General features: G+C 56.4%; 53 protein-coding genes, 1 tRNA gene and 1 pseudogene (1 of these 55 cut by a window edge). 27 read left to right on the top strand and 28 right to left on the bottom strand.

Annotated elements, in window-relative coordinates:
- From AC2TEL_RS19930 to AC2TEL_RS19895, 8 genes are all read left to right on the top strand, one after another.
- On the top strand, positions 1 to 583 hold the 3' end of the coding sequence (locus tag AC2TEL_RS19930) for a replication-associated recombination protein A (RefSeq protein WP_480906477.1). The gene continues 737 nt to the left of window position 1, outside the view; the window shows 583 of its 1,320 coding nt (coding positions 738–1,320); its start codon lies beyond the left edge, outside the window; it ends in the stop codon at positions 581 to 583.
- A gap of 103 nt (positions 584 to 686) precedes the next feature.
- Positions 687 to 1,730 carry an RluA family pseudouridine synthase gene (locus AC2TEL_RS19925; RefSeq protein ID WP_480906475.1) on the top strand — a complete coding sequence of 348 codons (1,044 nt, stop codon included), beginning with the start codon at positions 687 to 689 and terminating at the stop codon, positions 1,728 to 1,730.
- Positions 1,727 to 2,401, top strand: coding sequence for an HAD-IA family hydrolase (locus AC2TEL_RS19920; protein WP_480906472.1), 675 nt, complete (start codon positions 1,727 to 1,729; stop codon positions 2,399 to 2,401). The genes AC2TEL_RS19925 and AC2TEL_RS19920 overlap by 4 nt, the downstream gene beginning before the upstream one ends.
- Position 2,402: 1 nt before the next feature.
- Positions 2,403 to 3,110, top strand: coding sequence for an ATP12 family chaperone protein (locus AC2TEL_RS19915; protein WP_480906469.1), 708 nt, complete (start codon positions 2,403 to 2,405; stop codon positions 3,108 to 3,110).
- 205 nt (positions 3,111 to 3,315) lie between these two features.
- Entirely contained in the window at positions 3,316 to 4,332 is a 1,017-nt protein-coding gene (locus tag AC2TEL_RS19910; protein ID WP_480844396.1) for an amino acid ABC transporter substrate-binding protein, read from the top strand.
- A gap of 128 nt (positions 4,333 to 4,460) precedes the next feature.
- The gene (locus AC2TEL_RS19905) at positions 4,461 to 5,729 is read left to right on the top strand and encodes an amino acid ABC transporter permease (RefSeq protein WP_480844395.1); all 1,269 of its coding nucleotides are present in this window, start codon (positions 4,461 to 4,463) and stop codon (positions 5,727 to 5,729) included.
- A 1-nt stretch (position 5,730) separates the two neighbouring features.
- The gene (locus tag AC2TEL_RS19900; protein WP_480906466.1) at positions 5,731 to 7,035 is read left to right on the top strand and encodes an amino acid ABC transporter permease; all 1,305 of its coding nucleotides are present in this window, start codon (positions 5,731 to 5,733) and stop codon (positions 7,033 to 7,035) included.
- Positions 7,036 to 7,047: 12 nt separating this feature from the next.
- The gene (locus tag AC2TEL_RS19895) at positions 7,048 to 7,839 is read left to right on the top strand and encodes an amino acid ABC transporter ATP-binding protein (RefSeq protein WP_480844393.1); all 792 of its coding nucleotides are present in this window, start codon (positions 7,048 to 7,050) and stop codon (positions 7,837 to 7,839) included.
- A gap of 46 nt (positions 7,840 to 7,885) precedes the next feature.
- On the opposite strand, the gene AC2TEL_RS19890 is transcribed toward AC2TEL_RS19895, so the two are convergent.
- From AC2TEL_RS19890 to rpmH, 12 genes and pseudogenes are all read right to left on the bottom strand, one after another.
- Entirely contained in the window at positions 7,886 to 8,383 is a 498-nt protein-coding gene (locus AC2TEL_RS19890; protein ID WP_480906464.1) for a SixA phosphatase family protein, read from the bottom strand.
- On the bottom strand, positions 8,380 to 9,063 hold the full coding sequence (locus tag AC2TEL_RS19885) for a ferredoxin (RefSeq protein WP_480906461.1): 684 nt from the start codon (positions 9,061 to 9,063) through the stop codon (positions 8,380 to 8,382). The genes AC2TEL_RS19890 and AC2TEL_RS19885 overlap by 4 nt, the downstream gene beginning before the upstream one ends.
- Positions 9,030 to 9,824 (bottom strand): sterol desaturase family protein, encoded by a 795-nt coding sequence (locus AC2TEL_RS19880; RefSeq protein WP_480906458.1) that lies wholly within the window; start codon positions 9,822 to 9,824, stop codon positions 9,030 to 9,032. The genes AC2TEL_RS19885 and AC2TEL_RS19880 overlap by 34 nt, the downstream gene beginning before the upstream one ends.
- A gap of 57 nt (positions 9,825 to 9,881) precedes the next feature.
- Positions 9,882 to 10,745: an acetylglutamate kinase gene (argB, locus tag AC2TEL_RS19875; protein ID WP_480844389.1), complete on the bottom strand. Its 864-nt coding sequence runs from the start codon at positions 10,743 to 10,745 to the stop codon at positions 9,882 to 9,884.
- A gap of 60 nt (positions 10,746 to 10,805) precedes the next feature.
- On the bottom strand, positions 10,806 to 11,459 hold the full coding sequence (gene yihA / locus AC2TEL_RS19870; protein WP_480844388.1) for a ribosome biogenesis GTP-binding protein YihA/YsxC: 654 nt from the start codon (positions 11,457 to 11,459) through the stop codon (positions 10,806 to 10,808).
- Positions 11,456 to 12,192, bottom strand: a pseudogene (locus tag AC2TEL_RS19865) (MOSC domain-containing protein). The gene yihA and the pseudogene AC2TEL_RS19865 overlap by 4 nt, the downstream one beginning before the upstream one ends.
- Positions 12,189 to 14,018 carry a membrane protein insertase YidC gene (gene yidC, locus AC2TEL_RS19860; protein ID WP_480844386.1) on the bottom strand — a complete coding sequence of 610 codons (1,830 nt, stop codon included), beginning with the start codon at positions 14,016 to 14,018 and terminating at the stop codon, positions 12,189 to 12,191. The pseudogene AC2TEL_RS19865 and the gene yidC overlap by 4 nt, the downstream one beginning before the upstream one ends.
- Positions 14,019 to 14,135: 117 nt before the next feature.
- The gene (locus AC2TEL_RS19855) at positions 14,136 to 15,686 is read right to left on the bottom strand and encodes a putative bifunctional diguanylate cyclase/phosphodiesterase (RefSeq protein ID WP_480906455.1); all 1,551 of its coding nucleotides are present in this window, start codon (positions 15,684 to 15,686) and stop codon (positions 14,136 to 14,138) included.
- A 71-nt stretch (positions 15,687 to 15,757) separates the two neighbouring features.
- Positions 15,758 to 16,651, bottom strand: a complete 894-nt coding sequence (ttcA, locus tag AC2TEL_RS19850; RefSeq protein ID WP_480906454.1) for a tRNA 2-thiocytidine(32) synthetase TtcA — start codon at positions 16,649 to 16,651, stop codon at positions 15,758 to 15,760.
- 42 nt (positions 16,652 to 16,693) lie between these two features.
- Complete coding sequence (gene yidD, locus AC2TEL_RS19845) at positions 16,694 to 16,918, bottom strand: membrane protein insertion efficiency factor YidD (protein ID WP_480906451.1); 225 nt, start codon at positions 16,916 to 16,918, stop codon at positions 16,694 to 16,696.
- Positions 16,915 to 17,340, bottom strand: coding sequence for a ribonuclease P protein component (rnpA, locus tag AC2TEL_RS19840; RefSeq protein WP_480906448.1), 426 nt, complete (start codon positions 17,338 to 17,340; stop codon positions 16,915 to 16,917). Before rnpA ends, yidD begins: the two co-directional genes overlap by 4 nt.
- Before the next feature lie 25 nt (positions 17,341 to 17,365).
- Positions 17,366 to 17,500: a 50S ribosomal protein L34 gene (gene rpmH, locus AC2TEL_RS19835; RefSeq protein WP_005980833.1), complete on the bottom strand. Its 135-nt coding sequence runs from the start codon at positions 17,498 to 17,500 to the stop codon at positions 17,366 to 17,368.
- A 269-nt stretch (positions 17,501 to 17,769) separates the two neighbouring features.
- Between rpmH and AC2TEL_RS19830 the strand changes: the two genes are divergently transcribed.
- From AC2TEL_RS19830 to AC2TEL_RS19805, 6 genes are all read left to right on the top strand, one after another.
- A complete protein-coding gene (locus AC2TEL_RS19830; protein ID WP_480906445.1) occupies positions 17,770 to 18,528 on the top strand; it encodes a TVP38/TMEM64 family protein in 759 nt (252 codons plus the stop codon).
- Positions 18,529 to 18,531: 3 nt separating this feature from the next.
- Entirely contained in the window at positions 18,532 to 19,950 is a 1,419-nt protein-coding gene (locus AC2TEL_RS19825) for a dihydrolipoyl dehydrogenase family protein (RefSeq protein WP_480906442.1), read from the top strand.
- Positions 19,951 to 19,969: 19 nt separating this feature from the next.
- Positions 19,970 to 21,352, top strand: coding sequence for an ATP-binding protein (locus AC2TEL_RS19820; RefSeq protein WP_480844379.1), 1,383 nt, complete (start codon positions 19,970 to 19,972; stop codon positions 21,350 to 21,352).
- 64 nt (positions 21,353 to 21,416) lie between these two features.
- A tRNA-Arg gene (locus AC2TEL_RS19815) sits at positions 21,417 to 21,493 on the top strand.
- Between the two features lie 267 nt (positions 21,494 to 21,760).
- Positions 21,761 to 22,660: a toll/interleukin-1 receptor domain-containing protein gene (locus AC2TEL_RS19810; RefSeq protein WP_480906439.1), complete on the top strand. Its 900-nt coding sequence runs from the start codon at positions 21,761 to 21,763 to the stop codon at positions 22,658 to 22,660.
- Positions 22,661 to 23,188: 528 nt separating this feature from the next.
- Positions 23,189 to 23,590 carry a transposase gene (locus AC2TEL_RS19805; RefSeq protein ID WP_480906506.1) on the top strand — a complete coding sequence of 134 codons (402 nt, stop codon included), beginning with the start codon at positions 23,189 to 23,191 and terminating at the stop codon, positions 23,588 to 23,590.
- An 89-nt stretch (positions 23,591 to 23,679) separates the two neighbouring features.
- Here the strand turns inward: AC2TEL_RS19805 and kce are convergent, their stop codons facing one another.
- The 10 genes from kce to AC2TEL_RS19755 all read right to left on the bottom strand — a co-directional run bounded on the left by kce (position 23,680) and on the right by AC2TEL_RS19755 (position 32,286).
- The gene (gene kce / locus AC2TEL_RS19800) at positions 23,680 to 24,618 is read right to left on the bottom strand and encodes a 3,5-dioxohexanoate:acetyl-CoA acetone transferase (RefSeq protein WP_480906437.1); all 939 of its coding nucleotides are present in this window, start codon (positions 24,616 to 24,618) and stop codon (positions 23,680 to 23,682) included.
- Between the two features lie 4 nt (positions 24,619 to 24,622).
- A complete protein-coding gene (locus tag AC2TEL_RS19795) occupies positions 24,623 to 25,651 on the bottom strand; it encodes a branched-chain amino acid ABC transporter permease (protein ID WP_480906434.1) in 1,029 nt (342 codons plus the stop codon).
- Positions 25,648 to 26,511, bottom strand: coding sequence for a branched-chain amino acid ABC transporter permease (locus tag AC2TEL_RS19790; protein ID WP_480906432.1), 864 nt, complete (start codon positions 26,509 to 26,511; stop codon positions 25,648 to 25,650). Before AC2TEL_RS19790 ends, AC2TEL_RS19795 begins: the two co-directional genes overlap by 4 nt.
- A 1-nt stretch (position 26,512) precedes the next feature.
- On the bottom strand, positions 26,513 to 27,220 hold the full coding sequence (locus AC2TEL_RS19785) for an ABC transporter ATP-binding protein (RefSeq protein ID WP_170560663.1): 708 nt from the start codon (positions 27,218 to 27,220) through the stop codon (positions 26,513 to 26,515).
- The gene (locus tag AC2TEL_RS19780) at positions 27,213 to 27,941 is read right to left on the bottom strand and encodes an ABC transporter ATP-binding protein (RefSeq protein ID WP_480906429.1); all 729 of its coding nucleotides are present in this window, start codon (positions 27,939 to 27,941) and stop codon (positions 27,213 to 27,215) included. Before AC2TEL_RS19780 ends, AC2TEL_RS19785 begins: the two co-directional genes overlap by 8 nt.
- A 50-nt stretch (positions 27,942 to 27,991) precedes the next feature.
- Positions 27,992 to 29,272 (bottom strand): ABC transporter substrate-binding protein, encoded by a 1,281-nt coding sequence (locus AC2TEL_RS19775; protein WP_480906426.1) that lies wholly within the window; start codon positions 29,270 to 29,272, stop codon positions 27,992 to 27,994.
- 43 nt (positions 29,273 to 29,315) lie between these two features.
- On the bottom strand, positions 29,316 to 30,239 hold the full coding sequence (locus AC2TEL_RS19770) for a 3-hydroxyacyl-CoA dehydrogenase family protein (protein ID WP_480906424.1): 924 nt from the start codon (positions 30,237 to 30,239) through the stop codon (positions 29,316 to 29,318).
- Positions 30,240 to 30,242: 3 nt separating this feature from the next.
- Positions 30,243 to 31,028: an SDR family NAD(P)-dependent oxidoreductase gene (locus AC2TEL_RS19765; protein ID WP_480906421.1), complete on the bottom strand. Its 786-nt coding sequence runs from the start codon at positions 31,026 to 31,028 to the stop codon at positions 30,243 to 30,245.
- Positions 31,029 to 31,039: 11 nt separating this feature from the next.
- Complete coding sequence (locus tag AC2TEL_RS19760; protein ID WP_480906418.1) at positions 31,040 to 31,384, bottom strand: cupin domain-containing protein; 345 nt, start codon at positions 31,382 to 31,384, stop codon at positions 31,040 to 31,042.
- Positions 31,385 to 31,449: 65 nt separating this feature from the next.
- Positions 31,450 to 32,286, bottom strand: a complete 837-nt coding sequence (locus AC2TEL_RS19755) for a cyclase family protein (RefSeq protein WP_480844369.1) — start codon at positions 32,284 to 32,286, stop codon at positions 31,450 to 31,452.
- Between the two features lie 216 nt (positions 32,287 to 32,502).
- On the opposite strand from AC2TEL_RS19755, the gene AC2TEL_RS19750 reads away from it, so the two are divergent.
- Positions 32,503 to 33,249, top strand: a complete 747-nt coding sequence (locus AC2TEL_RS19750; protein ID WP_480906416.1) for an IclR family transcriptional regulator — start codon at positions 32,503 to 32,505, stop codon at positions 33,247 to 33,249.
- 587 nt (positions 33,250 to 33,836) lie between these two features.
- The gene (locus tag AC2TEL_RS19745; protein ID WP_480906413.1) at positions 33,837 to 34,901 is read left to right on the top strand and encodes a zinc ABC transporter substrate-binding protein; all 1,065 of its coding nucleotides are present in this window, start codon (positions 33,837 to 33,839) and stop codon (positions 34,899 to 34,901) included.
- Between the two features lie 358 nt (positions 34,902 to 35,259).
- Here AC2TEL_RS19745 and AC2TEL_RS19740 read toward each other — a convergent pair whose 3' ends face one another.
- Complete coding sequence (locus tag AC2TEL_RS19740) at positions 35,260 to 36,627, bottom strand: sensor histidine kinase (protein WP_480906410.1); 1,368 nt, start codon at positions 36,625 to 36,627, stop codon at positions 35,260 to 35,262.
- Positions 36,624 to 37,292 carry a response regulator transcription factor gene (locus AC2TEL_RS19735; RefSeq protein WP_480844365.1) on the bottom strand — a complete coding sequence of 223 codons (669 nt, stop codon included), beginning with the start codon at positions 37,290 to 37,292 and terminating at the stop codon, positions 36,624 to 36,626. The genes AC2TEL_RS19740 and AC2TEL_RS19735 overlap by 4 nt, the downstream gene beginning before the upstream one ends.
- 139 nt (positions 37,293 to 37,431) lie before the next feature.
- Between AC2TEL_RS19735 and AC2TEL_RS19730 the strand changes: the two genes are divergently transcribed.
- The 5 genes from AC2TEL_RS19730 to AC2TEL_RS19710 all read left to right on the top strand — a co-directional run bounded on the left by AC2TEL_RS19730 (position 37,432) and on the right by AC2TEL_RS19710 (position 43,043).
- On the top strand, positions 37,432 to 38,520 hold the full coding sequence (locus tag AC2TEL_RS19730) for a tricarboxylate transporter (RefSeq protein WP_480906408.1): 1,089 nt from the start codon (positions 37,432 to 37,434) through the stop codon (positions 38,518 to 38,520).
- A gap of 81 nt (positions 38,521 to 38,601) precedes the next feature.
- Entirely contained in the window at positions 38,602 to 40,632 is a 2,031-nt protein-coding gene (locus AC2TEL_RS19725; protein ID WP_480906405.1) for a tripartite tricarboxylate transporter permease, read from the top strand.
- A 58-nt stretch (positions 40,633 to 40,690) separates the two neighbouring features.
- Entirely contained in the window at positions 40,691 to 41,779 is a 1,089-nt protein-coding gene (locus AC2TEL_RS19720) for a 4-oxalomesaconate tautomerase (protein WP_480906401.1), read from the top strand.
- A 50-nt stretch (positions 41,780 to 41,829) separates the two neighbouring features.
- On the top strand, positions 41,830 to 42,066 hold the full coding sequence (locus AC2TEL_RS19715) for a hypothetical protein (protein ID WP_480844361.1): 237 nt from the start codon (positions 41,830 to 41,832) through the stop codon (positions 42,064 to 42,066).
- Complete coding sequence (locus AC2TEL_RS19710) at positions 42,063 to 43,043, top strand: D-2-hydroxyacid dehydrogenase family protein (protein WP_480906398.1); 981 nt, start codon at positions 42,063 to 42,065, stop codon at positions 43,041 to 43,043. The genes AC2TEL_RS19715 and AC2TEL_RS19710 overlap by 4 nt, the downstream gene beginning before the upstream one ends.
- A 308-nt stretch (positions 43,044 to 43,351) precedes the next feature.
- Here AC2TEL_RS19710 and AC2TEL_RS19705 read toward each other — a convergent pair whose 3' ends face one another.
- The 4 genes from AC2TEL_RS19705 to AC2TEL_RS19690 are packed head-to-tail and all read right to left on the bottom strand — an operon-like array spanning position 43,352 to position 45,450.
- A complete protein-coding gene (locus tag AC2TEL_RS19705; protein WP_480906395.1) occupies positions 43,352 to 43,786 on the bottom strand; it encodes a c-type cytochrome in 435 nt (144 codons plus the stop codon).
- 11 nt (positions 43,787 to 43,797) lie between these two features.
- A complete protein-coding gene (locus AC2TEL_RS19700; RefSeq protein ID WP_480906393.1) occupies positions 43,798 to 44,670 on the bottom strand; it encodes a copper resistance D family protein in 873 nt (290 codons plus the stop codon).
- Positions 44,667 to 45,008, bottom strand: a complete 342-nt coding sequence (locus AC2TEL_RS19695; protein ID WP_480906391.1) for a copper resistance CopC family protein — start codon at positions 45,006 to 45,008, stop codon at positions 44,667 to 44,669. Before AC2TEL_RS19695 ends, AC2TEL_RS19700 begins: the two co-directional genes overlap by 4 nt.
- Before the next feature lie 10 nt (positions 45,009 to 45,018).
- Complete coding sequence (locus AC2TEL_RS19690; protein WP_480906388.1) at positions 45,019 to 45,450, bottom strand: c-type cytochrome; 432 nt, start codon at positions 45,448 to 45,450, stop codon at positions 45,019 to 45,021.
- A 1,193-nt stretch (positions 45,451 to 46,643) separates the two neighbouring features.
- Here AC2TEL_RS19690 and AC2TEL_RS19685 point away from each other — a divergent pair.
- The 6 genes from AC2TEL_RS19685 to AC2TEL_RS19660 all read left to right on the top strand — a co-directional run bounded on the left by AC2TEL_RS19685 (position 46,644) and on the right by AC2TEL_RS19660 (position 57,140).
- Positions 46,644 to 47,456, top strand: a complete 813-nt coding sequence (locus AC2TEL_RS19685; protein WP_480906385.1) for a tetratricopeptide repeat protein — start codon at positions 46,644 to 46,646, stop codon at positions 47,454 to 47,456.
- 413 nt (positions 47,457 to 47,869) lie between these two features.
- The gene (locus AC2TEL_RS19680) at positions 47,870 to 48,391 is read left to right on the top strand and encodes an invasion associated locus B family protein (protein ID WP_480906384.1); all 522 of its coding nucleotides are present in this window, start codon (positions 47,870 to 47,872) and stop codon (positions 48,389 to 48,391) included.
- Positions 48,391 to 50,115 (top strand): ShlB/FhaC/HecB family hemolysin secretion/activation protein, encoded by a 1,725-nt coding sequence (locus AC2TEL_RS19675; RefSeq protein WP_480906381.1) that lies wholly within the window; start codon positions 48,391 to 48,393, stop codon positions 50,113 to 50,115. Before AC2TEL_RS19680 ends, AC2TEL_RS19675 begins: the two co-directional genes overlap by 1 nt.
- A gap of 42 nt (positions 50,116 to 50,157) precedes the next feature.
- Positions 50,158 to 56,415 (top strand): two-partner secretion domain-containing protein, encoded by a 6,258-nt coding sequence (locus AC2TEL_RS19670; RefSeq protein ID WP_480906377.1) that lies wholly within the window; start codon positions 50,158 to 50,160, stop codon positions 56,413 to 56,415.
- A 9-nt stretch (positions 56,416 to 56,424) separates the two neighbouring features.
- The gene (locus AC2TEL_RS19665) at positions 56,425 to 56,691 is read left to right on the top strand and encodes a hypothetical protein (protein WP_480844653.1); all 267 of its coding nucleotides are present in this window, start codon (positions 56,425 to 56,427) and stop codon (positions 56,689 to 56,691) included.
- A gap of 35 nt (positions 56,692 to 56,726) precedes the next feature.
- Positions 56,727 to 57,140, top strand: coding sequence for an Imm63 family immunity protein (locus AC2TEL_RS19660; RefSeq protein ID WP_480906374.1), 414 nt, complete (start codon positions 56,727 to 56,729; stop codon positions 57,138 to 57,140).
- Positions 57,141 to 57,268 lie beyond the last annotated feature (128 nt).

Below are 57,268 nucleotides of genomic sequence, written 5' to 3'. Positions count from 1 at the left end.
CGACGAGCACTACAATCTGATCTCGGCGCTGCACAAATCAGTGCGCGGATCAGACCCGGACGCGGCGCTGTACTGGTTCGCGCGGATGCTGACCGGTGGCGAAGATCCGCGTTTTCTGGCGCGCCGCATCACCAGAATGGCGGTCGAGGATATCGGGCTTGCCGATCCGCAGGCGCAGTCGATCTGCCTGCATGCGTGGGAAACATACGAGCGGCTTGGGTCGCCCGAGGGCGAACTGGCGCTGGCGCAGGCGGTCATCTATCTCGCGTTGGCGCCAAAGTCGAACGGGGCCTATGTGGGTTACAAGGCAGCAATGCGGCTGGCCAAGCAGTCCGGCAGCGCGCCGCCACCAAAACACATCCTGAACGCGCCAACATCGTTGATGAAAGACCAGGGCTATGGTGCAGGATATGCATATGATCATGATGCCGAAGATGGTTTTTCCGGCCAGAACTATTTCCCCGAGGACATGGAGCGACCTGAGCTCTATCAACCGGTTGAACGCGGTTTCGAACGCGAGTTGAAAAAACGGTTGGACTATTTTGCCAAGCTGCGGGCGCAACGGACTTCAAACCAGGGCTGACTTGACTCTTTGACCGATGCGGGCGACAGACGCGCATGTTCTCAGAAGAGTTGAAACAGACGCAATCCGGGCGGTTCCGCCGCACGGCGCAAGGGGCGATGGCATGAGCGGTGTGCAGATGATTACAGTGGCCGAGGGCGACGGCGACCAACGGCTCGACCGCTGGCTGCGTCGCTTGTTTCCGCATGTCAGTCAGGGCCGCATCGAAAAGATGTGTCGAAAGGGCGAGCTGCGTGTGGATGGTGGGCGTGTCAAAGCTTCGACCCGGTTGGAAGTTGGGCAATCCGTGCGCGTACCGCCGCTGCCGGATGCAGAGCATAAACCGGCTGAAGTCAAACGTCGCGTCTCGGACGCGGACGCAAAGATGATACAGTCCTGCGTGATTTACCGCGATGATCATGTGCTGGCGCTGAACAAGCCGCACGGTTTGCCGGTGCAGGGTGGCAGCGGTCAGACACGCCACGTGGACAGCCTTTCGGAAGCGTTGCGGTTTGGTTTTGACGAAAACCCCCGATTGGTACACCGGTTGGACAAGGATACGTCAGGCGTGCTGCTGATGGCGCGGACGCGAGAGGCGGCCAAGGGGCTGACTGCGGCTTTCCGACATCGCAATACGCGCAAGATCTATTGGGCCTTGGTTGCCGGCGTGCCGACGCCCTATCTGGGCGAGATCAAGACCGGGCTGGTCAAGGCGCCGGGGCATGGCAAGCATGGTGAAGGCGAAAAGATGATTGCCGTTCATATGAACGAAGTTGACGACACACCGGGCGCAAAGCGGGCGCGCACGCTTTATGCGACGTTGTATCGTGTCGCTGGCCGCGCTGCTTGGGTTGCGATGGAGCCTGTGACCGGACGCACACACCAGTTGCGGGCACATATGGCTGCGATTGGCCATCCGATCATCGGGGATGGCAAATATGGCGGGTCCGGGCAGGAGAATCTGGGCGACGGTTGGGGCGCACAGCTCGGTGGGATAATCAGCAAGAAGCTTCACCTGCATGCGCGACGGCTGTCATTCGAACACCCCGTGACTCGCAAACCCGTGAGTATTACCGCACCTATGCCCGAGCACATGAAGGACAGCTGGGACACTCTGGGCTGGACCGAAGACCTGGCCACCGACGATCCATTCGAGGAACTGCGATGAGCGCGCCTTTGAGGCTGATCCTGTTCGACATGGATGGTACCCTTGTCGACAGTCAGGGAAGCATCGTATCGGCCATGAATGCCTGCTTTGAGGCGTTGTCACTGCCGGTTCCGGATCGAAAGGCGACCCTGTCGATCGTCGGATTGTCTCTGCCGCAGGCGATGGCGCAGTTGGCCCCGGAACAATCAGCCAAGGTTCAGACCCGGTTGGTCGAGGGGTACAAACAGGCGTATCACGCGCAGCGGCTGGAACAGGGTGTCACCAGTTCACCGCTGTATCCCGGTGCGCGGGCCGTGATCGAAACCCTGCATGCAACACCCGAATTTCTGCTTGGTGTCGCGACGGGCAAATCGCAACGCGGATTGGATGCACTGTTAGAAGGGCACGGGTTGGAAAAGTTTTTCGTGACCCGGCAGGTTGCCGATCATCACCCGTCGAAACCACACCCGTCGATGATCCACACCGCGCTGTCCGAAACCGGTGTTTCCACGGCGGATGCGGTCATGATTGGTGACACCAGTTATGACATTGAAATGGCCGCGGCGGCCGGGATTGCCGGGATTGGCGTCAGCTGGGGCTATCATCACCGGTCCGCGCTGCAAAAGGCAGGTCAGGTGATCGACGCATTCGAACAATTGCCAGATGCTCTGGCCGAACTTTGGGACCACTAAAATGAGCGACTGGAAACCGAAACGCTTCTGGACATCCAGCGCAGTGGTCGAAGCCGATGGGGGCTTTACGGTCGAACTGGACGGACGCAGGGTCAGGACGCCGACCAAGGCGGCCCTGATCCTGCCGACCCGGGCCATGGCCGAAGCTGTGGCAACCGAATGGGACGCGCAGGAAAAAGAGGTGGATCCGACTACAATGCCGTTCACACGCTCTGCCAACGCTGCCATCGACAAGGTGCGCCAACAGCACGCAGAAGTCGCGGATATGCTGGCGGAGTATGGCGATTCAGACCTTCTGTGTTATCGCGCGACGCATCCGCAGGCGCTTCAGCAGAGGCAGGCCGATCACTGGGACCCGGCATTGGACTGGGCCGCGGAAACGCTGGGCGCGCGTTTGTTCGCTGTTGCCGGAGTTCTGCACCAGCCTCAGCCAGAGGACGCAGTCCAAACCCTGCGCTCTCGTGTCCACGCCCTGAATGCCTTTCAACTTGCCGCTTTTCACGATCTCGTCAGTTTGTCGGGCTCGTTGATCCTGGGTTTCGCTGCGGCCCGCGACTGGCGCAGCGCGGAGGAGATATGGACCCTCTCTCGGCTGGACGAAATCTGGCAGACCGAACAATGGGGCCACGATGACGAGGCGCATTCGGTCGCTGAAATCAAGAAAACTGCCTTTCTGCACGCCAAAAGGTTCTTCGACCTCTCGGTTTGAGCCTTTGAAGCCTGAATTTTGGGTGTGAAAACCGCAGCCTATGCGGTTGACCCATCGATTTCCCTGATCCAGCCCTTGACGTTTGTTTATGAATACGCCCAAACTCAGGCCACTAAAGGGGAGACACCTTTTGGGTAACCTTTCCGGTGCGCGAGTGCCGGATCGAACCGTTCCATCAGGGATGGAAAATCAGGAAGAGGTAAAAATGAAAAAATCCGTAATCTTGGGCGTCGCGACGATCGCCGGCCTGGCTGCTGGCGCAGCTGCAGCGGGCACCGTGGACGATGTCAAGGCGCGCGGCAAGCTGAACTGTGGTGTGACCACCGGTCTGGTCGGTTTTGCAGCGCCCGACGCAAATGGCGAATGGCAGGGCTTTGACGTAGCTGTATGCCGCGCTGTTGCAGCAGCCGTTCTGGGTGATGCAAACGCAGTTGAATTCGTTCCGACCACCGGTAAGACACGCTTTACCGCGCTGGCCTCGGGCGAGATCGACATGCTGGCCCGGAACACCACCTGGACCTTCAGCCGTGACGTCGACCTGAAGTTCGAATTCGTTGGCGTGAACTACTATGACGGTCAGGGCTTCATGGTTCCCAAGGCGCTGGGCGTAAGCTCGGCCAAGGAACTGGACGGCGCAACTGTCTGCATTCAGACCGGCACGACAACCGAGCTGAACCTGGCGGACTTCTTCCGCTCGAACAACATCAGCTACGAGCCGGTTCCGATCGAAACCAACGCCGAAGCGCAGCAGCAGTACCTGGCTGGCGCATGTGACGTTTACACCACCGACGCCTCGGGCCTGGCCGCAACCCGCGCCACGTTCGAAAACCCCGGTGATCACGTCCTGCTGCCCGAAATTATCTCGAAAGAGCCGCTGGGCCCGCTGGTCCGCCATGGCGATCACGAGTGGGGCGACGTTGTCCGCTGGACTCTGAACGCGCTGATCTCGGCTGAAGAGCTGGGCGTGACCTCGGCCAACATCGACGAGATGGCGGCCGGCACCAACAACCCCGAAGTGAACCGCCTGCTGGGCAGCGAAGGCACTCTGGGTGAGATGCTGGGTCTGGACGCCGAATGGGCGGCCCGCGCGATCAAAGCCGGTGGCAACTATGGCGAAGTCTTCGCCAAGAACATCGGTGAGGAAACTCCGATCGGTCTGGCACGTGGCCTGAACGCTCAGTGGACCGACGGCGGTCTGCTGTACTCGCCACCGTTCCGCTAAAATCCACGGAAAAGGGCGCAGGGCAACCTGCGCCCTTTTTCCATCAATAAGAAACACTCCCGAATAGATTGAGCAGTGATCAACTCTGCCGACAAAAAATCGGGATGTCACGGGGATATACATAGGTCATGACGACTCTCACTGACCCGCCGAAGGAGCATTTCCGGCTGTCCATGCTCCTTTACGATACGCGGTACCGATCTGCGACCATTCAGGTCATCGCTCTGATCGGTTTCATGCTTCTGGCAGCCTGGATCATTTCGAACACCATTCAGAACCTTGAGGCGCTTGGTAAACCGGTCGAGTTCGGCTTTTTCGGTGAACCGGCGAGCTATGACATCAACCAGCGCCTGCTGGAATACACGTCGCGTGACAGCCATCTGCGTGCAGCCTTTATCGGCCTGCTGAACACGTTGGTTGTGGCCGTACTGGGCTGTATCACGGCGACGATCGTTGGTGTTCTTGTCGGTGTTCTGCGCCTGTCCAACAACTGGCTGGTCGCACGGATCATGACCGTCTACGTCGAGATGTTCCGCAACGTGCCGGTTCTGCTTTGGATCGTGCTGGCCATGGCCATCCTGATCGAAAGCCTGCCCGCACCCAGGGCCTTCCGGGGCGAAGACCCCGAGGCGACGATGAAGCTGTTCGATTCGGTCGCTATCACCAATCGCGGGGTGTATATTCCGGAATTCCTGTTCTCGCGCAGCCTTGGCGATATTCATTTCTTTGGCACATCCAGCCTGCGGTTCGATGTCTCGTTGGACTTGATCGCCGTACTAATCGTGCTGGGCGGCAGCATCTTTACCATGCGCAAGGTTGCAGCCTGGGCCACGGCCAAACAGGAGTCGACCGGTGATCGCCCGACCATCTGGTACATCCAGTTGGGCATCCTGTTCGTTCCGATGCTCATCCTGCTGACTATTCTGGGCTTCCACTTGGGATACCCTGAACTGAAGGGCTTCAACTTCAGCGGCGGTACGCATATGCGCAACTCGCTGATAGCCTTGTGGCTGGCCCTGTCGCTGTACACGGCGGCCTTCATCGCGGAAATCGTGCGCGCTGGTATCCTGGCCATTTCCAAAGGTCAGACCGAAGCCGCATCTGCGCTGGGTCTGCGCCCGGGCCGCACCATGCGACTGGTGATCCTGCCGCAGGCGCTGCGGGTGATCATTCCGCCGATGATCTCGAACTACCTGAACCTGACCAAGAACTCGTCGCTGGCGATTGCGGTCGGATATATGGACATCACGGGTACCCTGGGCGGCATCACCATGAACCAGACCGGCCGCGAGCTGGAATGCGTTCTTCTGCTGATGCTGGTCTACCTGTCCATCTCGCTGAGCATTTCGGCGGTGATGAACTGGTACAACAACCGTGTCAAACTGGTGGAGCGGTAATATGGCTGATGTTTCATTTGTCCGTACGGAAATGCTGCCCGAACAAGCGCCACCTGCTTCTGAGGTTGGCGCGCTGGGATGGGTCAAACACAACCTGTTCTCAAGCTGGTTCAACTCGATCCTGACCGTGGTTTCGCTTTGGGCGATCTGGTATGTTTTAGCTGGTGTTTTACCTTGGGTTTTCCAGTCCGTCTGGAATGCCGACTCGCTGAACCAATGCCGCGAGATCATGCAGGAGACCTGGGGATCGACCCATGGGCACGCCTGCTGGGCGGTGATCAACGACCGCTGGTTGCAGTTGCTGTTCGGTTTCTACCCCAGCCATCTTTACTGGCGTCCGATCCTGTCCCTGGTGCTGCTGCTGGTTGCGCTGGCCCCGGTGCTGTATTCGGATCGCGTTCCAACCAAGATGCTGATCTTTACCGCCATCTATCCCTTCCTGATGCCATGGCTGATGTGGGGCGGAACCATCTGGGGCCCGATTTCAGCCGCGCTGGGTTTTGTTGTCGGTTGGGGCGTCTACACCCTGCTTAGCAAGCAATTGAGCGAGCTGATCGGGATGATCGGTGCAACCGTGGCTGCAGTGATCTGGTGGCTGGTTCTGTCCGGCTATTTCACCGGTGCGATGGACTCGATCCTTCCGATAGGTATCGAAGCGGTGGAAAGCCGTCAGTTCGGTGGTTTCATGCTGGCGATCCTGCTGGGCGTCGTGGCCATTGGTGTCTCGCTGCCGATCGGCATCGTGCTGGCGCTGGGGCGTCAGTCGGACTTGCTGATCGTCAAATACCTGTGCGTGGGCTTTATCGAGTTCATCCGCGGCGTGCCGCTGATCACCTTGTTGTTCGTGGCGTCGCTGCTGTTAAACCTGTTCCTGCCGCCGGGCACCAATTTTGACATCATCCTGCGGGTGATGATCATGATGACCCTGTTCTCGGCCGCCTATATGGCCGAGGTAATCAGGGGTGGTCTGGCTGCCCTGCCGCGTGGTCAATACGAAGGCGCAGACAGCCTCGGCCTGAACTACTGGCAGGCCCAACGGCTGATCATCATGCCGCAAGCCCTGAAAATCTCAATTCCGGGCATCGTGAGCACATTCATCGGGATCTTCAAGGATACGACCCTGGTGTCGATTATCGGGCTGTTCGACGTTATCGGACTGGCATCCGCCATCCGCGCCGACACCGCCTGGAATGGCATCTACTGGGAACTGTTCGCGTTCATCGCGGCGCTGTTCTTCGTCGTCTGCTTCTCCATGTCCCGTTATTCCATGTATCTGGAGCGCAAGCTTCAGACCGGCCACCATTAAGGAGTTCAACGCATGTCTCAACTTGCCGTAGAACGCGAAATCGACCGCTCCAAGATGCAGGTGAGCGACGAGGTCGCCATCGAAATCTCCAACATGAACAAGTGGTACGGGGCTTTCCACGTGCTGCGCGATATCAATCTGACCGTCAATCAGGGCGAGCGGATCGTGATCGCGGGGCCGTCGGGGTCGGGTAAGTCCACCCTGATCCGCTGCCTGAACGCGCTGGAGGAACACCAGCAAGGCACGATCATAGTGGACGGAACCGAACTGTCGAACGACCTAAAGAATATCGACAAGATCAGGTCCGAAGTTGGCATGGTGTTCCAGCACTTCAACCTGTTCCCGCATCTGACCATTCTGGAAAACTGTACGCTGGCCCCGATCTGGGTGCGCAAGACGCCCAAGAAAGAGGCCGAAGAAACGGCGATGCACTTCCTTGAAAAGGTGAAGATTCCCGAACAGGCCAACAAGTATCCCGGTCAGCTATCCGGTGGTCAGCAGCAGCGTGTGGCGATTGCCCGTTCGCTGTGCATGCGACCGCGGATCATGTTGTTCGATGAACCGACATCGGCGCTTGACCCCGAGATGATCAAAGAGGTGCTCGACACCATGATCGAGCTGGCCGAGGAAGGCATGACCATGCTCTGCGTGACGCACGAGATGGGCTTTGCCCGTCAGGTGGCGAACCGCGTGATCTTCATGGATGCCGGACAGATCGTGGAACAGAACGAACCGGAAGAGTTCTTCAACAACCCGCAAAGCGAGCGGACCAAGCTGTTCCTCAGCCAGATCCTGGGTCACTGATCCGGATCGAAGTCACAAGAAGGGCGGGGTTGTGCCCCGCCTTTTTCTATTCCAGCAGTTCGCGCGGAATAACAAACTCCAGCGTTTTGCCGCTGTGCCAGTATACTTCGTCCCAGTTTTCTACGCCGAATTGGATCACGGTCGTCGCGCAGGTCGGATAATCGAAAAACCTTGGATGTTCGGGTGTATTCTTCACGATGCGCTCGGCAAAATCGGCGATTCCGGGATTGTGCCCAAGCATCAGCACTGTTGCGCCCTGTGCCGTTTGTAATTGGTTCAACATTTGCACTGGATCGGCGTGATACAGGGCCTGAGTAAAGGCAACTTCAGGCGCGCCTAGCCCCATCTGTTCCCATGTTTCGCGCGTTCGGGTTGAGCTTGAGCTGAGCACTTCATCCGGCAACCAGTTGTGGTCCTTCAGCCAACCGCCAATCGCCGCAGCAGACTTTCGCCCACGTTTGTTCAGGGGGCGATCATGATCCATCAGACCGGGGTGATTCCAGCTTGATTTGGCGTGGCGGGTCAGGATCAATGTGCGTGTCATGAGGGATGAAAGGACTTCATGTGAAGGGCGGATTGTTCGGGTTGCCGTCCTGCACCATGGCTGATGGGGCAGGCCAGCCTTGCCGCGCAGCCACCGGTCATGCAGCTTTGCCCTGCATCGGTATCCAGATAATTGTGGCAGGCAGCCACGTCATAAAAGCTTGCCGCATTCAGAGCGCCGACCGGGCAGGCCGTCGTGCAGGGGGCGGGACAGTCTGTGCAGGGCGAAGTGCCAGATACGGCCGGAATGTCAAACTCATCCGGGAAGTGCAGCGCGCCACGGAAAGAAATCAGCATCCCAACCGTGTCGTGCACCAACGCGCCTACAGGGCTTTGGAACGTGCGCCCTGATTTCAACGCCCAGTCAATGAACGGGGTGTAGGGTGGGCCGCCGAATGGGAAATAGGCCACAGCGCCCATTGCGGCAGCCAATTCACCCACGACACGGGAAGACCAGCGATCTACCGGGTCCGGCAAGTTATCATTCCACTCGGGAGAGGCCTGCAACACCGGCCAGAATGCTTCGGCCGTACCCAGTAGGATCAACGTGCCGTGATCCAGCTGATTTGCACCACTGGTGCGTGGATGCTGCGCCCCCATCACGATGAGGCCGGCCTCGAAAGTCGCCCTCTCAACGTTCTGATAGGTCACTTCCGTTGAAACGGAAGGAACAGGCTCCATCCTAGCCGGGTCGGTCGATCGTCCTGCCATTCCAGTCCCACGCTCATCTTTTCGTGTCCGCCACCGGGCTGCGCCACATAGGTTCCCATCAATCGGTCCCAGATGGACAAGGCAAAGCCATAGTTGCTGTCATGCTCATTTCTGAGAACCGAATGGTGCACCCGATGCATATCGGGCGTCACAAGAACCCTACGCAACACAGCGTCCACGGCAAGAGGAAGTCTGAGGTTCGAGTGATTGAAAAGCGCGGTTCCGTTCAGAAGGACCTCGAACAGGATCACCGCCAGTGCGCTGGGTCCGAGAAGGTAGATCAAGCCTATCTTCAGGGCCATGGACAGCGCGATTTCAATCGGATGGAACCGAATGGCCGTGGTGACATCCATATCTCTGTCCGCATGGTGCACGCGGTGCAGGCGCCAAAGTATTGGCACCTTGTGGGTCACAAGATGCTGAAGCCAGATCGCAAAATCGAGGATCAAGACGCTGAGAGCGACTTCCAGCCAAGCTGGCCAATCAAGGCGGTTGAACAAACCCATGCCGTTTTGGGACGCGTCGAGCGCCGCCCCCACCGCCAGAAGGGGAAACCCGATTGCCAATACACGGAGTGTCACAGCGTTCAGGACAGTAATCGACAGGTTGGTCACCCAGCGCCGCGCCCGGTCGCAATTGCGTGGCCTGCGGGGCGCAAGTGCTTCGGCGCTTGCGAAGACAATGAACAGCCCCAAAAACACGCCCAGACGAATGATGGCTTCATTCTCCATACATTCACATTCGGGCATGTTTGTCTCGGACGCAAGGCCGTCCGGATCACTAACGCGTCAATCGGGTCGGATCAGAGACCCGGCGCCGTGTTCGGTGAACAGCTCCAGCAGTACAGCATTGGGCGCACGCCCATCGAGGATAACAACAGCACGAACGCCGTTGTGCAGGGCGTCCAACGCCGTTTCGGTTTTGGGGATCATGCCGCCTGCGATTGTGCCTTCCCGCGTCATCTCGCGGATCTGGCCGGCCTTCAGTTCAGTCACCACATCTCCGGCCGCGTTTTTGACGCCCGAGACATCGGTGAGCAGCAAAAGGCGGTCCGCTTTCAAGGCCGAAGCAATCGCGCCGGCAGCGGTATCGCCATTGACGTTGAAGGTCTCACCATTCCCTCCGGCGCCAAGCGGGGCAATTACCGGGATTACATCATGCGCAAACAGGTCATGAAGGATCTTGGGGTTCATCTCGGATGGCGTTCCGACGAAGCCCAGCGAAGCATCCGTCTGTTCGCAGGTCATGAGATGAGCGTCTTTCCCGGACAGCCCAACGGCCATTCCACCCTGCGCGTTGATCGCCTGAACGATGCGCTTGTTCACGAGGCCGGACAGCACCATTTCAACCACTTCCACTGTGGCCTTGTCGGTGACGCGTTTGCCGTGGACGAACTCGGACTGGATATCCAGCCGATCCAGCATCGAATTGATCATCGGACCACCGCCATGCACGATGACCGGGTTCACGCCTACCTGCCGCATCAGAACGACGTCACGGGCAAAGCTCTCCATCGCCTCGTCGCTGCCCATGGCGTGCCCGCCCAACTTGATGACGACAATGGCGCCATCATAGCGCTGCAGATAGGGCAGGGCGCTATTGAGTGTGGCTGCTGTGGCGATCCAGTCCCGGTTCATGTCTCTTGTCTTCATGGCTAAGGTCCCTTTGGCGTACCCTGTTAGGACCTTTGCGCGGTGGTGCCAAGGCCCAAGCTATTCCAGGTGTGCGATGATCGAACGCAAGGTTGGAATGCCGTCGCCTTTCTCGGATGAGGTCAGCACGATCTCGGGGAACGCTGCCGGATGCTTGGACAACGCGGCGCGTGTCTGATCCAGCACTTTCTGGCGTTCATTGGCCTTGACCTTGTCTGCCTTGGTCATGACGCACTGGAAAGTGACAGCGCTGGTGTCCAGCAGCTTCATGATCTCGTCATCGACCGGCTTAACGCCATGGCGCGAGTCGATCAGGACAAAAGCCCGGCGCAGGGTCTGGCGTCCACTCAGATATTGCTTGAGGAGCCTCTGCCATTTCTCCACGACCTTCACCGGGGCGTTGGCATAACCGTAGCCCGGCAAATCAACCAGATAGAGCTCCGGGCCTTGCGTGAAAAAGTTGATCTCTTGCGTGCGCCCTGGGGTGTTTGATGCGCGTGCCAGCCCCTTGGTGCCAGTCAGCGCGTTAATCAAACTTGATTTGCCTACGTTCGAGCGACCGGCGAAACAGACTTCCAGCCGATCCGGTGCTGGCAAGCCATTCATGGCGACAACGCCTTTGACGAATTCTGACGGGCCGGCAAACAATTTGCGTCCACGCTCCTGTGCGATCTCGTCCGGGTTGTCTGCAAGAGGGAACGGCAGGGTTGTCATAGCACTTTCACCGTATCGCCAACGCCGATCGAGCCGCCTTGGAGGACCTCGGCGTATACGCCAAAATCCTGATGCCCCAGCTGCTCAAGGCGCCCAGCGTGTCAGCGTCACGCTCCCCTGTTTCGGGGTTGGCGGTGGTTGCCAGGCAGCGAGTGATGCGTTCACGTACCCGGAACACGGCCTCACCGATCTGAATGTCGCGGCCGATCCAATCGAACTCTTCCCATAGCGGCAAACCATCGAACCAGACGTTGCCGCGCCAGCGGGCGGTTGACAGGTCCTGCCCCAGTTTTTGTCCGACCGCGCGATGCGACGCCATGTTGCACAGGCTGATCGACGGGAAATCGCTGTCCGTCATACCGCGCCCCGGCACCCGGACGATGCGGGCCGAAGCAGCGCGTTCTTCGGGCATCAACGGCTTGACCCATTCCAGAAACATCTCTTGATCCGTATCCGGGGCAAAGCTGAGATCGGGGCGCTTTGGATGACTAAGTGTCACCGTGTCACCCTGCGTCCGGGCCGAGATCGCCATCAGGTGCGGAGCTTTCGCCGCCCTGCTGAAATTGGCGCAAGGTACCCATTGCGAACCATCAACCTTGGAGGCCTCATGCGCCACTGCCCAAACGCGATCCCCGGGCATCGTCTGCCCGGGGGTCACGGTTACGTTGTTTACGGATTCTCGCCCATGGCTTTTGATCGGGTGCCGCCACAGGCTGGTGACCTTTCCGCTCATTTGTCGTCCGTTTTGGGCGTTCGCTTGAAGCCGGACTTGATGTTGCCAAACACATCAGGTGTATAGCCTTGGCTGCGCATGATCAGATACTGCTGCGTGAACGTAATCGTGTTGTTCGCGATCCAGTAGACCACCAGCCCGCTGGCAAACCCGCCCAGCATGAACATGAAGACCCACGGCATCCAGGCAAAGATCATCGCCTGCGTCGGATCGGTTGGTGCCGGATTCAGTTTCTGCTGCAACCACATCGAAATACCCAGCAGCATCGGCAGGATGCCGATGAAGATCAACGCCATCAGTGTGTCCGGCTGCGGCGCGGCCCAAGGCAACCAACCAAAGAAGTTGAAGATCGAAGTTGGGTCCGGCGCGCTCAGGTCCTGGAACGGGCCGAACCAGGGGGCCTGACGCAGTTCGATGGTGACGAAGATCACCTTGTACAACGAGAAAAAGATCGGAATCTGCAGCAGGATCGGCAAACAGCCCGCGGCGGGGTTCACCTTTTCCTTCTTGTACAACTCCATCATGCCCTGTTGCATCTTTTGGCGGTCGTCGCCTGCCGCCTCTTTCAGGGCCTCCATCTGCGGTTGGAGTTCCTTCATCTTGGCCATCGAGACGTAGGACTTGAAGGCGAGCGGGAACAGGATCGCCTTGATGATCAGGGTCAGCCCGATGATGGACCAGCCCATGTTGCCGATCAGAACGTTTATGTTGTGCAGCAGCCAGAAAATCGGCTTGGTCAGGAAGAAGAACCAGCCCCAATCGATGCTGTCGATGAATTTCTGGACGCCTTCGGCCTGATATTCGCGAATGGTTTCCCACTCCTTGGCACCCGCGAACAGGCGCGTGGTGACCTCGGCGCTGGCGCCCGGGGCGACCGTCAGCGTCGGCAGAACCGTTTCGGTCTGATAGATCTTGCGGCGTGCGTCGTACTTCGCGGCGGCCTTGAAGGCCGAACCAGGGTCAGGGATCAGCGTTGTCATCCAATAGTGATCGGTGAACCCTATCCAGCCGTTTTCCTTGACCTGATAAACCTCGGCCTGGGCGCGTTCATTTGGATCGATATCGAAATCGCGGACATCGCCATAGTCGACCTCGGACAGTGTCCCGTCGGCCATGCCGATGACGCCCTCATGCAGGATGAAGAAATTCTTCAGTTCCGGCAAGTCGCCGTCTTCGCCGATGCCGTGGCGTGCAAGAATGCCATACGGCGCCATGCCGACTTCGGCCTGTGTTGCGTTTTCAACCGACTGGGTGACCGAGAACATGTAGTCCTTGTCTACAGAGATCGTCCGACGGAAGGTCAGGCCATTGCCATTGTCCCAGGCCAGGGTGACCGGACTGTCCACGCCCAGTGTATCCCCCTGTTCCAGGCTCCAAAGCGTGTTGGGCCCCGGCACATCTGTCCCCGAAAGCCCTGCACCCGGCGCCCAGCCATAGAGCGCATAATAGGCAGACTCGGATCCGACGGGTGAAAGCAACTCGACGATCGGCGCGCCTGCTTCGATCGAGGTTTTGTAGTCTTTCAGGAACAGCTCATCGATGCGGCCACCTGACAGCGACAGGCTGCCCGAAAGGCGTGGGGTGTCAATCTGAACGCGCGGCGCCTGGCTATCCGGCAACGTGTCCTCGGCCGCTGTGGTCGCTTCGCCCACGGTCCCTGTTCCCGTCGCACTGGGCGCCTGCACCTCATTGGTGTCGGTTGTGGTGATTTCGGTTTGCTCGGGTGTCACCGTCGGCTCCGGTGGGGGAAACAGCACGAACCAAACCAGGATCACCAGAAAGCTGAGTGCAGTTGCGAGGATGAGATTCTTGTTCTGATCGTCCATCTGGGACAGCCACCTTGAGCATTGAAAGACACCCGGTGGGTTCAACAGAGTGCAGCCCCAAAGGTCAAGTGGAATCGCCCCCCAATTCACCACTACGCGGCGATCTGCACGGCAAATTCAGGATTTCCGTCCGATTTTGTGCTGGATTTCCGGAACACCGCTTGCATTGGTTCGATAGGCGGCAATCCAGTCCAGAGTTTTTTCAAAGGGCATCGGCCTGCCAATGCCGAAGCCCTGTACGTGATTGCTGCCGAGTTGAGCCATCAGCGCGTGCTCGCCGGGCGTCTCCACCCCTTCGGCAAGTGTCTCAAGGTTCAGCCGTTCGGCCATGGTCAGAATGGCGCTGACAAGCTGCTGCTGACTGGGGTCCTGATCGGCTTTGGCGACAAAGGTCCGGTCAATTTTGATGCGGGATACGTCAAAGCGTTTGATCGAGGCAATGGAGGCGTGCCCGGTTCCAAAGTCATCGAGGTCAATACAGCACCCCATTGCCGCCATTCCGGTCACGTTTCGGGTAATGACATCGTCCGGGCGCCGAGAGAACACCGTCTCGAGAATTTCGACTGCCAGCCGGTCCGGCGTCAGGTCGAATTGATCCAACTCCCATTTGAGGCGGTCCAGAAGGCCAGGATCGCGCAGTTCGTCGGAAGAGAAGTTCACGCCGACTCGTGGCACATGGAATCCGGCATTGTCCCAGGCGTTGAGAGCTTTGAAGGCGTGATGACGTATGACCTGTCCCAAACGTTCCAGCAGTTCGGCCTGCTCGGCAAAGGGCAGGAAAACCTGGGGGCCCATAATCCCTTTTGTCGGGTGTTCCCACCGGGCCAGGGCCTCGAACCCGGTGATCTCGCCAGTGTCGGTGGAAACTTGCGGCTGAAACCACGGATGTATTTCACCATTGTCCAGTGCGGCTTCGAATTCCTTGCGCAGATTGGCTCGGACCAGCGATCTGCGGTGCGTTTCTGTCGAAAAGGCACGAATGGTAGAGGGCCCGGTTCTTTGCGCTTCGGCCAGGGCGGCGACTGTGGCTTCAATCCATTGCTCCGCGTCGGCACCCGGTACATAGGATTGCAGGCAGAACCCGATTGAACAGGATACGTAGACCCCGGTGCCGTTCAGCAGGACGGGCTCCTCAATGGCGTTCTGAATGCGGCCGGACATCTGAATGCAGGCCTCAAGATCAAGCTGCGTTGAAGGGCGTAGCCCGATCAGAAACCGGTTCGAAGTCAATTGGGTGAAGATGTCGTGACCACGAATCACAGCAAGAACGCGGTCACTGAACTGTTGCGCGACATGGTCGGCGGCTGTCTGTCCGTGAAGGTCGAGAATTCCTGAATGGTTATCCAGCGCAATGGCGATACAGGCCGCGTTTTCACCGGTGCTTTGTGCAGTCTGATGGATGGACTGCAATTCTGACCGGAAGATGTCCCTTGCCACTGCACCGCTTGGGCGTCCTCCTGCATCGGCCAGGATATGCGTCTTGCCGCTTATCGTGCCGACAATTGCAAAGACCAGCGGCACACCGAGTGCAACGGTGACCAGGGCCAATTCACCGCCAAGCCAGAAAGCGGCGAGGCAAATCGCGGGTACAAAGGTCAAGGCTTGTGGACCCGTCACGACGGCAAGCAGAATTTCGCGGATTCTTTCAAGGGACGGGTGTCTGGACATTGGTTTCAACGGCCTTCGGCATGGGCTGGGATCGCACAGTCCGACCGTAGGAAACCAATCTGAGTCAGTCGTTAACGCAACAGCGGAATTTGCTCCGAATTTTCGTCATTTTGAATCGGTTCAAGGGAAAGACCCGCAAAATCAAACAACTTGGGGTCCAGCAGATGGGACGGCCGCGCATTTGTCAGCGCGCGGAACATGACTTGCCGGCGACCGGGTGAGTTTTTTTCCCACTGGTCGATGATCTGTTTGACCTGTTGGCGCTGAAGACCGTCCTGACTTCCGCACAAGTCACAGGGAATGATGGGGTAGCCCATCGCCTTGGCAAATTTCTCGCAATCGACCTCGGCCACGTGGGCGAGAGGCCGATAAACGAACAGATCACACTCTTCATTGACCAGTTTCGGCGGCATGGTGGCCAAACGTCCGCCGTGGAAGAGGTTCATGAAAAAGGTTTCGAGAATGTCGTCGCGGTGATGGCCCAACACCACTGCCGAACAACCTTCTTCGCGCGCGATGCGGTACAGGTTGCCTCGGCGCAGGCGCGAACAGAGAGCACAATAGGTGCGGCCCTGCGGGACCTTGTCCATCACCACCGAATAGGTGTCCTGGTATTCGATCCGGTGCGGCACATCCATGCGATCCAGAAATTCCGGCAGAACCGTCGCTGGAAATCCGGGCTGCCCCTGATCCAGATTGCAGGCCAGCAGGTCGACGGGCAGCAGACCGCGCCATTTCAGCTCATAAAGAACAGCCAGCAGAGTATAGCTGTCCTTGCCGCCCGACAGGCAGACCAGCCAGCGCGGGGGCTTGGCGTCCTTGTCATGCGCGGCGGCGTCCACCATCCCATACTGTTCGATCGCCTCGCGCGTCTGGCGCACGATGCGTTTTCGCAGCTTCTTGAATTCGGTGGTCGAGGGCGCACCAGCGAACAGGGGGTGGATATCGTCAGCTTCGTCAAACATGCGCAGGCCCTACAGCGTTTGGATCAATCGGGCAAGATCAGGTCATTCATCCGGAACCGGGTCATAGCCGTCGCCACCCCAGGGGTGGCAGCGCCCGATGCGGCGGGCGGCAAGCCACGCGCCTTTCAACGCCCCGTGCTTTTCCAACGCTTCCAGCGCATAGGCCGAGCAGGTGGGTTGGTAGCGGCAATTGAAGCCCACCCAGGGGCTAAAGACCAGGCGATAGGCGCGCACGGGCAAGGCAAGGAGTTTGGCCAGGAAAGTCAATTCCGTCCCCCATGCAGCTTGCGCAGGGCATAGCGCAAATCGTCCTTCAGCGCGTCGAATGACCGTGCTGCCGTCGTATCTGCACGCCCGATCAGGACATAATCCCAACCGGCCCGGCCTTCGGTTGGCAAAATTGCCCGCGCGGCCTCGCGCAGGCGACGCTTGGCGCGGTTGCGCGCGACGGCGTTGCCGACCTTCTTGGAACAAGTGAAACCAACACGAACCCCGCCGGGTTCCTCTGGTGTCCGCTTGCGCGCCTGCACCATCATCGACGCCGTCCCCTGTCTGCGCGCGCGTGCGGCTTTCAGGAAATCGGACCGGGTCTTGAGGATCGTCAAAGTTTCAGGTGGACAAACGGACGCCGCCGGGGGCGTATCCCCGGGCTGGTTCCTACCATCCTCAGGGGCCTCCGGCGGCGTCATGTTCATAACCTGATCGGTGAGCGGTTTACGCGCTCAGCGATTTGCGGCCGCGGGCGCGGCGTGCATTCAGGATCTTGCGGCCGGCTTTGGTAGCCATGCGCGCGCGGAAACCGTGGCGGCGTTTGCGAACCAGGTTCGAAGGCTGATAGGTGCGTTTCATCGCTCCGTCTCCAATCTTTGGCGGTCGGGGTGCGGCGCGGATTCGCCTGCCCGTGTGTTCGAAGCCCGTCCTCTACTGGTAAGCGCAGGCTAAGTCAAACCCTCTGGACCCGGTTTTCGCCCCTTTTGCAACAATTCTGTAACCTGTGGAGCGAAAAGATTTCAAAAACGGGGTTAGACCCCGAAATCACTCACATATCAGGCCATAATATTCAAGGCCGCGTGAAGCCCCTGTTGCCGGGCCGCTGCCGGGCGCATGTTGGGAACAGAATGATGGAACAGGAACCGGAACGTCAGATGAGCGAAACATCGCAGATGCCGCGCGGTGGATTGGCGCGGCATATTCCATTGATAGTGATTCTGGTCGTAGCTGCTGTCGGATTCTTCGCGCTGGGCGATTACCTGACCTTTGAAACCCTGCGCGACAACCGAGAAGCACTGCTGGCGTGGCGCGACAGCAATTACTGGGTGATGGCTATTGCATTTGTCGCGATTTACATCGTGATTGTGGCGTTCTCGTTTCCAGGTGCTGCCGTCGCCTCGATGACCGGAGGGTTTCTGTTCGGGCTGTTTGCCGGGACCGTGTTCAACGTCTTTTCCGCCACAATTGGGGCCTCCGCCATCTTTCTGGCGGCGCGCTGGGGGCTGGGCGAATCTCTGACCGCCAAGCTTGAAGCGTCTGAAGGCGCGGTGAAAAGGCTCAAGGATGGTCTGCGCGAGAACGAGATTTCGGTTTTGTTCCTGCTCCGTCTGGTCCCGATAGTGCCATTTTTTGTGGCCAATCTTGTGCCGGCGCTGGTTGGGGTGAAATTCCGCAATTTCCTGATCACGACCGCGCTGGGCATTATTCCCGGCGGTATCGTCTACACATGGATTGGCGTCGGCCTTGGTGGTGTGTTCGACCGGGGCGGAACGCCGGATGTTTCGCTGCTGTGGGAACCATTCGTAATCGGACCGATCCTCGGCTTGTGTGTTCTGGCTGCGCTGCCAATAATTATCAAAACTCTGCGGGGCCAAAGGGGCGGATAATCGATGCAGGAGCTGAAAACCGATATCCTGGTGATCGGAGCCGGGTCAGGCGGTTTGTCTGTCGCCGCGGGGGCCAGCCAGATGGGAGCGGATGTCACCCTGCTGGAAGGGCACAGAATGGGCGGCGACTGCCTGAACTTCGGCTGCGTTCCCTCCAAAGCCCTGATCGCCAGCGGCAAGGCGGCGCACGCGCAGTCCCACGCATCCCTCTATGGCGTGGCGGATGTCGATCCGAACGTGGACTATGCCGCCGCCAAGGATCACGTGCATGATGTAATCGCCCAGATCGAACCGATGGACAGTCAGGAGCGGTTCGAGAGCTTTGGTGTTCGGGTAATTCGGGAATACGGGTCGTTTGTGTCGCAGACGCAGGTGAAGGCAGGGGATAACCTGATCACCGCGCGCCGGATCGTTGTGGCCACCGGATCCTCGCCATTGGTTCCGCCACTGCCGGGGCTGGATCAGGTTCCTTATTTCACCAATGAGACGATCTTCGATCTGCGCGACAAGCCCGGGCATCTGCTGATCATTGGTGGCGGTCCCATCGGCATGGAAATGGCGCAGACCCACGCGCGGCTGGGCTGCAGGGTTACCGTAATCGAAGGCCTGAAAGCGTTGGGCAAAGACGACTCCGAGGCTGCGGAAATTGTACTGGAAGCCCTGCGGACCGAGGGCGTCGAGATCCATGAAGACGCGATGGTGGCCCAGATTCGCGGCAAAAAAGGCGCGATTGAAGTGGTAACGGACAACGGCCAGATATTCTCCGGTACGCACTTGCTTCTGGCCGTCGGCCGCGCGGCCAATGTCGGCAATCTGAACCTTGAGGCCGCTGGCATCGAGCAGACCCGCACCGGTATCAAAACCGATGATAGCCTGCGCACCTCAAACCAACGTGTTTATGCGATCGGAGATGTCGCAGGCGGTATGCAATTCACCCACGTGGCCGGGTATCAGGCTGGAGTTCTCATCCGGTCGGCGCTGTTTGGTCTGCCATCCAAAGCCAAAACCGCACATATCCCCTGGGCGACCTATACCGACCCGGAACTGGCACAGGTTGGTCTGACCGAGGCGCAAGCCCGCGATCAGCATGGCGACAGGATGGAGGTCGCTCGGTTCGACTATCACCATAATGACCGTGCTGTGACCGAGCGAAAGACGAAAGGGTTCATTAAGGTCATGGTTGTAAAGGGTCGGCCTGTGGGTGCCACAATCGTAGGTCATCAGGCCGGGGAACTGATCAACTTGTGGTCGCTGGCCTTGGCCAATAACCTGAAAATGTCTCAGATCGCCGCGATGGTATCCCCTTATCCGACGATCGGAGAGCTTAACAAACGGGTGGCGGGTGCTTATTTCTCGCCAAGGCTGTTTGAGAATCAAATGGTTAAACGAGTGGTCAGGTTCGTCCAGCGCTGGATCCCCTGATCAAGAAAAGGAGCGCCAATTGAACTCGCTGTCCGGCCGGTTCCTGATCCTGACGACGGTCTTCGTGATGTTGGCCGAAGTCTTGATTTTTGTCCCGTCGATTGCGCGTTTTCGCGAAGATTTCCTGCTGAACCGGCTGGAGCGCGCCCAGATCGCCTCACTGGCGTTGCTGGCAGATGACATGCTGGCCGATGATCTCGAGGCCGAGTTGCTGGCCAATGCGGGCGTCTATAACGTGGTGCTGCGGCGAGACGAAGTGCGGCAGCTCATGCTGTCCTCGCCAATCCCGGATCAGATCACGCAAACCTATGATCTGCGCGATGCAAGTGCCTGGGTTCTGATCCGCGACGCGACTTCGCGCCTGTTCTCCCCTGGCAATGAAGTCATTCGCGTCATTGGCGCACCGGTCAAGGACGCCGGGCTGTTGATCGAAGTCACGATGGACAGCGATCCTTTGCGCATGGCGATGACGGACTACGGGTTGCGGATTCTGGGCCTGTCGCTGGTGATTTCGGTCATTACCGCGTCCTTCTTGTTTTTGGCAGTGCGCGTCGTGCTGGTGCGTCCGATCAAAAGCGTTGTCGGTTACATGCAGCGTTATGCCAGCGCGCCTGAAGACGCGCGGGGCATCATCTCGCCGAATTCCAGGATTACGGAACTGCGTGAAGCCGAAGAGGCGTTGCAGATGCTGCAAACGGATTTGACGCAGGCATTGAAGCAGCGTGAAAGGCTCGCCCAATTGGGCGGCGCTGTTGCCAAGGTCAGTCATGATCTTCGGAACATACTGACGTCGGCCCAATTGTTTACCGACAGGATCGAGGCAAGTGACGATCCTTTGGTGCGGCGGATGGCGCCGAAACTGGTTAACTCCATCACGCGGGCGGTGTCCTTGTGTGAAAGCACTTTGGCCTTCGGCCGGGCCGAAGAACCGCCACCGACGCTGACAATGGTGAAACTGCATGACGTGGCCGAGGATGTGGTCGCCAGCGAGCAGCTCGCGATTGCCGACGCCTGTGTTGAAATTGTGAACGACGTTCCGCAGGACCTTGTGGCACGGGCTGATCCTGAACAACTGTTTCGGGTTATTCTGAACCTCGTCCGCAACGCCCGGCAGGCATTGGTCGCGTCCGGTCAGCCGGGCAGGGTGGTGGTGAGCGCGTCTGAAACGGAAAACGAATGGTGCATGGAAGTCAGCGATACGGGGCCGGGCCTTCCTCCTAAAGCGAAGGAAAACCTGTTTACCCCGTTTCAGGGTGGCGTGCGCAAAGGAGGATCTGGTCTAGGTCTCGCCATTTCGCAGGAACTGGTCCGCGGACATGGTGGCGATCTGGTTCTGAAAGACACGGGGCCGCAGGGAACGACCTTTGAAATAAGGCTTCCGCGCGGAGACAGGACTTTTTGAAGATTTTTTTCAGAATCAGCTTGCACGCACCCTGCGCCGGGTCTACATAGCGCCTCACCAACGCGGACCGATAGCTCAGCTGGATAGAGTACTTGACTACGAATCAAGGGGTCGGGGGTTCGAATCCTCCTCGGTCCGCCACTTTTCTGCTTAAAAAAGTGGCATTGTTGGAAAACTGCAATAAAATCATATAGTTAATCTGGAAATTGCTACTTAAAATTTAGGCAATCCCGCAACATTGAAAATCCCGCAACATTTCCCGCAACAATTTGTCAGTCTCTAAGGCGAAAGGTAATCTGGCCACTCTCAAAGGCCGTTGCGTTTTGCCGCACAAAACTCCTATCGACGTCATGAGTTTTTCACGTAAATCTAATTGAAAGTTTGAAGCCTAATTACCGTGTAAGAAGAATGCTTAGCCCATCTGAAAAACTGACTTTAAAGAAATCTATTGCCGAAAAACTTGATGAGTTGGAGTGGGCAGAAATCGACCTTACTCTGGATGAATTTGGCGCCAAGACACAAGATCAATGGAGTGGCGACAAATACTCGTATGTCCTGAACATGTTCAAAGGCATCGCTGATGACGCTCTTAGCCAGCTAGCGAAACACTTTGGAATAATCGAAACGACACGAAAGCATGTCGAGCCAGCTGTCTCAAACGACCAAGAGTGTCTATACATTTTCATCTCACATCTAGCGAAGCATAAAGTCTTTGCTTCGGAACTACAGGCAGAGATGGCCAAGTTTGGTGCCAACTGCTTTGTAGCGCATGAAGACATCGAACCAGATGCGGAATGGCAGGCTGAGATTGAACGTGCACTACGTGAGTGTGATGCGCTTGTTGCTCTACTCCACGACGGTTTCAGCGAAAGCACTTGGACAGATCAAGAAGTGGGTTTTGCGCTAGGGCGAGGCGCTCCGGTTTTTTCTGTGAGGCTCGATGTTGCGCCTTATGGTTTGTTTGGAAAGAAGCAAGCCTTCAATGGGAAGGGAAAGAGTGTACCAGAGATCGCGAAGGAATTTTGGGAAGCCTACAAAAAACATCCAAAAACCACAGACAAAGCATCTGATGCAGTAATCGCAAAATTCTGCAAAAGTGGATCATTTGCCGACGCCAAGACAAACTGCGAACAGGTCGAGGCTCTATCTACATGGAAGGACATCTACTCAACGAGATTGAGAGAAGCAGTTGGTCAGAATGAGCAGATCAAGTACTCTTGGGGCGTTCCGGAGCGGATAGATAGGTTGATTGCAAATCGAGAGGCGTCGCCAGAGGTTGCCAAGGCGGAGTCAGAAATCCCGTTTTAATTCGGAAGTCCTAATTCGTTGGCGTTGCCTTGCTATTTGTAAACTCGCTCGATTCGATCCCGCAACAAATCCCGCAACATTTTCTACCTGAGAATCATGTAATATATTGAAAATAAAAACGAATAAGTAGGGTGTGGAAAGATCCTCGGTCCGCCACTTGGTAAAAACTTCCCTAAAACAAAATACTTACAGGTCAATTTTGTTCAGATATTTGCGACCTGAACTTTTTATTCCTGAACCATCCACAGACAATATCCGTTTCTTGTCCGCTTATTTGGTGTAGCGTTCAGCTTCATCCAGAGATTCATGGCCCTACCATGTCATCAGTTGATGCGATGTAGCGCCGTTCTTAGCGAGTCTCGCACAACAGGTATGGGACAAGATACTAGCGGGGCTGATCGAGAGCTGGATTGTCCCCGACGCCCCGTAAATGGTCGACAGCACGGTGGTTCGTGCCCATCATCAGGCAGCGGTCGCTAATGGCGGCCTCCTCGACACGGCCTTGGCCGTTCAAAAGGTAGCTTCACGATCAAGATCCACCTTCGGGTTCATGCCGCCGGTCCGCCGATGAGAACCGACATCATGCCCGGCCAGACGTCCGATTATCCCGGCTTCGATTTCATCATGAACGACAATCCGCCGGAACCCTTATTGCTGCTGGCTGACAAAGGTTACGATGCTGACAGTAGCCGCGACGATATGCGTTGCCGAAGCATCCAAACGGTATTTCCCAAGCGGAAGTCGCGAAAGAAGCGTGTTGGCATTGATTGCCCACTGTATCGACTGTGGAACCTGATTGAGATGCTTGAACAAGCTGAAGAATGCACGCCGCGTCGCGACACGTTACGAAAAAAACAGCAGAAAATTTCTTGGCTACGTCGACATTGCGTCAATCCGCCTGTGGCTTTGCCATTTGTCAACGTAACCTAACCATACTTAAACACCTGTGGATTGATGTAGCCTTGACTTTGGAATTCCCATTCGAGTGTTTGGGCTTTCAGGTGTAAGAGACGACCGTACTAGAACGCGACCCGATCTCCTCCTTTCAATTCCAGGATTTCCCTTGCCTCATCTGGTGTTGCGATCTGGTTACCCAAATCCTCAACTATACGCCGGATTTTGGACACCTGTTGCGCATTGCTCTCGGCCAGTTGGCCGCGAGAAATGAACAGGCTGTCTTCAAGACCGACGCGAAGGTTGCCGCCCATCTGACTGGCCGTCGTGGCAAGCGACATCTGAGCTCCACCTGCCCCTAAGACCGACCACCGGTAATCATCGCCAAACAGACGGTCTGCCGTGCGTTTCATAAAGACCAGATTGTCGACCTCAGATCCGATACCACCGAGGATTCCAAAGATGAACTGAATGAAGATTGGTGCCTTGAACAACCCGATATCCATGCAGAATTTCAGGTTATACAAGTGGCCAACATCGTAGCATTCGTGTTCGAATTTTATGTCATGCGGTGCCAACGTTTCCGCCGCCTCGCGAATGTCTCGGAACGTATTGCGAAAGATGTTCTGATCAGAGTTCGCGACATAGTCTTTCTCCCAATTAAATTTCCAATCGTCATCGCCGTATCGGTTGGCCAATGGGTGAAACGAGAAGTTCATCGAACCCATATTCATCGAGCACATTTCTGGGCTGAAAGTCTTGGCCGGGTTGATCCGGTCTTGAATGGATAGTGTCAGCGATCCACCGGTCGATAGATTCACAACTGCGTCGGTGGCCTGTTTGATGCGCGGCAAGAAAGGTGCGAAGTCGTTCGGGTCAACCGATGGAGAACCATTCTCGGGATTGCGTGCATGAAGATGCAGGATCGACGCTCCGGCCTCTGCGGCCTTAACCGCCTGCCGCGCGATGTCATCATAGGTGTACGGAAGTGCATCCGACATGGTTGGTGTGTGGATCGCTCCTGTTACAGCACATGTTATGATGGTCTTTTTCTGACGGGCCATGAGTTCAGTTTTCCTTGGATTGTCTGATGTGCTTCACGCGATAGCCCAGCGGGAATAGTTGCAGGTCATAACGGCTACGGATCACGCCCCAGATGCCTTTCGGTGCCTTGAGCATGACGACAATCGCAACCACGCCGAGTACGATCAGGTAAGTTGTTCCGAGGTCGGCCAGCGTTTCGCGCAGAGCGAAGAAGACGAGCGTACCGATAATCGGTCCTTCGATTGTGCCGATGCCGCCGATCACAACGATGAAGATAACGAAAGCAGTCCAGTCATTAACGCTGAACGCCGCATCCGGCGAGATGCGCAGCTTTTGCAGGAAGATGAGCGCTCCGATCATTGCCGTAAACGCCGACGTGACGACATATACGATGAACTTTGTGCGCCAAATATCGATGCCGAGGCTTCCGGCGGCCAGTTCATTGTCGCGAATTGACGTCAGCGCCAAACCTTGGCGCGAGCGCAGGAAGAGATACACGGCAGTCACAACCAGCACAGCAGCTCCGAGCGCCAGCCAATAGCTCAGCGCCTCACGCATCGCGCGCCCGGACGCCAGAGATTTGACGATGGCAACGGGCAGCGAAGATCCTGAACCCCCACCAAGCGCTGAGATTTGCGCGAAGCTCAGCCGAAAGACTTCAGCGATGACCCAGGTACCTATGGCAAAATAAGCGCCTCGAAGCCTGAAGATCAGAACAGCCACCGGGATCGAGATCAAAGCCCCCAGCACGCCTGCGGCTGCAATAGCAACCAATGGGTTCCGCCCACCCAGCATCGTAAGTGCAAAGAGCATATAGCCGCCAAAGCCCACATAGGCTTGCTGACCAACAGAGACGAGACCAGCATAACCCGCCATGAGGTTCCAGAGAGTGGCCAGGGACAGGTAAAGAAACAGCTCTCCCATCAGGCGCATGTCGGCGCGGCCTGCCCACCAGGGCGCTGCAATTAGAACAAGCAAACCGATTGCGGCAAGGATCGCGGCAACTCGTGCTGCTTTAGACGATCGAGAAACAGAGTAGTCCTGCAGGTTCATCCGGAAACCCTCGGGAAGAGGCCGTTCGGGCGAACGGCAAGAATGACAAGGAAAGCGATATGTCCCGCAAGCACTTGCCAGCCCGGATCAATCTTGGCTCCAATGGTTTGCGCGACGCCAAGGATAACGCCGCCAATTAATGTACCCCAAAGGTTGCCAAGCCCACCGATGATAACGGCCTCAAAGCCAAAGATCAGGCGGCCCCCGCCAATGGAAGGATCAAAGCTTGTCCGAATGCCAAGCAGGATACCGGCGATTGCTGTCACGCCCAGCGCCAGAGCCATGGACAGCCCAAAGATGTGCCGGCGATTGAGGCCCATAAGCTGGGCGATGTCTTGATTGTCGGAAACAGCCCGAAATGCGCGACCAAGCGCGGTGTGATAAAAGGTCCATTGCAGCCCCCAGATCACAGCGATGGCGATCCCGAAGGTCAGTAGCGGTAAGATCCCAAGGGTCACTCCGCCCACTGCAACGCTGGCTGTTTCCAGCGCACCAGCATTCAATGTTTGCGGGTCGGCCGTGTAGACCTCCAGCAACCCGTTCTGGATAATAACACTCAGTCCGAAGGTCACAAGCAGCGGTGGAAGAATATCGTCGCCCAGAGTTTGGTTCAGTAGGCCGCGTTGAAGGGCATACCCAATCAGCGCCATAGCGGGAACGACAATCACCAACGCGGCCATCGGGTGCATCCCCGTCGCGGTCGTCACGGTCAGCCCGAGGTACGCGGCCAGCACGATCAAATCGCCATGGGCGATATTGACGAGCCGCATGACCCCAAAGATCAACGACAGACCCGCGGCAAACAGCGCGTATAACCCACCCAACAAAGTGCCCTGCACGATAGCGTTCAGCCAATCCATATTATTCGATCCCGAAATACGCGCGTGAAATGTCTTCACGCGAAACGGTGTCAGACGCGCTTTCCAGCGAAACGCGCCCCTCCTGCAGGCAGTAGACCCGGCTCGAGACCGACAGTGCCTTGGTTATGTCCTGCTCGACGATAATCGCACTCATGCCCTCACCGATGATGCCGGGCAGAGCCTCGTAGATGTCTTTAATGATGATCGGCGCGAGCCCGAGGCTGATTTCATCGAAGAGGATCAGATCGGGATTGGCCATCAATGCGCGCCCGATGGCGACCATCTGCTGTTGACCGCCCGACAGCGATGTAGAGGCCTGATCTTTTCGCTCTTCAAGGATCGGGAATAGATCATAGACGGCTTTCAAATCCCAAGGGCCCGCTCGACCAACTTGAGCCCCGATCATAAGGTTTTCTTTGACTGACAAAGAGGGGAACAATTGACGACCCTCTGGGACCATCGCCAAGCCAAGCTCTGCAACCTGGTCTGCGCGAAGGCGGCTGATATCCTGACCCCGGTAGTGAATCTGATCCGGTCCGTTCGTCAGCAGCCCGGTGATAGATCGCATCAGGGTCGTCTTGCCTGCGCCGTTTGCACCGATGATGGCAAGAACTTCGCCTTCGCCAACGTCCAATTCGACATCGTAGAGCGCTTGGAAATCACCGTAGTAAGAATTTAAGCCGCGTGTTTGAAGAATGGGATCAGGCATCGGCTTCGATCCCCAGATAGATTTCTTTGACTTCAGCGCTTTCCATGATTGCCTGCGGCTCGCCCTCGGCGATCTTCTTTCCGAAGTCGATGACGATCAGACGATCCACGACGGCCAGCAGGGCGTGCACAACATGTTCGATCCAGATTATGGTGACGCCAGAGGCGTGGATGTCGTTGATGGTCTGAACCAGTGATTTGCACTCAGCTTCGGTCAAACCACCGGCAATCTCATCCAACAGCAGCAGTTTGGGTTTGGCGCAGAGCGCGCGTGTCAGTTCCAAGCGTTTCCGTTCCAGCAGTGTCAGGCTGCCTGCTAGAACGTTTGCCTTGGGCAGCAGCTCCGTTTGGTCCAGAACCTCCAGGCAAAAGCGCTCAGCCTGATGCCCATGCAAGCCGGCCGACTGCGTGGCGGCGATCATTGCGTTTTCGAAAACGGTCATTCCCGAAAACGGCTGCGGGACCTGAAAAGAACGCGCGATGCCTGCATGGCTACGCCTTGCGGCGCTCCACTTTGTAACGTTCTGCCCATTGAATTCTATCACCCCGGAATTGGATTTGAGCGTCCCAGTGATCAGATTGAACATCGAAGTTTTGCCAGCGCCGTTGGGGCCGATTACCCCGAGTGCTTCGCCTTGCTGGACCTCATAGCTCATAGCATCGGCTACAGTGACCGCGCCAAATGCCTTGCTCAGGTCTTGGAGTCTCAAGATTGTCGTCATGCTTCTCTCGGATAGAGGGTTCGGCGCCAAGATCGGCGCCGAACGTCTAGTCAGCCCAATAGCTTCATATCTGCCGTGACCGGAACTTCGGGCGCGGTGCTGTTTGCAACGATCTGCAACTCATACCCGTCGCCGGACTTTTGCCACTGACCGCCGACCAGCGGAGTTTTGGTGACATTGTTCATGGGTCCATCACCCCAGTTCACCGGTCCGACGATTGTGTTTAGGTTCGTGGACGTGATTGCGGAAATGATCGAAGACGGGTCTTCCAGATCATCCGCCCGTTTGATGACATCCGCGACGACCTCGAACAGCGCGTGTTTAAAGCCAAGGGGTTGAGTCCAAGGACGGCCTGACTCTGCCGTATAACCTTCAGCAAGGTCTTTCGAAGAAATGCCGGTGAGTGAGGACGAGAAAGGATGGTGTGGAGACCACCAGACCTCGGTCGACAACCCGTCACCACGGTCGCCCAGCGATTCAATGACCGATGGGAACAGCAATGCTTTACCAATGGTAACGACCTTCGGGTTGAACCCTTGCTGGGCAGCTTGGCTCCAGAATGTCGCGAAGTCCGGTGGGATCATATTGCCAGTGACGATTTCGCAGCCAGCAGCCTTGAATGCTGCGATCTGGTTTGAGAAATCGTCGGACAGAGGCTGATAGCGACCGGGATCGGTGAGCGTGTACCCGGCGGCAGCAAGCGGTTTAGGCATGCCCAGTTCCGCATCACCCCAAGCATTACCATCAGCATCGTTGGGGAAAAGACCGCCCACAGTCTTGGTCACGCCCGTTTTGTCCCACATGTCGAGGAACGCTGCGATCACATCCTCCAAACCCCAGAAGAAGTGATAGGTCGTTTCAAAACCCTCTCCCGGAACACCATTGCGGCCAAAGAAATAAGGCTGCCATGGGCAGTCGGTTGTGATACAGGGAACTTCATTGATCTCTGCCTGATCAGCGACGGGATTCACCGTGTCCGGAGTTGACGCCGCCACGATGATATCAACTTCATCACCCAAGATCAGATCTGCCGCGACCTCGGCTGCTCGGTTCGGGTTGGACTGGCTGTCTTTTGAAATGATCTCGACATTCCAGGTCTTTCCATTGTTGTCCAACCCGGCCGAAAAGACCTGCTGTATGGCTTGAAGCACGTACTCGTCGGCCTCAGCGAAACCAGCCAATGGACCGGTACGCGGGCTGACATTGCCAATCCTTAGCGTCGGGTTTGCGGCATAGGCACGCGTTGCCCGGAGGATGGCCGGAGCAGCGATTGCCGCCGTAGCGCCGGCAATAAAACTGCGCCTCGTGGCCGTTTTGAAAGTCCTTGTCATTGCGTCCTCCCTTCACCGGCCTCCCGCCAGTGTTTGATTGATCTTACAAAGTCTTCTCGAGATTTTTCAGATGTGTCGCGACGCGCTGGCGAACCTGATCCGCCTCGCCCTCGGCCCATGTTCTGAAACCTTCGCCGGATTTCATTCCAAGCTTACCTGCATCGACAAGCGACTTGAGATAGGAAGAAGGTCCCTTATGCGCCTCAAGATCGTGCAGTACGTTTTCGTGAATATCGAGCGTCAGGTCGGTGCCCACCATATCAGCGTTTTCAAGCGGACCGAGGACCGCCAATCGCCGCCCAAAGCTGGACTTGATCACAGTATCAACAGCTTCCGCGTCACAGATCCCATTTTCCACCAGACTAACCGCTTCTCGCCACAGCGCATGCTGAAGGCGATTGCCAATAAAGCCAGGCACATCCTTCTCGACCATCACCGGAGTCTTCCCGGCATCTTCCAACAGATCGAACATCGTCTGCGCGACCTCAGGGTCTGTCCACTCGGTCTTAATGACTTCGACCAGCGGGATCATGTGCGGCGGGTTCCACCAATGTGTTCCGAGTGCTCGGTTTTTCAACCGCAGCCCAGACATAATCTGAGTGATCGGCATGACCGAAGTATTCGACGCGAGAATGCAGGTCTCTGGTGCGTGCGCTTCAATCTCAGCAAAAATCGCTTGCTTTAGCTCCAGCTTTTCCGGTGCCGCTTCGAACACAGCGTCGGCACTTTTAACTACACCTTCCGTCGTCGCAAAGATTTCAATCATCTTGAGGGTTTTTGTGATTGCGATCTCGTCGTCCCCCATCGCGGCCATGCTAACGCGGATGCGGTCAGACACGGTGGCTCGTGCCTCTTCAACGGGATCTGTGATGGCGACATATTGACCTGCTTTTGCCAAGGTCAGGGCGATACCGTGCCCCATAAGACCCGCGCCAATTACCGCTATCTGCTGCTTCTTGCGCACCATTCTTTAACCCGCCGTATATCCGCCGTCGGCATGAAGGATATGCCCGGTGTAAAAATCAGATGCCCGCGACGCGAGAAACAGGAGCGGACCGGCCAGGTCTTCAGGCTCGCCCAGTCGTCCTTTGGGAACGCGGGTCAGGAAGCCATCGCGCACAGCCTTGGCTTCGTCGGTGTCTTCGAACATCCAGGCCGTCAAAGGCGAACGGAATACCGTCGGCGCGATCGCGTTGACGGTGATCCCAGTTGGACCCAGCTCACATCCCAAGGCTTTGGTTATCCCGTTTACTGCAGCCTTTGACGCGCAATATGCCGTGTAACCGGCTGGGTGGCCCAGGATACTACGAGCAGAACTGACGAAAATGATCTTGCCGTATTTGCTTTGCTTCATGTGCGCCGCCGCCGCGCGTGCCAAAAGCCAGCTTTGGTTCACGTTGGTGTCCATCACTGCATCGAAGGTCTCTGGCGTCATTTCGTTGATCGGCGCGACTTTGTTCATGCCGGACGCAACAACGAGAATATCGAGCTTACCAAAGCTGTTGACGGCTTCGTCGACCAATGCATCACAAGACGCCTCATCTGTGGGGCGCGTGTTTATTGCAACGACGGTCGCGCCAAGCTCTTCGCACTCTGTGGCAATCTTATCGAGCGCGTCTTGGTTGCCCGCTGCCAGAACGAGGTTGCAACCTGCCCCGGCCAGGACGCGTGCAGCTACCATTCCGAACGCTCCCGAAGCTCCGGTGATCAGTGCGACATCACCTTTTACGTCAAACATCTTGAGTGGATCAGACATTCATTTCGTCCTTAGCTTTCTGGTGGATACGGAATGACCACCAGCATTTTGCAGGTGTTGTTCGCGCGGTTTTCAATTTTGCGCACTTCGCCCGGTGCGATTGTGCAGCTGTCCATGGGGCCAAGGGTGGTTTCGGTGTCATTAACGATGACAGTCATTTCACCCTCCAGAACAACGTAGACTTTCTCGAACGGGGTAGAATCTGGTCCAGCACCGCCGTTCGGCAGGAACTGACTGAAACCAATCCACTGATTTTTCGGCCCATATTCTTCAAACCCCTGCAAACGAAGCCCATGGCACCCAAAGTGGTTCGGTGCTTCATAGGGTTGGGCGTCTTGAAACCGCTTCAGATGCATGTCCGTCTCCGATCGGGTTGTTGAAATGGCGGCCGCCGGAATACCGACGACCGGTCCGTGAGTGTTCAGAACTCTTTGCCAGCTTCGATTCGGTAGGATTGGTTTTTGTCGATCATCGCAACCAAGCGGATGATGCAACCGTCGCCACGATCCCAATTCCACGGGAAAAACGCGAATGTGCAACGCTTGCCGGTCACCTTATCCAGATCCCCGCCGACATTTTCGATACCCAGAATACCTTTGGAGAACAGCATGTTGTGTACCGGCTCCCACTCAGGGAAATCAACTTCCCACGGGGTTCCACCCGACCATTCAAGATATTCTTTCTCCAGATGGGGCATTATCGGACCGTTTCGCTGTGGGCCAATGGCCGTGGCCAGCGGATGATCGTTTGCCTGGGTGTCATGCCCGACGACTTTCACACCCTTTTCGATCATCCACTCGGCGGCCGAGGGAACAAGACCTGGGCAGTAGGCAAAGTAGTCACCATCTTCGTACTGCTTGTGCCAACCGGTATTGATGATCAGAACATCACCTTTGCGGATCGCGTGCCCGCAAGCCTTCTCGAGATCATCTCCAGTAATCTGTTCCCACTTCTTTTTGGGTACCGAAACGACCAGGCCAGAACCGAAGAAGTGCGGCAGCGGTACCTCGTCGATGAACGGCGTTCCCTGAACAACATGCGCCGGTGCATCTATATGCGTGGTCACGTGCATGGTAGTGGTAATCGTCTGCGACAGAACGCCGGACTTGGCCATATAGTGTTTTCGGTCGATCTGAACGTCTTTGAAGTAGGGCCAATTCGGACACTGAAACCCGTATCTGTGGCTCAGGTTGTAGAACTCCAGCCCCATGTCGTTTTCGGTGTTGCCCTGGAATTCGATGCCGCGGATTTCAACCATCGGGCATATCTCCTCTGTTCGCCGGTGATGCAGCGTTGTTCGATTTTCGTTTGTCTGGGTGGCCTTCCCACCTGTCCCGTATCATGATGCATGCGCACCGCAATGCGGTCAACTTAAAACTCATAATACGGTTGACTTGCACCGCATCGCGATACAATGTGACTGAATACTTGATGCCGGTATGCGGTGGTAACAAGAAGCGTGAGGATAGCTCAAGTGTCTGAAAAAAATGAAAAAGGTGGAATTCAGGTTATTTCGCGAGCGGCTTCGATTCTGCGCGTCTTGAAGGAAAGCCAATCCGGAATGAGCTTGGGGAAAATCGCCGAACGCGTCGACTTGCCCCGCTCTACGGTACAGAGAATCACAAGCGCCCTGGCGGAAGAAAAGCTTGTTATTGCTGACGCGAATGGTGGCGGTTTGCGATTGGGTCCTGAACTGAGCATTCTCGCAGACGCAGCGCACTACAATATTGTCGAACACTGTCGGCTTCTATTGACTGAACTGACCCAGAAAACCGGAGAAACGACGGACCTCGCCGTTATGCGCGGTATTGGTATGGTTTTCTTGGATCAAGTCCCCGGCATTTACCGGCTGACTACTGTTTCTCAAGTCGGGGAGGTTTTCCCGCTCACGACGACTGCAAACGGCAAGGCCTGCTTAGCACAACTCAAACCGGAGGAATCCATCAAGCTTATAAAAAACGAGTGGGATAGAAACGGTGTTCAGAGAAACCTGGATGAATTTTTGACTGAATTGGACATTATCCGCAAACAGGGTCTTGCATACGACCTGGAAGAGCACTCAGTCGGCGTGTCAGCAATTGGTTTTTCATTCACCGACTGGGTAGGAGATCTGCACGCAATCTCTATCCCAGTACCTACGACCAGATTTGCAAAGCAAAGAGCCACAATCGAGAAATCGCTGATTGAAACTTCCGCCAATATCCACAAAACCTTTAGGTAACGGGATGTACACAAAAACGGAAAGCTGGTTCTTGAAGTCCAACGCATGCGCTCGGCCGAGGCAGAATTGTTCCGCTAAGAGCATCCGGTAGATTGGAATATTTCCCAAAAGGTGTTTCACACGAGAACATCGTCGCAATTTGGTTTCTCTGAAACGAAGGAAAACCTTCGAGCCGCAAATGGCAAAACCAGTGCGAAACAAAACGCCAATTGACACAAAGAATTGCCTAATTGTCATCAAATGGCAGAACTTAACCATTTGTGCCTCTCTTCCTTCATCCGGTGCCCAGACTTGTTTCATCGATCCAGACTTCCTTTCCGAAAAATTGGATCTGATATGCTTATCAGATGCCGCGGGCGACAGAGCCCGCTGATCTGCCACGTGGCGAACGCGGTTGGGAGTGAGTCAATGTCAGAAATAGTCTTGCCGTCGGCAGGGGCGCAGGCGGTCTCAACGTTTTTTTGTGGTCTTGTTTGTGATTGCCAAACGGACGCGCCTCCCCGACGGATTGGTATATGCCTCTCTTGTCATGTTATTCCATATCATATATGCCGCTCGTAACGTTATAAAATCACACAGAGGATCCGATGGCCAGAAATCTCCTTCCAATATCGATCTCGGCTGCACTGATCGGTGGGACGGCAATCGCGGATGTTCCCAACGTCGCTGTCGACATAGCGCCGGTTCATTCTTTGGTAGCACGGGTAATGGACGGTGTCGGCACACCTGATCTGATTGTTCCTCCGGGTGCGTCGCCACATGAGTACAACCTGCGCCCTTCGGAGGCCGCAGCCCTGCAGGAGGCTGATCTGGTTTTCTGGCTGGGCGAAGATCTGACGCCGTGGATGGAAGGCGCAGTCCAGACTCTCGCCGAAGGGGCGACTGTCACGACCCTGCTGGAATCGGACGGCACTGTTCTTCTTGATTTCCGTGAAAATGCGTTGTTCGAGGCGCATGACCATGGAGATGAAGGCGACCACGGTCACGACGACCATGCTGAAGACGAGGGTCACGACGATCATGACCATGGTGATGAGCATGCCGAGGAAGGCGAGCACGCGCATGAAGACGAACATGATCATTCCGAACACGATGACCACGATCATGACGACCATGCCGAACACGATGGACACGCTCACGGCGCACATGACCCGCATGCTTGGCTGTCACCGGTAAACGCTGAAACCTGGCTGAACCTGATCGCGGCGCAGTTGTCGGCCGCTGACCCGGATAATGCGGGTGCTTATTTTGCCAACTCTGCCGCCGCGCGTGAAGAAATGGCTGCGCTGTCCGCCGAGGTTGCCGAAACACTTGAACCGGTTCGTGGCCGCAGCTTCATCGTGTTTCATGACGCCTATCAGTATTTCGAAGACGCATTCGACTTTCCGGCCTCGGGCGCGATTTCAATCGGTGATGCAACCGACCCCAGCCCGGCACGCATCGCAGAGATACAGGGGCGCATTCGCGAAGAAGGCATTGATTGCGTTTTGGCTGAACCTCAGTTCAATCCGGGAATTATTGACACCGTTCTGGGGGGGACCGACGCCAATACCGCTGTGATTGACCCTCTCGGGTCTGATCTTGAGCCCGGCGTGACCCTCTACCCGCAAGTCATCCGCAACATGGCCAAAACATTGGCCGGGTGCCTTTGATCTGCTTAGTTAGCCCAGCCGAAGTTAAAGCGCAGGCAGGGCTTAACGCCGTCAGGGGCAATGCAGTTTGCCAGTGCTCGTGTTCCCAGTGACAGCGTTGTCCCTGACGCACACAGGTTGAGTGCTCCTGCGTCGCTTGATCGACACGGGCACCGCGCCGCACATCCAGATCTTCGACAAGGTCGAAATATCCGATGGCACTTGATCTCGGGCAAACTTCGAAAGGGATTTCGAGACCGATTGAAGCAACTGCCCTGAGGGGCACGAGCGCATGAAACGAAGACACAAAATACTTCGAGATTCAGTGTTGCTGTCGGATCCCGATCTCTGAAGCGCTCAACAAATTGCCAAGAACAAGTTACGTCACGATTGGGAGTTCAAGTGTGAGGCTTGCTCCGCTTTCGGCGTTGTTGATGGAAACCTGTCCACCGTGGCGCTGTGCGACGGCGGAGACGATCGAAAGCCCCAGCCCGCTTCCCTCGGAATGTTCCAGTTGCGAAAACCGCCCGAATGCCACATCGCTCTGGTCAGGTGTAAGTCCCTTGCCGTCATCAGACACAGTTAACAGCACCGAGTCATCACTGCAGCGCAGAGTAACGGAAATTCTGCTCAACTTATCCCCGCCATGTTTGAGGGAATTGTCCAACAGGTTTTTGATTGCCTCGCCCAGAAACACCCGATCGCCGGACACCATGACGCTTGTGTCAGGCATCGTGACATCGAACTCGATCCCTTTTGCAAGGATGTGAACGCCCATCTCGGCGCAGGCCTCTTCGACAACCGATCGGAAATCGCAATCGCCCATTTGTTCCTGATGCGTCGGGTGCCTAAGACGTTCAAGCGACAACAATTGTTCCGCCACGGTTGCCGAATTTTTGGCAGCCGTCACCAGTTCCAGTATTCGTTGCTCCTTGTCATCGTCGGTTTTCGCATCCCGAAGCGCTTCGGCCATTGACTGCACGGCTGCGGCGGGGTTTCGCAACTGATGCGCCGCTTCAGAAATAAAGGTCTGATGGGCGCTGATACTACGTTCGACTTGGCCAAAAAGCCGGTTCAGCGTTCTGACTATGCCCTGCACTTCAATCGGTACGGGGCGCTTGATCTCGCTAAGGTCGTCCGCTGATCGCAGGGCGATCGCGTCCTGTAAGTCAAGCAACGGTCGCAGACCTCGCGCAACTCCGAACCAGACGACCAGAGCCAGCGTGACAAGCAGGATGCCCATAAGGATCGCTGCGCGCACAGACAATTGATTGGCAAACGAATTGCGGTCAGCCATCAGTTGCCAGGCCGTCACGGTTGCGTCACCTACCAGGTTTTCCAGTGTCACACGCTCGGTCATTCTGAGAACACGAACGGGTTCGTTGCGATAGATGGCCTCAAAAAAGTGCGGTTTGTAAGGGTCTTCGTGGGTAATTGCGCCCGGGGACGGAGGATATGCATACCCCGTCACATAGATGCCGCCGGGTCCTGTAACGTGGTAGAATATCTCGCCTCCGGACGCATCACGGATAAAGCTTCGCGTCGAAGGTGACAGCGCGTCACCGCCGGAAATGGCGACGTCTCTGGAAATCGCCAGACCTGCGGACAGGAGACTGTCATCAAACAGTTCCTGCGCAGTGCGTTGAGCGACGGCAAATCGCCAGACCCCAAGCAATACAGCCAGCACGACAAGCGGTGTCAGGATCAAAAGAAACAGCCGGAGCCGGAGCGAGCTGTGCTGGATCACTTTTGCACCTCAAGCAAATATCCCAGCCCTCGTGCGGTCTTGATGGCGATGCCAAGATCCTGAAGCCGCTTGCGCAAACGCGACACGTGGGGTTCAACGGCCGAGTCGTCCACGTCTGCACCAACGCCATAGACGTAATCGGTCAGCTGACCCTTGGGCACGATCCTTCCCCGCCGCTCCAACAGGCATTCCAGCACCGCCATTTCCCTGCGCGGCACATCGAGAATTTTCCCTTGTACGCTGACCTGACGCGCTCCTCGGTCGAACTCCAGACGACCAATCGTTTCTTTCTCGCCATAGTCCAGCTGTTTGCGCCTTGAAAGTGCGCGTATGCGCGCCTCCAGCTCGTCCATCTCAAACGGTTTGACCAGATAGTCATCGGCACCCATGTCCAAACCTGTGACCCTGTCGCGAGTTTCCGAGCGGGCCGTCAGAAGAATTACAGGCGCACCGTCACCTCGGCCGCGCAGGGCTCGCAAGATTTCAAGCCCCGACCGACCGGGCAGATTGATATCCAGAACGATCAGATCCGCGCCTTCCTGTTCAAGATACAATTCTGCCGCATCGCCATCGGTCAACACGTCCGCTGCATGGCCACGATCACGCAGGCGGTAGGCAATGGCGTTGGCGAGAGTTTCATTATCTTCGACGATAACGATCCGCATCAGATCTCCTGCAAGTTTCGCGCAAGGTTGGCCCTTCATGATTGCCAGATGGGAGGGGGAATCAACCCCACAGTTCTATTTGCGATCATGGTGGTGCGAGAGGCGCCTTCGTGGTTGTCTGGTCAACAGGGAGGATCCAATGACCGTATCCAACTTTACCCGTCGCGCTGTCGTGGGGCTGATCGCCGCCGCCGGCATCGCCGCGCCCGCCACAGCCGAGGTCGATTTCTCGGGCAAGACCATCGAATGGGTGATCCCGTTTTCGGAAACGGGTGGCTCTGCCAAGTGGGCCAACTTCTTTGCACCGCTACTGTCCGAAGCGCTGCCGGGTCAGCCGACCGTCGTGGTGAAGTTCATGCCCGGCGCGGGGTCTACCAAAGGCGCGAACTGGTTCCAAGAGCAGAGCCACGATGATGGCACGCTTCTGTTCGGTACATCGGGTTCGACCCAGTTTCCGTACCTGCTGAGCGATCCACGTGTGCGCTACGAATACAATGATTGGATTCCGGTCATGGCTTCGGGAACCGGCGGAGTCGCTTACTTGAACGCAGAAGATGGCGCCAAGTTTGACGGGTCTGCCAACGCGCTGAAGGACACTAATTTCATCTACGGCTCGCAGGGCGCAACCCGCCTGGACCTGGTGCCACTGCTGGCCTGGCAGATGCTGGGCATGAATGTCGAGCCGGTGTTCGGCATCAAGGGCCGCGGCGATGGCCGCCTGATGTTCGAGCGCGGCGAGGCCAATATCGATTATCAGACGTCTTCCGGTTATCTGGGGGGCTCGGCGCCATTGGTTGAGGCGGGTCAGGCCGTTCCGATGATGACCTGGGGTGCGTTGGATGCTGATGGCAATATCGTACGCGACCCCACCTTCCCGGATATCCCGACCTTCAAAGAGGTCTGCGAAGCGACCGATGGATGTGAAACCAATGGCGAGGCCTGGGATGCGTGGAAAGCGTTCTTTGTCGCGGGCTTCCCGGTTCAGAAGCTCGCCTTCCTTCCCGGCGATACCCCGCAGGAGGTCGTGGACACCTATACCGCAGCCTTCCAGGCTGTGACCGAGCGGCCGGATTTTGCCGAAATTTCATCCAAGCGAGTTGGCAAGTATCCGGTCTTTGTCGGCGATGGCTCGAAGGCTGCACTACAGACCGCAACGAATGTGGACGACAATGCCAAGCAATACGTCCTGAACTGGCTGAAAGAAGCCTACGGCGTCGAGCTGAACTAGGCCGACGACTCGCAGCGCGCGCCCTCAACGCTAGGGCCGCGCTTTTTGACTTCTACCAAGATTAAATGAAAGGCGGCCGCTATGGAGGTTTTCGCCACAGCTCTTCCTGCGTTTGGTGATGCGTGGGGCTTGATCCTGCAACCCATCGTTTTGGGCTATCTTGTGCTCGGCGTAGTCATGGGGTTGGCCGTTGGTGTCTTTCCGGGGCTGGGCGGCATTGCCGGCCTGTCCCTGTTGCTGCCTTTCATGTTCGGAATGGACCCGATCCTGGGTCTGGCGCTGATGATCGGAATGGTCGCTGTTGTGCCGACCTCTGACACCTTTGCCTCGGTTCTGATGGGCATTCCTGGCAGTTCCGCCTCGCAGGCGACTGTGCTGGACGGCTTTCCGATGGCCAAAAAAGGTGAGGCCGCGCGGGCATTGTCCGCGGCCTTTGCGTCGTCGCTGTTCGGTGGACTGGTCGGCGCGACTTTCCTGACGATGTTCATCCTGGTGGCGCGACCGATCGTTCTGGCCTTTGGCCTGCCGGAAATGTTGATGATCACCATTCTCGGCCTGTCGATGGTCGCCATTCTGGCCGGGCGTATCCCGCTAAAGGGCGTAGCCGCCGCAGGTCTTGGCCTAATGGTCGGTACAATAGGCGAGGCGGATGCGGGCGGGTCGCTGCGCATGGCGACCTATGACATTCCCTATCTGACGGATGGCCTGAAACTGGTGATCGTCGGCTTGGGCATCTTTGCTGTCCCGGAAATCGTCTCCCTGCTGCGGCAAGACCGATCGATTGCCAAGGGGGCCTCGCTGGGGGCCGGATGGCTGGACGGTGTCAAGGACTGGGCGGCGAATATCTGGCTGTCGGTCCGCTGTTCGATCATCGGGGTGGTCGTTGGCGTCATTCCCGGTCTCGGGGGGTCAGTCGTCGACTGGATCGCCTACGGCCACTCGGTTCAATCCACCAAGGACAAGAGCAACTTCGGCAAGGGCGAAGTGCGTGGCGTCATCGGGCCGGAAAGCTCGAACAACGCCAAGGAGGGCGGCGGGCTGGTGCCAACCCTGCTGTTTGGCATCCCCGGATCTGGTTCGATGGCGATCTTCATCGGCGCGGTGGCGCTGCTGGGGTCGGGGGATATCGAGGTCGGCCCGAGTATGCTCAAGGACAATCTCGACATCACCTATTCGATTGTCTGGTTGCTAGCTCTTGCCAACGTGGTGGGCACCATCCTGTGTATCGCAGCCTCGGGTGGGATCGCCAAACTGACAACAATCCGCTTCACTTATCTGGCGCCGTTTCTGTTCATGCTGATCAGCTTCGCGGCATTCCAGTCCGGTCAGAACTTTGAAGACCTTCTGGCCCTGTTTGTCATCGGCCTGATCGGCATCTTCCTGCGCCGTTTCGACTGGTCGCGCCCGGCCTTCCTGATCGGCTTCGTGCTGTCGAACCCGGTTGAGAAGTTCACCAACCAAGCCTTCCAGATCGCCTCGTTCCGGTTCCGCAAGAGCTTTGGCGAAGGCATGGAATACGTCTTCAGCCCGATCGTAATAATTTTGATCGTGGTCACGGTTGTTTCAGTTATTCTCGGCATTCGACAGGCCAAGATGATCATGGCCGAAGGCGACGTGCAGGCGGGAAACAAACGCGCGCCGCTGGTCTTCCTGCTGGTGATCATGGCTTATCTGATCGTTGCCCTGGTCAACGCCAACATGATCCCCGACTACAACATGACAGACAAGATCATCCCGCTTGTGATCGGCAGTGTCTCGCTGTTTTGCTGTGTCGTTTTGCTGATCCAGATGATGCGGCGGCCCGAGGGTGATGCGATCTTTGCCGACAAGGAAATCGCTGGTGAAGATGCCAACGCACCTCATGGCCTCTGGTCCACACTGGCGTGGTTCGCCAGCTTGATTGCGGCCACGTGGGTCGTTGGTTTCATCCTTGCCCTGATCGGGTTCTTGATCGCTTTCTTCCGCATTCGTGCCGGGTCAAGCTGGCAAATGACCCTGATCCTGACCGCCTGTGGCATCGGCTTCATGTGCATCATGGCGGGCGCGCTGAACCGGGATTTCCCGCCGGGTCTGCTGCAGGACATGGTGGACCTGCCATGGCCGCTGAAATGAGCCGCGCCATGACAGGTCCGACGACCTCCTTGGTTTCACCCGATGAGAGGGGCGCGCTATGACCCAGAAGGCAATCCCTTATGTCTTCATGCGCGGTGGAACCTCGCGCGGTCCCTATTTCCGCAGGTCGGACTTGCCAGAGAATCTGGATACCTTGGCGGAAGTTTTGATTGCTGCAATCGGTGCCGGGCATCCGTTGAATATCGACGGCATCGGCGGCGGCGCGGCTGTGACAACCAAGGTGGCAATGCTGTCGGCGAGCGAGGATGACTGGGCGGATATCGACTATTTCTTCGCTCAGGTCTCGGTCGAGGAAAAGCTGGTCGATTTCAAACCCACTTGCGGGAACATCCTGTCCGGGGTCGGCCCTGCGGCGATTGAGATGGGTCTGATCGAACCGCAAGGCGATGAGACGGAAATCTGCGTGCGCGCCGTCAACACGGGCGCACAGGTGCTGTCCAAGGTACAGACACCGGGCGGTCAATTGACTTATGAAGGCGACGTCGAGATCGCGGGCGTTCCGGGTCACGCTGCCCCTGTGCAGCTTAGTTTCATGGGCGTTGTAGGCTCATCCACCGGTGCGTTTCTACCGACGGGGAACCTGCGCGATACCGTTCAGGGAATCGAGCTGACCTGCATGGATGTTGCCATGCCCATGGTCATCGCACGCGCCGAGGATTTCGGTCTGACGGGCTATGAAAGCGCCGAAGAACTGGACGGTAATCGCGAGTTTTTTGACCGGATGGAGGCGGTTCGGATCGAGGCCGGTGAAAGGATGGGGATGGGGGATGTGTCCCAATCGGTAACCCCGAAATTCGGCCTTCTGTCGCCCGCCCGAGACGGCGGAACAATCGCTGTCAGGTATTTCATGCCATGGAAGACCCACCCGACGATGGCGGTCACCGGCGCGCAGTGCATGGCCTCTTGTGCGCTGACGCCGGGGACTGTTGCGGATGGGCTGTTGCAACGGGCTGAGACGGGGCCTGCCGAGGTCGTGCTGGAACATGCATCGGGAACGATCGACGTTCTGGTGGATTTTTCCGCCGAAAACGGCTTTGCCCTGAACGCGGCGGGCCTGGTGCGCACTGCGCGCAAATTAGCGGATGGGCATATCTATGTACCCGAAAGTGTCTGGACCGGGAGTTGATCGGGCTTTAAGAATAATGTATACAAAGGTATACAAAAAGGAGTATCACGATGAACGATTACTCTGAATGCCTCGAAATCGCGCGACAGGAACTCAGGCTGGCACTGGCAGCTTTGCGACGGGACATGGCGGATTATCCGACACCGATTGCGGGCTGTGATGAGCAATTCAATCACCTGCTGGATCAAAGCGAACGTGTCCGCAATGCACTGTCGGCGCTTGAAGCTCCGCATTTTGTTCCCACACCTCGAAAACTGGAAACCGGGCGGGGTATCGAAAGCCGATGAAAGTTCACATTCTGGATGACTGGTTTGACACGCTGCGCGGCCTGCCTTGTTTTGCCAAACTCACCGACCATGATGTGACAGTCTGGACAGACCACGTTGAAGACACCACCGTATTGGCGTCTCGCTTGCAGGACGCTGAGGCAGTGGTCCTGTTTCGCGAACGCACCAAGATGACCCGTGAGTTGCTGGAACAATTGCCCAACCTGCGCCTGATCAGCCAGCGCAGCGTGTATCCTCATGTGGACGTTCAGGCCTGCTCTGATCACAATGTGCTGCTTTGTTCGAATATGCACGGCGGCACACCATCTTTCGCTGCAGCCGAACTCACGTGGGCACTGATCATGGCCGGGATGCGGGACTTGCCTGCACAAATGGCGTCGGTCAAGGCAGGTCGCTGGCAAGCCGGAGTTGGCAAGACACTGCGTGGGCGTCAGCTGGGACTTTACGGCTATGGCCGTATTGCCCGCGCGGTTGCGGGTTACGCCGAAGCCTTTGGCATGAACGTCACCTGGTGGTCCTCCGATGACGGCCGCGCACGCGCCAGAACCGATGGCGCACCCGTCGCGCCCAGCCGCGCCGAATTCTTTTCCGGCAGCGATGTCGTCTCGGTTCATGTTCGCCTGAAGCCAGAGACCAAAGGGATCATAACAGCGGGTGATTTTGCCGTGATGCAATCCGGATCACTTTTCGTGAATACATCCCGGGCAGGGCTGATCGAGCCCGGCGCATTGCTGGATGGGCTCAGGAAGGGCCGCCCCGGCAAAGCCGCCATCGACGTCTTCGATTCCGAGCCGCTGACCGACCCGAACGACCCGCTGCTCTCGCACCCCAACCTGATCGCGACGCCGCATATCGGTTTCGTCACCGAGGACGAGTTCGACCTGCAATTCGCCGACATCTTTGATCAGGTCAACGCGTTTGCCGAAGGTGCACCGATCCACATGATCAATTCGGAGGTCTGGCCCCGCGCAAAGTAGTGTTGGCTGCGTGTCTCGCATGGGTACAGCCACGCTATGGGCTCTTTCTTGCGTCGATTAATTTCAAAAGAACGGTTTCGAGCCCAAAGGATACTCCTGCTGCATATTTGGAAGATTCTTGGGTAGCGGATCAATATGTGAGATGGTGGAGCCTAGGGGAAACGCCGCCGAACGCCTAATGCACTGATAGTAAACACTATTGTAGTGTGTTGGTTTGCAGTGTGTCTCACCATAGTGCCACACTTAGAAGTGCACAACCTGCTACGTTGAACTGTGCATTTCCAAACCTGTGCTAGACCTACTGTCTTCTATTCGTGCGGTAGGTTGCGACTGGCCTGCATTTGTTGAACGTCGTCAGGCCAAGTGGAGCGTATGTAGCCCAGTATGTCCCATATATCTTCGTTAGTCAGGGTGCCCTCAAAGCCCGGCATGCCACTGTTGAAGTCTTTGATACCGCGTGCTGCCAAAGCATCTGCCCCACCTAGTTTGGTGTACTCGAACAGTAGCTGATTATCATGATGCCATGTGTGTCCTGTCACGTCATGTGGTGGTGCGGGTAACACTCCGTCATCATCGGGTGTTTGCCAGTTAGGTTGGCCTTCCAGATTAACTCCATGGCATGAGGCACAGTGCACTGCATAAAGTTCCTGCCCATTTGCTAAGTCTCTGTCTATCAACTCATGATCTGCAACGGCGCTTGTACCACTGCAGCATAAAACCAGTGCATACAGGTGTTTGTTCATCTCTTCATACCTTAACTCGGATGCGTTAGCACGCTCGTGAGTGTCGCCGTTGTCGCCAGCACAACTAGTACGATTATTGCCTCAAGCTCGATGGATCGGGCTAGGTGTTGCGCTGCCTCAGCCTCTCCACCTCGCATGGCCGGAACAAATCGGAGCTTATTGGCAGCGGCGAGGATCAACAGCAGTGCCACAAGAAACACTTTGAGCAACAGTGCCCGCCCGTAGCCAGTAAACAAGAGCCCTTGGAGATTGCCGACGAGCAACCAAGCCATCCAGAGGCCTACCACGATTAAAGCCGGCACAACCAATGCAGCAGTTTGCCCAAACCTATGACCTAGTTCAGCAGCATCTGTCAGGTGTTCAGGCATGAGAGCCATACTCCGCAGCGGGCTAAAGATGCCCACCCAGAAGGCTACACATAGCAGGTGCAACAGGAGCAAGAGTTGGACGCCAAAACTCTCCAGTTCGGGCACGTGCCCGATCTGTGCAAAGGACCACAAAGCCACCGTGCCACCCAACAATGCGACCCATAGACCAAAGCGAGGAACAGACAGTCCTACAAGGATCATCACTGCGCCGATAAGGCGGTAGGCAAGGACGTCGCCCACGGATGTCTGCCAAAGTAGACCAAGCATCTCTGGATCGACCATGCCGTCAAATTCGCCTGTTAAGGCGGCCCCACGAAGCATGAAGCCAACTACCGTTGCGGCGAGAGCAAGGCACGCCAAGGCCCTAGCTTGGCGCATGACCCCTCGTTGTATCGGTGCGACAAAGCCGGAATAGAGGCAGCTAACAATCATAAGCCCGGTGGAGCCCGCAAAGCCAATGTAGAGCCCCAGCTTTGCGAAGACTGCGGCAATACCCCAAATGTCTGGCATGCTCATTCCACGGTAAAGGAAAACTCGCCCTGCATCGCATGGCCGTCTTCACCTAAACCACGCCATTCGATGACATAGGTGCCAGTTCCATTGCTCGGCAGTGGGATCGTGAACTCCTGACCAAAACTTGTCTGGTCGCCCAAATCTAGGCTTACTGCCGAGTGTTCATCATGGGCCATTTCTATCCGTGTCAGCCGGATGTCCTTAGAGAAGTTGAGGCCAATTTCAGCGGGCACAGTGGTTATTGTGGCTCCGTCTGCAGGGGTTGTTTCTTCGACCTTGGAATGCGCCAGTATGCCGCTGGGAAGAACGGCCATGAATGCGAGCGTTACGATCTTTTTCATGGTGCTGTCCTCAATTTATCCCATTGGCACGTTGAATTTCACGAATGTACGCGATCACCATAGCAACGTCACTTCGCGTCAAACCTTCCACGGGCGGCATGTCGCCAAACTGCCAATGATGGCTTCTTACACCTTGTGAAACCGCCCTCTGAAAGGCTTCATCAGCGTGGTGGCTGGGTTCGTATATTTTGTGGATCAGAGGCGGCCCTGCGCCTTCTATACCGACCGCATTCACGCCGTGGCAGGAGGCGCAGGAGACCTCAAAGACACGCTGGCCGATTGCGGCATTACCCTCGATGGGCGGCATCTGAATTGCGACCATAGCATCGCCTTCAAGTGTCTCCTGTGGTTCGGCATCTTCGATTGAACCGGGCCGAAGAATTGTGAAAGCGGCGACGGCAGCGACGGTGCATACGCCAACTAGTAAGTAACTTTTTTTCATGGATTGGTCCTGACATTTTGGGAGCTGGTAGTGTTGCGACACATCGCGAACAGCCGGACGGGCAGGTCGCTTAGGTCCGCAAGGGTTTACACTGCTTTAAAGGTCAGGGGGCCTGTAAGGGCTATCTGGTTCATTCAGCTTGGCTTGAGCCCTAATCTGGAACTCTGGGTCAATATCACGTTGACCCTGCTCGGCTTCACTGTTCTGGGCGAGCAATACAATTGCTTGGCAGACAAAGGGATTGCATTCTCCGGTTCCTGAACTCTCCGGGCCATGATGATGACTAGAAACCGAGACATCACCGCTGTTCGTTGCTAACGCAGAGTGTTCAGCAGGTTCCCTGTGTTCCTCACAATGAATGCCAACGCAACCAATTGATACCGCGTGAGCAACGCCAGCTATACCGGTCAGGATGACCAGAAAGCTAACCAATAGCACAAATGGGTATCGCCGAATTACCATGGTGCTGGACGCTACTGCACAGGAGCGCCCGTGACAACGTAGGCATCCTAGGTATTTTGACGCGATCAGATATACCTTGGGTCCACGGCGGACGTTGAGAACGTGATGTAAATCACTTTCCACTAGATAAAACCGATCGGTCACACCGATATCAACCATAACGTGCAGTGCGGCTGTGGGCTTCTCTGCATGTGTTTTGAACCAAACTATTTACAAGGTCCGATCCTGTGGAAGTTCTGATACTGCTTGTTGTTGCTGTAGTTGTGCTGTTCGTTGTGCGTAGCAGATACCATTCCGATAGAGGTAAAAAGCCGACCTATCAACCAACTTCGGACTTGAGGCGGAGATTGGATGCATCCAGCCTCTTAGTGGTTCAACAGCCCTCACGTTTCGGTGCTGGCAGTGCAGTGCCAAAACCCGCCCCAATAACCGCATTACACTTGCGAAGTAACTTTTTCGGAAACCGATTCGTCGTTTAGCAGCTCTGAAGCTGGATCACCTGTCTCCCGGGTCAGTTCGGTAAAGTTAAAAAGCTCAGACATTTTGTTTTCATGGATACAAATGTGGCGCCAAACAGGCCATGCACCTCTTCAATCGACGCGAATTGCCACATTGCGGTCACAGACCAAAGGCGCATAACTTTTTAGTGAAGTTCGATATGATTTTCCCCCTTAACGTGTGCTGTGAGCTTTGTTAGCGAGAAGCTAATAAAATAAACAAAAGGTTACGGAATGGGTATTTTGAGAACCGCTTTTGGCGGAGCAGTTTTTGCATCTATCGCGTGTGCCGCATATGCCGACGTTCCTGCGGGTATTGCTGCCCTTGAAGCTGGTAATGTTTCGGGCGCAGTCGAGGAGTTTCAGGCTGGTTTTGACGATGGTGATGCAGATGGTGCGTTCTTCATCGGGCGCCTGTTTGAGATGGGTCTGGGAACTGAGCGCGACATGCGCCGCGCTGTCGAGCTCTATAGCGCGGCAGCTGATCAGGGCAGTGCGTTAGCGCAGAACCGGCTCGGTTTGATGTACCTGAACGGTGAACTTGTCTTGCAGGATTATCAACGCGCTGCGGAGTTGATTTGTGCGGCAGCTGAGTCTGGAGATGCCAACAGCGCATTCAACTGCGGGTTGCTATTCGCAAATGGACAAGGTGTGGAACAGGATGCGGCCAGGGCGGTGGCATTCTGGCAGCAAGCCGCAAACCAAAACCACGTGGCCGCAATCAACTATCTGGGTCAGGCCTATCGTGATGGCACAGGTGTAACGCAGAGCTACGAGACCGCGTTCGAGAATTTCTCGCGCACCGGGGGGGCTGGCAACCCTTTGGGGCTCTTTGAGATAGCCAAAGCCTATCAATCAGGCAACGGCGTAGATCAGAATCTCGTCAAGGCACACAGCTACGCCAACCTGGCGTCGGCACGCGGTATGGAAGAGGCCCGTACCCTGCGAGATGCGCTGAACGCAGAGCTGGATCGTGATGATCTGGAGGCAGCACAGAGCTTTGCCCGCAACTGGGAAGCAACGCCGCTGGATCAGGCTACGCAGTAGTAGCGTTTTTAGGTCTTCGAGTTCTCGTCGGTTCAGATTGGTTCATCTGTTATGAAAAACCCTCTTTTTCTCACGGTTGCTGTTATGTGTCTCCTGAGCGGGTGTTTAGGTACATCGCCTGATCGCCTGAAAGAGATATACAGCGTTACCCCCGCGAGCGATGGCGGCTATAAGGCCTCCATAGAAGTGCGCGCAAACCATGCCGCTCAGCAGGATAAATTCAGCCAGAACGCATTCAACGAGATTTGCGCGGGACAAGCGACCATCATGTCCCAAACCGTCTCGGCCCCGTTCGACAAACAGACCACATACACACAAAAGACGTGGAACCCGGCCATTGGCCAATTGGTCCAAACAGCAAGTTTTCCGGTGAACACACCTCATGTTCGTATGACCTACAGGTTTGAGTGCACATGAGGAGCAGTTCTCTATACCCGCTGGCCATCAGCATAGGTATCGCTCTCTTCCAGTCAGCGGCTTTGGCGCAAGAGGTTGAGCCCCCGTCTGCGGACGAGGTGTTTTCGGACTGGCGGGTATTGTGCCAACCGGTGGAACAGGATGTCGCCTGCCAGATGATACAGAGCGTTGCCGCCGAAGAAAATGGCCCGCCAGTATTTCTGCTGAGCGTGTCTGCCGATGAAGACACGGACCAAAGCTATGCAGTCATAACGGTTCCTGTTGGCGTCTATCTGGCTCCGGGCATCGAGTTGCACGTGGACAAACGCCGTCCCTTCAAAGTCTTGTACGAGGTCTGCGATCAGCTTGGCTGCCACGCGGGGTTTCGGATGAACGGCGATGTCCTGGCGGCATTCCGGAGGGGACTGGAAGTCAAGGCCCGAGTTTGGACAGCCCGCGACAAGGCCATTGATTTCCCGGTGTCGCTGCGCGGGTTCACTGCTGCATACAATCGTTTCAGAACGGCGGGGGACAACTGATGGGTTTGCGGTCTCTCTCCCTAACCACAGCACTTGGTCTCTGGGCGATCCTGCCGACGGCAGCAGCCGTTTCAGCGCAAGGCGTATCACCTGGTGACTTGCAGCGCATCGGCAACGAAATTCTTCAGCAGCAAACTCAGCAGACGGAAGAACAGGAACAACGCCGCCGGGAGTTCGAAGAACGTGAGAATGTGGTACAGGACCAAGCCGCTGGAGAGGAGCTCTATGTTCCTCCCCCGGGTGGCCCCTGCTTTGAGATCCGCAGTATTGACCTCGAAGGTTTTGAGGCATTCAAACGTGAGCCCGAAGGCTATCGCGATCTGATTGGCACCTGTGCGACAGCAGCCGACATCGCGCAGACATTGAACCTGATCAACACATTCTATCAGGAGCTGGGGTTCATCACGACCCGTGCTTATGTGCCGGAACAGGACATTGCAGACGGGTCTCTGGCTATCACCATCGTGCCGGGCCGCATCGAAGGCTATGTCTACGGCACCGGCAAGCCAGCGGATGCGCGTCTTTATACGGCCTTCCCGACTGCACGTGGTGACCTTCTGAACCTGCGCGATCTGGAACAGGGGCTGGAGAACATCAACGCACCCCGGTCGGCCAGCGGCCAGTTCCAGCTCGTGCCCGGAGAAACACCTGGCGGGTCCTTCATTCAGGTTGACGTGCAAGACCGACGCCCATGGTACTTGGATTTCCAATTCGACAATTCCGGTTTTGAGTCCACAGGCCGGATCAAAGGCACCAGCACATTTGGACTCGATAACGGGTTAAACCTCAATGACCAGCTGCGGATCGGAATCACCACCACTCCATTTGAGGAGCGCGGGGAGCGCTATTCGGATTCTGTTTCTGTCAACTGGGGCTTGCCGGTAGGCAACTGGCTGTTCAATGCGGATTTTGGAGCGAGCGACTATCGCTTCATCACCCAAGGCATCAACCAATCCTTTGTCACAGAAGGACGCAGCCAGTACCTGATCCTGCTGACTGAGCGCCTGTTGATGCGGAACCAGACATCGAAGGTCTATGCCTACGGTGATCTGAAGCTGAACAGAACTAAAACCTCGATCAACGATATCGAGATCACCAGTCAGCGCCAGCGCCTCACAGTTGCCTCGCTTGGCCTTCGGGGCGAAAGCACCATCGGGCAGGGTCGGCTGTTCTGGAACATAGGTGTGAAAGCCGGGCTTGATGCACTAGGGGCAGACATTCCTGAACTCAGCGTCATCGATCAGGAATTCCGTCTTGTGAAGATCCGCGCTGATTTCTCTTCTCCGCTTGGAAAAAGCGGGCTTACCTATCGGGGTACACTGGCCGGGCAATACTCGGACGATGTCCTACCTGGCATTGAGCAGTTCGGCATTGGCGGCTGGAGCACGGTTCGCGGCTTTCACGACAACAGCCTCTATGGCGATACAGGAATCTATCTCCGCAACACAGTCGAATTGGGTGCCTACAAAGCGCCAAGATTTGAAGTGCGCATGAATGCGGGCCTCGATTTCGGGTATGTCAAACCCTCTGCCTTGCGCCGCTGGTCTCAGGATCACCTGGCCGGTATCAGCCTGGGTGCCGATATCATCATGAACAATAAGGTTACCTTGCAAATGCAGGTGGCGCACGCTTTGAGCCGACCTGACGAGTCCCCACCCAACACCAATCCAGCCTTCGAATCCGACAAGACTGTTGGGTATCTCAGTCTGAGGTTGCAGTTCTGATGAAGCGTTTTGTTGAGCAAAGTAATTTGGGAAGTCGTAACCATGCGTAGTCGTGTTTTCGAGAAAGTCGTTTCTTCGGTCCTGACGCTTGCGTTGACAATACAACCTGCTTTGCTTCATGCGCAGAACATCCAGCCTGTCGGCCCGAACACTGGTCCGCGCCCACATGTCGACCAGTCGCTAAACGGCACAACGGTCATTAACATCTCGACCCCAAATGGCGCAGGCGTCAGTCACGATGTCTACACCGACTTTCAGGCAGATGATCTGATCCTGAATAACTCGGCCACGATCACCAATACGCAGCTTGGCGGTGTGATTGAAGGCAACGGCAACTTGACACCGGGACAAGAGGCCAATCTTTGGATCGGTGAGGTTGTTGGCGGGAATCAGACCCAGCTGGGCGGCATTCTGGAAGTGGCTGGAAAGCGCATGGATGTGGTGGTCGCCAACGAGTTTGGCATCACCTGCAACGGCTGCGGTTTCATCAACACGGGTCGTGCGACGCTGACAACTGGTAAGCCGCAATTTGCTGGCAATGGTGCGCTCACCGGGTTCGACGTACGCCGGGGCACGGTTACAATCGGGGCCGGAGGTCTGAACCCGGAAAACCGGATAGGTCTGACCGACACCAGCCGAGTCGATGTGATTGCACGAGCGGCCGCGATTTACGGCAAGATGCGAGCGGATCAACTTAATGTCGTCGCTGGTGCCAACCAGGTGGACTATAACTGGTCTTACGATCCGGAAACGGGCGCGGTTACCGGGATCACCGAGCAGGCCGGTGAAGGGGCTGCCCCCGCATTGGCTGTGGACGTCGCCGCTCTTGGTGGCATGTATGCCAACGCAATCCGTTTGATTGCCACCGAAAATGGCGTGGGCGTGCGTCTGAACGGGGATATGGCGTCCTCAACCAACATTGCGCTGCGGGCTGATGGGCAGCTTACGCTGGGCGCTCCTGATGCTGGTCATACACCGCAGATCCGTGCGGGCGGGCGCGTCCAGGTCCGCAACCAGGGTCCGATCCTTCTGGAAGGTGCGATCACCTCCGAGAGCGGTGATCTGATCGACATCAGAACCAGCAATGGCGACCTGACCTTCAACGGTCAGGCAGCGGGCGGTGCAATCCGTCTGGAAAGCGCGGGGATGCTGAACATCTCCGGCGCAATTGTCGCGCGCGAAGCGTTTGCGGCTGCATCAACCGGTGCCTCTGCGGTGCTGGACAGCAACTCTGAGGTCTTTGCACAGTCCATCGATGTTGATGCGCTGACGCAACTGACCTTCGATGGCAAGGCGGCCGCCCTTGAGACGGCTTCTCTGACGGCCGGAACCGAGCTTGTAACAGGTGCAAGTTCGGAACTTGTTGCGGAGTCTGTGGCTCTCAACGGTGATGACGCTCAGATTGAAGGTCAGGCTCAGGCGCTTGAAGAGCTGACCATTGAGGCCACAGACGGGTCGGTTACTCACACGGGATCGTCACGGGGGCAATCTGTCACCGTAACCGGTGACGAGATCCGGACAAGCGACGAATCCCAGATCGCTGCTGTCGAAAGCCTGTCGGTGACAGCTCAGGATCAGGCGATCATCGATGGCGATCTGATTGCCGGGCAACAAGCTGATCTTTCGGTGACAGCAGGGGATCTCGACCTCAATGGGATCGTGAACGCGCACAATACACAAGTTACGGTTTCAGGGGTAACCACGCTTGGCGCAGATGCGCTGGCGGTGGGGCAATCCGTTCTCGAGTTTCAATCAGGTTCGCTGAATGGCGGGCTGAATGCGTCACATTTTGATCAACTGCGCGCAGGTGATGGGCTTGCAGTCACGTTGGACACCGGTGGAATTTCTGTCAGTGAATCAGAACGGGTGGAGTTTGACGGAGATCTCCTGCTCGATCTTGGTGGTGATCTGGAAAACCGCGGCACGATAAAGGCGAGTGGCGCTCTTCAACTGCGCAGTGGTTCTGATCTGAGCAACCGCGGCGGTCTGCTGAAGTCCGGTGACACAATGCAGCTGGTCGCCCGCGATGGCACGGTTCTCAACCAGTCCGGGCGCATTGAAGCAGATGGGGGCCTGGCTATTGAAGCAGAGACTTTTGACAACCGTTTCGACAGCATTGTGACACAGCCCTCACAGTCGGGTGTTGAGATATTTGCGGGAACCCCGGACAATAAGACAGCCAGCCGAAGGGTTTCGACGAACCCGGCCGATCTGGAATTGGAAAGCTGTTACACCAGCTCCAGAAGCAATTCGCCCACTCCTAGCAGTTCAAGTTGTGCAACGGTTTATGGTTCCGGTCGTGGTGGCGTGACCTGGAGCACAGGTACTTCTGTTGCTGCTTCGGGGGATAGGCCCGAAGTTCTTTCGGGCGCTGGAATTGCCATTCAGGCGGATAATGTACGCAACGACGCTGGATTGATTTCTGCTGATGCAGGAATCGAGATCCAAAGCTCAAGCTTTGCAAACAACGGTTACCACGACACCAAGGTCACCCATACAGCGACCTATACAAGAAGCGTGACGACAGAGATCAACGAGGGCAGCGGCGGTAGCGACGCCACCTTTTACACACGAACAGAAAGAGTGTCCTATTCACCAGTCTCGCGCGAGACCTCCAACGGGGCAACATCGGAGATTGGCCAAATACTGGCGGGTGGCGCTGTCAACATCAGCAGCGCATCGGTCGTGGCGAATGGCGACATCAGATCCGGAACCACGAGCGTTGTTGCGCCGCGTGATAATTCCGTCGTGACAAGCGCGCCACTGCCTGAATTGGTTGTCTCTGGGTCGTCTTTGACACCGGTTCAACCAGAGCTTCAGGAACTGGCCAGTCTGGATAATTTGATTGGAGAGGGTCGGACCAATTTCGGTACAATCCCAGTCTCTTACGAAGACTTCATATCTTCCGACTATTTTCTGGATCGTCTGCAAATTCAGGACGAGCTGTTTCAGAATATCAACCGACCAGCCGAGTGGAATGGATATCCGGGCGACGGAACCTCATATGAAGGTAGAGATGCAGTTCAGGGTCCGGGAACGGGCTTCAACGGCTTTGGCGACCGGTTCGGCTTGTCAGATACAGGCTTGCTCGCTTCTCTGGACAAAGCCAACACGTCAGACAGCGGTGATCTGACAATCGTTGCCGGCCAGATTACCGGTTCTGGCGGTTCGCTGATTGCCGAGAGTGGCTCACTGTCTCTGACATCTTTCGGGAACATTGCATTCGAAGACACGGAACTCGGCGGCGATCTGGTCGACATCATCACAGGCGGGGATTTCACGGGCAAAGCGCTGGTGATCAGATCCAGCTCTGACACCTCGATATTTGCGGCTGGCAACGTCACTATCGAAGGTCTGGCGCGGACAGAAGAATACTACACCAACACAAGCGTCACCCGGATCACCGATAATCTTGCCTCGCGCTTTGACGTGGGTGGTGACCTGTCGATCATCTCCTCTGCTGACATGACACTGGCCGGTGTTCAGGCGCAGGTCACAGGGGACACGCGGCTGACGGCAGGCGGCAGTCTCTACCTGCTCGCCGAGCAATCCGGCGTGCAATACAGTGAAGGCGATGCGAAGAACGGGACGGATCGCCTGACCCTGACCGCCCAGGTTACGCAACTGTCTACTGGTGGGGACTTCATCGCCAACGCGGGCGGAGACGCGGTACTGGTCGGTACACAGATTGATGCGGGCGGAAAGGCACATCTGGCAGCGGCTGGCGATGTAGTTCTGGCTGCCGCGCAAGACATCGCCAAATCAGAAACCCGCAAAACCAGCAGTGGGTTCCTGTCGAAGAAAAAGGAAACACGGTCCACGCTTGCCGTCACCAACCGGGGTGCCGGGATCACCGCTGGCGGTGACATCGATGTTATCGCTGAGACAGGTGACCTGACCACAGCTGGGACAGAGCTCGCCAGTGCTGCTGGTGATATCAACCTCACTGCGACCGAGGGCAACATCCTCGTCGGCACCTACACCGATGTGTTTGAAGAGACGCATACCAAAGAGAAAAGCTACCTTGGCGGATTGCTGATCAAGTCCAGCCAGTTGCACACGGTCGATCACATCAATACCGGAACCGATGCACTGGCGGCCCTGGATCTGAGCGTCGTTTCGGGCACGGACACAACGCTTGTCGGCGCGACACTGTCTGCCGGCCAGAACCTGAATATCACAACCGGGGGCGATTTCTCGGTGCAGGCCGCCATCGACAGTCACCGTTCCGAGTTCTTCGAGACCGACATGGGTCTGGTCGCCATGACCACGATCACCGAGACTAGCTTTACCGAAACAGCCGTTCTGACCGAATTGCTTGCCGGGCAAGGCATGAGTTTCGACATCGGTGGCGATGCTGAGTTGGTGCTGTATCAAACCGCAGGTGTTGATGCGCCCAACCCGCAAGATCTCTACCCAGAGGAACTTCTGGCCATCGACGGGCTGGAACTGATCAGCCAGGAACTGGCGGATGAATATTTCTATGAAGAGAAGACCCAACTCTCGCCCGCGTTCAAGGCGTTGGTGTCAATTGTGGTGGCGGCGTATGTCGCGCCTCAGCTGGTCGGTGAGTTGCTGCCAAACCTGACCTCGGTAGCCGTCTCCAATGGAGCCAATGCGTTCACTTCAACAGCACTCGTCGAAACGTTGGATGGTGTCGTAGCCGGAGATCTCGATCTGGGCGCGATTCTGGAAGCGGCCACATTCTCCGGTGTATCTGCTGGTCTGACCTCGGGCATCAATCTTAACATCCCTGAGAGCAGCCCCCTGAATGACGCCTTGATTAGTGGTCTTGGTAATCCGCAAGGTCCACAACTCACGGTGGCCGGCATTCTGGAAGGGGCGTTGGACGGCTCAATTTCCTCCGGTCTGAGTTCAGCCGTCTATGGGACTGACTTCGCGGATGGTTTCTCGGCAAGCCTTGTACAGACAGTCACAAACCTTGCGCTGGCAGATGCCCAGTTTGAAATCGGTGGGTTGTTCACTGACGTGAATGGCAACCCCATCAACGGTGGTGAAGGCTCAGCAGGTCATATGCTACTTCATGCGCTCGCGGGTTGTGCCGCCGCCGAAGCCACCGGTGCGGACTGTGCAGCGGGTGCGGCTGGTGGAATTGCGCAGAGTATTTTTGTAGGTACGGATCCTGCGCTCGCAGGGCTGTCAGACTATGAGATTCAAAAACGTGCGGAGCTATTTGGTGCCGTCGCAGGCCTGCTCGCATCTGGGGGCAATGCTGAAAACGTAGCTTCCGCAGCGGCGGTCGCGCAATCCGCAGCCTTGAACAACTATCTGTCACACACAGAAGCGTCCTTGCTGGTCGGTAGCAAGCGTGAACTGGAGGATTGTCAGTCTACCGCTGAATGTTCCGATCAGGAAATCGCTGATTTGGAGAAAACAATCACGCACCTTGAAGGGGTAGACCAGCAACGAGACGAACAGCTGCGTGATGCATGTACCGCAAACCAATCCAGCCCAGCCTGCGTTTCCGCCGTAAAAGATGCATACGTGAAACTTGGTTTGGTAAATCCATCTACTACCAATCCGTTTTCTGCACTAGAAGGGCCAAATCTTTATCAAAGACTTCAAAATGCAGTTCAAAAGTACGGCGAAGAAGGGCTTGCCGAAGCGCCCAATGGCAAACAAAAACTAGAAGTATGGGCAGAGTTCACAGGCACTGCGGAACTGATTGCAGAATACCCTGAAGCATATGAAGCGGCGCTTGGAGAATTTGTAACAGATCGTGCCATTGATGCGACCCTAGCAGTCGTCGGTGGGTTCATTGATGCAGGTTTGACACGTGGAGCGGCGGGCCTGCAGGGAGGCTCGAGCAGAGCATTTTCAACAAAAATTGATGACAAGATTGCAATTGCCGAACATGTTCCATTGCCGGCAGGCATCGCAAAAACCTTTAAAGATGGCCAGTATGCTACTGTAAGGACTACTGTGGATACACCAGTTTATCGAAAATTTGGCGGGGGTGCAGATCAAGCAAAAGCCAATGGTGGATTTGCAGGAACTGAACGAAATCTGGGGCGCGAAGAAACAGCGGTGTACCCGAAGTGGAATAGTACTCAGTTTGAAGCAGTGATCGTAATTCCCGAAGGTACTCAAATTCATATTGGTCGAGTAGCCCCACAGCCCGTTGGATCGACAAATCCCAAATATCGAGGTGGTGCTGATCAAGTACTGTTGCCTCGGGATTATCCGGACGCTTGGATTAAATCTGTGCGCGACGGAAAGACTGGCAAAACCTATACGCTTGATGAGTTCAAATCCGCATATCCCGAGCAGTTCAATTGAGGTGATGTAATGCGAAGTGAGAGAGAAGAGGAGCTTTTGGGGCTTCTGGTAAGAATTCAGGCAGAAATCGCCCAGGCAAAACGCGCCACAATTTACAAAGGTTTGGCAAAATCTATCAATATCCTGCAAAATGAGGATAGAAATGGATATGCTAAAATTGGCAACCATCTACTGAATGACTTCAGGATGTTATATGATAACAGACACGATACTGAGACCCTCAACGAGAATTTTGATCGTGCATGTGAACTAGCTGAGAACCTTTCGAAATCGTGAGCGAGAATGCGCGAGGTCAAGAGAGGTGAACTATAGTGGGCGTTTCAATCAATTTCATTCAGCAGAAGGTATGGGATCTGGCCTCAAAAATTGACGCACCTAAATCGTGCACTACGGTTTTTTCTACGTCGCCGCAGGACGGCCGGCCACATATAGAAATCCAGGGAGATCAATTTCGACTTGTCTACGAAGAGCGGGGCAATGTGTTCGCTGAGAAGACCACGCAGAGCCTCGATCAACTTCTGTATTGGATATTTTGCTCGATCACATCGCAATTGGCACAAGAATATGAATTGCGACATCGTGACGGCTGCCAAGGCACCCGTAGGATTCTGTTCCGCAAGCAGTTGGAGTTGATAAAAAAGCTCTCATCAGCTTGGTATAGCCTTCTAAAGGATGAAATCGAAAACATCCTCGCTGAACACCCTTTCAATGACGAGAGAACTTAATTCTTCCTTCGAAGAAATTCACCCAAACAGCCCCTATCGGGGGCTGAGTTTTTTTCATGAAAGGTGCAAACTGTGTGAGCCTCCCCAACTGAACTGGTCCACCGTTATGTTTAGGAAACGGAGGACCA

This window comes from Ruegeria sp. HKCCD9138 (genome assembly GCF_057220975.1).
This window is presented reverse-complemented; position numbering and strand designations above follow the sequence as displayed.

Excerpts from the sequence above, each read along its gene's own strand:
- AC2TEL_RS19925 (WP_480906475.1), top strand. The coding sequence starts at position 687 with ATGAGCGGTGTGCAGATGATTACAGTGGCCGAGGGCGACGGCGACCAA.
- AC2TEL_RS19920 (WP_480906472.1), top strand. The coding sequence starts at position 1,727 with ATGAGCGCGCCTTTGAGGCTGATCCTGTTCGACATGGATGGTACCCTT.
- AC2TEL_RS19915 (WP_480906469.1), top strand. The coding sequence starts at position 2,403 with ATGAGCGACTGGAAACCGAAACGCTTCTGGACATCCAGCGCAGTGGTC.
- AC2TEL_RS19910 (WP_480844396.1), top strand. The coding sequence starts at position 3,316 with ATGAAAAAATCCGTAATCTTGGGCGTCGCGACGATCGCCGGCCTGGCT.
- AC2TEL_RS19905 (WP_480844395.1), top strand. The coding sequence starts at position 4,461 with ATGACGACTCTCACTGACCCGCCGAAGGAGCATTTCCGGCTGTCCATG.
- AC2TEL_RS19900 (WP_480906466.1), top strand. The coding sequence starts at position 5,731 with ATGGCTGATGTTTCATTTGTCCGTACGGAAATGCTGCCCGAACAAGCG.
- AC2TEL_RS19895 (WP_480844393.1), top strand. The coding sequence starts at position 7,048 with ATGTCTCAACTTGCCGTAGAACGCGAAATCGACCGCTCCAAGATGCAG.
- AC2TEL_RS19890 (WP_480906464.1), bottom strand. The coding sequence starts at position 8,383 with ATGACACGCACATTGATCCTGACCCGCCACGCCAAATCAAGCTGGAAT.
- AC2TEL_RS19885 (WP_480906461.1), bottom strand. The coding sequence starts at position 9,063 with ATGGAGCCTGTTCCTTCCGTTTCAACGGAAGTGACCTATCAGAACGTT.
- AC2TEL_RS19880 (WP_480906458.1), bottom strand. The coding sequence starts at position 9,824 with ATGGAGAATGAAGCCATCATTCGTCTGGGCGTGTTTTTGGGGCTGTTC.
- argB (WP_480844389.1), bottom strand. The coding sequence starts at position 10,745 with ATGAAGACAAGAGACATGAACCGGGACTGGATCGCCACAGCAGCCACA.
- yihA (WP_480844388.1), bottom strand. The coding sequence starts at position 11,459 with ATGACAACCCTGCCGTTCCCTCTTGCAGACAACCCGGACGAGATCGCA.
- yidC (WP_480844386.1), bottom strand. The coding sequence starts at position 14,018 with ATGGACGATCAGAACAAGAATCTCATCCTCGCAACTGCACTCAGCTTT.
- AC2TEL_RS19855 (WP_480906455.1), bottom strand. The coding sequence starts at position 15,686 with ATGTCCAGACACCCGTCCCTTGAAAGAATCCGCGAAATTCTGCTTGCC.
- ttcA (WP_480906454.1), bottom strand. The coding sequence starts at position 16,651 with ATGTTTGACGAAGCTGACGATATCCACCCCCTGTTCGCTGGTGCGCCC.
- rnpA (WP_480906448.1), bottom strand. The coding sequence starts at position 17,340 with ATGACGCCGCCGGAGGCCCCTGAGGATGGTAGGAACCAGCCCGGGGAT.
- rpmH (WP_005980833.1), bottom strand. The coding sequence starts at position 17,500 with ATGAAACGCACCTATCAGCCTTCGAACCTGGTTCGCAAACGCCGCCAC.
- AC2TEL_RS19830 (WP_480906445.1), top strand. The coding sequence starts at position 17,770 with ATGATGGAACAGGAACCGGAACGTCAGATGAGCGAAACATCGCAGATG.
- AC2TEL_RS19825 (WP_480906442.1), top strand. The coding sequence starts at position 18,532 with ATGCAGGAGCTGAAAACCGATATCCTGGTGATCGGAGCCGGGTCAGGC.
- AC2TEL_RS19810 (WP_480906439.1), top strand. The coding sequence starts at position 21,761 with ATGCTTAGCCCATCTGAAAAACTGACTTTAAAGAAATCTATTGCCGAA.
- kce (WP_480906437.1), bottom strand. The coding sequence starts at position 24,618 with ATGGCCCGTCAGAAAAAGACCATCATAACATGTGCTGTAACAGGAGCG.
- AC2TEL_RS19795 (WP_480906434.1), bottom strand. The coding sequence starts at position 25,651 with ATGAACCTGCAGGACTACTCTGTTTCTCGATCGTCTAAAGCAGCACGA.
- AC2TEL_RS19790 (WP_480906432.1), bottom strand. The coding sequence starts at position 26,511 with ATGGATTGGCTGAACGCTATCGTGCAGGGCACTTTGTTGGGTGGGTTA.
- AC2TEL_RS19785 (WP_170560663.1), bottom strand. The coding sequence starts at position 27,220 with ATGCCTGATCCCATTCTTCAAACACGCGGCTTAAATTCTTACTACGGT.
- AC2TEL_RS19780 (WP_480906429.1), bottom strand. The coding sequence starts at position 27,941 with ATGACGACAATCTTGAGACTCCAAGACCTGAGCAAGGCATTTGGCGCG.
- AC2TEL_RS19775 (WP_480906426.1), bottom strand. The coding sequence starts at position 29,272 with ATGACAAGGACTTTCAAAACGGCCACGAGGCGCAGTTTTATTGCCGGC.
- AC2TEL_RS19770 (WP_480906424.1), bottom strand. The coding sequence starts at position 30,239 with ATGGTGCGCAAGAAGCAGCAGATAGCGGTAATTGGCGCGGGTCTTATG.
- AC2TEL_RS19765 (WP_480906421.1), bottom strand. The coding sequence starts at position 31,028 with ATGTCTGATCCACTCAAGATGTTTGACGTAAAAGGTGATGTCGCACTG.
- AC2TEL_RS19760 (WP_480906418.1), bottom strand. The coding sequence starts at position 31,384 with ATGCATCTGAAGCGGTTTCAAGACGCCCAACCCTATGAAGCACCGAAC.
- AC2TEL_RS19755 (WP_480844369.1), bottom strand. The coding sequence starts at position 32,286 with ATGGTTGAAATCCGCGGCATCGAATTCCAGGGCAACACCGAAAACGAC.
- AC2TEL_RS19745 (WP_480906413.1), top strand. The coding sequence starts at position 33,837 with ATGGCCAGAAATCTCCTTCCAATATCGATCTCGGCTGCACTGATCGGT.
- AC2TEL_RS19735 (WP_480844365.1), bottom strand. The coding sequence starts at position 37,292 with ATGCGGATCGTTATCGTCGAAGATAATGAAACTCTCGCCAACGCCATT.
- AC2TEL_RS19730 (WP_480906408.1), top strand. The coding sequence starts at position 37,432 with ATGACCGTATCCAACTTTACCCGTCGCGCTGTCGTGGGGCTGATCGCC.
- AC2TEL_RS19725 (WP_480906405.1), top strand. The coding sequence starts at position 38,602 with ATGGAGGTTTTCGCCACAGCTCTTCCTGCGTTTGGTGATGCGTGGGGC.
- AC2TEL_RS19720 (WP_480906401.1), top strand. The coding sequence starts at position 40,691 with ATGACCCAGAAGGCAATCCCTTATGTCTTCATGCGCGGTGGAACCTCG.
- AC2TEL_RS19715 (WP_480844361.1), top strand. The coding sequence starts at position 41,830 with ATGAACGATTACTCTGAATGCCTCGAAATCGCGCGACAGGAACTCAGG.
- AC2TEL_RS19710 (WP_480906398.1), top strand. The coding sequence starts at position 42,063 with ATGAAAGTTCACATTCTGGATGACTGGTTTGACACGCTGCGCGGCCTG.
- AC2TEL_RS19705 (WP_480906395.1), bottom strand. The coding sequence starts at position 43,786 with ATGAACAAACACCTGTATGCACTGGTTTTATGCTGCAGTGGTACAAGC.
- AC2TEL_RS19700 (WP_480906393.1), bottom strand. The coding sequence starts at position 44,670 with ATGAGCATGCCAGACATTTGGGGTATTGCCGCAGTCTTCGCAAAGCTG.
- AC2TEL_RS19695 (WP_480906391.1), bottom strand. The coding sequence starts at position 45,008 with ATGAAAAAGATCGTAACGCTCGCATTCATGGCCGTTCTTCCCAGCGGC.
- AC2TEL_RS19690 (WP_480906388.1), bottom strand. The coding sequence starts at position 45,450 with ATGAAAAAAAGTTACTTACTAGTTGGCGTATGCACCGTCGCTGCCGTC.
- AC2TEL_RS19685 (WP_480906385.1), top strand. The coding sequence starts at position 46,644 with ATGGGTATTTTGAGAACCGCTTTTGGCGGAGCAGTTTTTGCATCTATC.
- AC2TEL_RS19680 (WP_480906384.1), top strand. The coding sequence starts at position 47,870 with ATGAGGAGCAGTTCTCTATACCCGCTGGCCATCAGCATAGGTATCGCT.
- AC2TEL_RS19675 (WP_480906381.1), top strand. The coding sequence starts at position 48,391 with ATGGGTTTGCGGTCTCTCTCCCTAACCACAGCACTTGGTCTCTGGGCG.
- AC2TEL_RS19670 (WP_480906377.1), top strand. The coding sequence starts at position 50,158 with ATGCGTAGTCGTGTTTTCGAGAAAGTCGTTTCTTCGGTCCTGACGCTT.
- AC2TEL_RS19665 (WP_480844653.1), top strand. The coding sequence starts at position 56,425 with ATGCGAAGTGAGAGAGAAGAGGAGCTTTTGGGGCTTCTGGTAAGAATT.